The organism is Iodidimonas gelatinilytica (genome assembly GCF_008579125.1).
GTDB lineage: Bacteria > Pseudomonadota > Alphaproteobacteria > Sphingomonadales > Rhodothalassiaceae > Iodidimonas > Iodidimonas muriae.
This window is the reverse complement of record NZ_BKCL01000005.1, coordinates 56,748-114,418: the sequence shown is the minus strand read 5'-3', so window position 1 is coordinate 114,418 and position 57,671 is coordinate 56,748. Positions and strand designations below refer to the sequence as shown.

The following is a 57,671-nucleotide window of genomic DNA, read 5'->3' as shown; positions in this document are numbered from 1 at the left end:
GCTGTCTTTGGCGATGCTGGATATCGACCATTTCAAGCCCGTGAACGACACCTATGGCCATGCGGCGGGGGATGAAATCCTGCATGAATTTGCAAAAAGGATCGCCCGGAATGTGCGCGGCGTCGATTTGGCGGCGCGTTATGGCGGGGAAGAATTTGTGGTGGTGATGCCCGATACGGTGGAAGCGGATGCGAAGATGATTGCAGAGCGGTTGCGTCAAACAATCAGCAACACGCCCTTCACCCTTGCTGACGGGACGAATATCAACATCACCGTGAGTCTGGGGCTTGCCTGTATTACGGATGACGTTACCACCACGGCCGATTTGCTGGAACGGGCCGATTCCGCCCTGTATCAAGCCAAGCATGATGGGCGCAACCGCGTGGTGATTGCCAAGGCGGCCTGAGCGCTTTTGAAGCCTTTTTTCCAGATATAAAAAAAGCCGGAACCTATTCAGGCTCCGGCTTTTTTTCAGGATAAAGAAGGCCTTATTTGATTTTGGCTTCTTTGAAATCCACATGCTTGCGGACAACGGGGTCGTATTTCCGCAGAGTCAATTTTTCCGTCATCGTGCGTGGGTTTTTCTTGGTCACATAAAAATAACCTGTTCCCGCACTGCTCAGAAGTTTGATTTTAATGCCATTTGGCTTGGCCATCGGGCGAACTCCAACGTCTTGTCAAAGGTGACGCCGGAGGGCCAAATCCCACCGGCAGAATCGAAGGCGCAAACATAGAGCCAGACAGCGAATTGTCAAGCACTGTGACGCATATCCCTGATGATCCTTTGTTAGAGTTTTTTTGACCCTTTGGTTCTATTCTCGGCTTTGGCTAGAAAACCGGCTTTGTACAGGAGTTAGATGACCTTATGACTTTGGATCTTCCCAGCCTTGAAGAGGCAGCGCAAGAAGCGCTGGATGCCATCGAGGATCGCTGCACACAAATGACATCCCTTCTAAAGGATGTGCAGCACAAACGGCTTGAAGAGGCAACGGGACGTGCGGTTCTGCGCCAGCATGCCCATTCCGTCAAGGGGTTGGCGGCCAGCATTGGTGTGAACATGATCAAGGTTCTTGCCCACCGTTTTGAAGATTATCTGGAAAGTGCCGATCATCTGGAAGGCCGGGTATTGGATGAATGCCAAGTGTTCATCGATCGGATCAGTGAGGCTTTGGAAGGCAATCTCAATGCCACGCCGCAGCAGATTGCGGCGTTCTGTCGCCGTTTGCCCGCAAAAGGGTCGTTCGAGGTCGAGGATGTGGAAATCCGCGATGTTGAGTTGATGCTGGTGATGACCGAAGGGGCGGCGACACATTTTGTGACCAGGGAACTGGCGGAATGCGGTTACCGGATCGTCAATGTGCGCTCCACGGTGGATGCGTTGGCATTGGCTGCGCAAATGCGGCCTGATCTGGTAATCGTTTCCAATTATATGCCAGAGCTTACGGGAATTGATTTTGCCTGTGCACTGTCCGTTATGCCATCGACACAAGGGATCCCCGTGGCGCTTTTGACCAGTGAAAAGCGCGGCCATCCCAAGCTGGATGGCTTGCCCGATACGGTCCCTATTGTGTCGAAATCCGCTCGTTTTGCCGATGATGTGGCGGATGTGTTTTCAAGCCTTGGCATTCTTTGACCTAGGTCATAGCCCATTAAATGCGTAGCATGGGGGCCTTGGCTTTGAGATGGACCAGAGTCAAGGCCACACAGAAACGTGCCCCATGGATGAAAGGCTGTCAGATGGCGCAAGAGGCTGAAAGGGAAGACGCTGAAGACCGGCGGCCGCAGAACCTGGAGGCCTGGTTGCGCAGCTGGTATTATGGGGAAACAGAGGCCGCCCAGCGCTTTCGCTTCACGCTGTTGGGGTTTGATATCCTGACCATTGCGTTTTTCCTGATCACATCCATGCTGCAGCCACAGCCTTGGATGCGTTGGATTGGCTATGTTATCGCCGTTGCTTTGAGCCTCGATTATATTGCCCGGCTGATCATTGCCAATCGTGCATGGCGGGCGGCATTGCGCATTGTATCCATGGCCGATCTGATTGTGATCGTGTCTTTGGTTGCACCGATCATTATCGAGAATTTGGCCTTTTTGCGGGTTCTTAGAATGCTGCGCTTGCTGCGTTCTTATCATTTGTTGAAAGAACTGCGAAAGGAAGCCTTGTGGTTTCGCCGCAATGAAGAGCTTATTGAATCGGCCATCAATCTATTTGTCTTTTTGTTTGTGACCGCAGCCGTGGTCTATGTGATGGAGGAAGGCCGCAATGAGGGGATCGGTACCTACATTGATGCGCTTTATTTTACTGTAGCAGCTTTGACTACCACCGGATTTGGCGACATTACCCTGGAGGGGACATGGGGGCGGTTTTTATCCGTATTGATCATGGTGTTTGGCGTGGCGCTGTTCTTGCGCCTGGTGCAAACCATTTTCCGACCCGGCAAGGTCAGTTTCCCTTGCCCGAATTGTGGGCTTAGTAAACACGACCCCGATGCGGTGCACTGCAAGCATTGCGGGGAGGGGTTGAAGATCCCGACCTTGGGTTATATGGATTGAAGGGGGCAGGGCCGCTGCCCCTCTTCACATTATTCCGGTTATTTTAAAGAAGCGGTGCATGATCGGGCAAGAGGCCGATAGGCGCACGCCATAAAGATCAGGGCCGCTTTCTGTGCGTAAACGCCGCCAGCTATGTGCGGAAACAATCACACATTGCCGATCGCGCAATGATTGCATCATGCGATCCATTTCCGCCGCTGCTGCTCCGCGTGTGGGGGCGGGCTGTTCGATGGTGATGCGGGTTTCCCCCATTTCGATTCCGTTGCTGCTCTCTTTATAGGCCATATGGCGCTCATAGCCGTTTTCATCCACCGAAATGGAACAGGCCGATAGGGCAAACGCAGAAAGGATAAGGGCAAGAACAGGGGCAGGTTTTGTCACGGTCGTCTCCATTTGGCATATCCTGAATATATGAAATAGCAGTATATGCTTACTCGATATGTATCAAGATGATATTTTTGCCGACGATCATTTGATGCCGGCCTTTGCTCCAAAGGCGTTGTGGGCACAAAAAAACAGCCCGCTGGATCAACTGTCCGGCGGGCTGATGGGGATAGTCGTGCTTGATAGAACAGGATTTTAAGGGGGGCTGAGGCTGTTTCCCTTTGATCAAAGGGTCAGGCTTTGGCGGTGATGCCTTTTTCTTCCAGCAAGTCGCCCAGTTCGCCATTTTCAAACATCTCGCGGATGATGTCGCAGCCGCCGATAAATTCACCCTTTACATAAAGTTGGGGAATGGTCGGCCAATCGGAAAATTCCTTGATCCCCTGACGCAAGTCCTGATCGGAGAGGACGTCATAGGATTTGAACGGAACCCCTATATGCGACAGAATCTGGACCACGACAGAGGAAAATCCGCATTGCGGGAAAACCGGTGTGCCTTTCATGAACAGCACAACATCGTCGGCTTTTACATCATGGGCAATGCGGTCATGGGTGGTTTCGGTCATTATCGGACTCCATTCATAGGGTGGCATTGCACCGGATATGTGAAGCTGGACCGTTTTTGTCCAGTCTTGATTTCTCGATTGTCTTGCTCGTTATTCTTTCGGGGCCGAAGTTTGTAGCGCCAAAGCATGAAGAACACCGCCCATACGGCCTTGCAAGGCGTTATAGACCATCTGATGCTGTTTGACGCGCGGCAATCCCCGAAAGCCTTCATAAACCACATGGGCGGCATAATGGTCGCCATCGCCGCGCAAATCCTGAATGTCAACGCTGGCGCCGGGCAGGGCGTCTTTGATCATCGTTTCGATCTCGTTTGCGCTCATGGCCATGGGGAGATTTCCTCTCATTATAAAAACAGTCCACCCCCTCTATCTAATGAGAGTGGCAATATGTCTCAAGCGCTTTAGGGATATGGTCTTATGCGTGCGGTCTTTTAAAGATCGGCACGGGCCATGAATTGGGGCATCCAGCTCATGGGCCTTACGCAAATCATCAAGAGGCACATCCAGAACATCCGCAATGTGAATGGACGACCCGCCCGTTTCCCCCAGATCCACCGCATCGATCCCGGCTTTTTCGGCCAAGGCCAGAATCCTTGCGAGATTGTCCTTTGAGACGGCCAGCAAATACCGCGCCTGATCCTCGCCAAACAGGGCGGCATGGGCGGGCAAGGAAAGCGGGGCGAGATCGATGCGTGCTCCTATATTTCCGGCCAGCGCCATCTCGCAAAGGGAGGCGGCCAAACCGCCGCTGGACAGATCATGCACCGCATCCAGAAGGCCGGATTCGATCTGGGATCGTACGAAATCGCCATTTTTGCGCTCGGCAACCAGATCCACTGGCGGCGGCGTGCCATCTTCGCGGCCCAGACAGTCCATCATATAAAGCGAACTGCCCAGATGGCCTTTTGTCTTGCCAATCAGGATCAGGCGGTCGCCTGTACGGCGAAGGGCCAATCCCGCCATGCGTTGGGCATTTTTCAACAGCCCCACACCACCGATGGCGGGCGTTGGCAAGATACCGGTGCCGTTGGTTTCATTATATAAAGACACATTGCCCGATACCACGGGATAGTCCAAAGCGTGGCAGGCTTCGGCCATGCCCTCGATGGCGCCAACGAACTGCCCCATGATCTGCGGCCGTTCGGGATTGCCGAAATTCAGACAATCGGTGATGGCAAGGGGGGTGGCGCCCACAGCGGTTAGATTGCGCCAGGTTTCTGCCACCGCTTGCTTGCCCCCTTCTTTCGGGTCGGCGGCTACATAGCGGGGGGTGCAGTCGGTGGAAATAGCCAGCGCCTTTTGGGTGCCATGCACCCGCACCACAGCGGCATCGCCACCGGGCCGCTGGATGGTATCGGCCATGACCATATGGTCATATTGCTCCCAGATCCACCGGCGCGACGAGAGATTGGGCCCGCCCATCAATTGCAGTAAAGCCGCGCCATAATCATCGGGTCGGGCTACTTGATCGGGGCCAAGGGGTGCACGCGGGCTGGGCTGGACATATGGACGGTCATAAATGGGCGCATCATCGGTCAGGCTGGGCACGGGGATATCGGCAACGAGGTCCCCTTCGAATGTCAGGCTGAGATTGCCGCTGTCGGTGATCTGGCCGATCACCGCAAAATCCAGTTCCCATTTGCGGAAGATAGCCTGCGCCTCGGCTTCATGGCCCGGCTTTAGAACCATCAACATGCGTTCCTGGCTTTCCGACAGCATCATTTCATAGGGCTGCATGCCGTCTTCACGGCAGGGGACCTTCGACAGGTCCAGCGCAAAGCCCACGCCGCCTTTCGAGGCCATTTCCACAGAAGACGAGGTAAGCCCTGCGGCCCCCATATCCTGAATGGCGATGATGGCATCGGTGCTCATCAATTCAAGGCAGGCTTCGATCAGTCGTTTTTCCGTGAACGGATCGCCCACCTGCACCGTGGGGCGTTTTTCTTCCGTATCTTCGCTGAATTCCGTTGAGGCCATGGTGGCGCCGTGAATACCGTCGCGCCCGGTTTTGGACCCCACATAGACCACCGAATTGCCGATGCCCGCCGCCGCAGAATAGAAGATCTTGTCAATTTCGGCGACACCCACCGTCATGGCATTCACTAAAATATTGCCATTATAGCTGGGGTGGAAATCGGTTTCACCGCCCACAGTGGGCACACCCACGCAATTACCATAGCCGCCGATACCTGCCACCACGCCCGATAATAAATGCCGGGTTTTGGGATGTTCGGGTGCACCAAAGCGCAGAGCATTCATATTGGCCACCGGACGCGCGCCCATGGTGAACACATCGCGCAATATGCCGCCAACACCGGTGGCAGCCCCCTGATAAGGTTCGATGAAGCTGGGGTGATTATGGCTTTCCATTTTGAAAATGGCGGCCTGCCCATCGCCGATATCCACGACGCCGGCATTTTCTCCCGGTCCGCAGATCACCCAAGGGGCTTTGGTCGGCAGTTTTTTGAGATGCAGGCGTGACGACTTATAGGAACAATGTTCGGACCACATCACCGAATAGATGCCCAGTTCCAAAAGATTGGGGGCGCGTCCCAATACCCGCTCGATACGGGCATATTCTTCTTCGTTCAGGCCGTGCTCCTGGATGATGGCAGGGGAGATAACATCAGACATAAGCGCGAGGGTCCATAAGTCAAAAGGCAGATCAAAGGGTGGCGAGCATCGACAAGGCGCTTTCAAACAGCAGACGGCCATCGGTGCCGCCATGCGCGGGGTCAATCATCCGTTCGGGATGGGGCATCATCCCCAGAATGGTGCGGCTTTCGTTCAACACACCGGCGATATTGCCCACCGATCCGTTGATATTGGCCTGGGGGGTCACCTCACCGGATTTGGTGCAATAGCGCCATGCAATGCGGTCTTCATCGTCCAGCCGTTTTTGTTGGTCGGGATCGACGAAATAATTGCCATCATGATGGGCGACCGGCATATGCACCACCGAACCGGTGCGATATCCGCCGGTAAAAACGCTTTGGCTGGTTTCCACGCGCAAAGGCACGTCGCGGCAGATAAAATGAAGCCCGGCATTGCGCATCAGCGCCCCGGGCAAAAGACCAATTTCCGTAAGGATCTGGAAGCCATTGCATATCCCCAGAATCGGCACGCCGCGTTTGCCGGCGCGGATGATTTCCGGGATAATGCCCGACCGTGCGGCAATGGCCCCGCACCGCAAATAATCGCCATAAGAAAACCCGCCGGGCAATGCGATGAAATCCACGTCTCCCAACGCCGTTTCACTATGCCATACAGCAATGGGATCGCGTCCCGTGACCGATTTGATGGCCACAGCCATATCACGATCACAATTGGAGCCGGGAAAGGTGATCAGGGCGGCTTTCATGGCAAGGCTCCTTCGGAATTAGTCCAGATCGATGGAAAAGCGTTCGATCACTGTATTGGCGAGCAATTTCCGGCACATATCTTCAACATCGGCGCGGGCTTTTTCCCGGTCCGTTTCTTGAAGGTCCAGCTCGATATATTTGCCTTGGCGCACATCATCGACACCGGAAAACCCCAAACTGTCCAGCGCATGATGAATGGCTTTGCCCTGCGGGTCCAAAACCCCTGGTTTGAGCGTGATATGAACGCGCGCCTTCATCTGGTTCATCCTTTTCGTTTTTTGCGGTTTTCGCCTTCTGCAATGTCGCGGATATCGGCGCTGGGCAAGACGCCCATGCGTCGGGCCACTTCCTGATAAGCCTCGATCTCGCCGCCCAAATCCCTGCGAAAGCGGTCTTTATCCAGCTTTTCGTTGGTTTTCATATCCCAAAGGCGGCAGCCATCGGGGCTGATTTCATCGGCAAGAATGATCTGGACATGCTCTTCGGTGTAAAAGCGTCCGAATTCCAGCTTGAAATCCACCAGCTTGATGCCGATTCCGGTGAACAATCCGCTCAGGAAATCATTGATGCGCAAGGCCATATGGATGATTTCATCCATTTCGAAATCCTGCGCCCAGCCAAAGGCGGTGATATGTTCTTCGCCCACCATCGGATCGCCCAGCGCATCATCTTTATAATAATATTCGACAATGGCGCGGGGGAGGGGCGTGCCTTCTTCCAGCCCAAGCCGTTTGCAGATGGACCCGGCGGCGATATTGCGGATCACCACTTCAACGGGAATGATTTCCACGGCGCGCACAAGCTGTTCACGCATGGAGAGGCTGCGCACAAAATGTGTGGGAATACCGATGGTGGCCAGCTGGGTGAACACATATTCCGAAATACGGTTGTTCAGAACCCCTTTGCCCTGCAAGGTGGCCCGCTTTTGGGCATTGAATGCGGTTGCGTCGTCTTTGAAATACTGGATCAGGGTTCCCGGATCGGGGCCTTCATACAGAATTTTGGCCTTGCCTTCATAGATTTTGTTGCGACGCGACATAACGGCTCCTGTCCGGCCCGCCCATGACGGCATGGACGAGTGCGCATCCCATCCAGATTAAAGAGGGGACGCGGCCCTTATTGAGAATCGCGCGGACAATAGCCCATGCCCTGCCCGCGTACAATTGCGCATTTGCATTTGTTTATTGGGCAGGGGTGGGGCTGACCAGCAAGCGCACAATTTCATCAATGCCATTGGCGGCATCTGTTTGCGGATGGCGTACCAAAAGCGGCACTTGATGGCGAATGGCATCGCGCACCTTGGTATCAAAGCGCACAATGGCCGCCAGCGGCGGATTGGTTTTCAAAAAGGTTTGGCACACCTTGCGGATGGCTTCATAGGTGCGTTCTCCTTCGCGCTTGTTGGTGGCTTGATTGACCACCACGCGGATATCCGCTTCCGGTGCGCGCTGCACCGTCAGTTTGATAAAGGCATAGGCATCGGTGAGGGAGGTGGGGTCGGGGCTCATGACGGTCAGGATCAGGCCCTTATGACGCGACAGGATGGTGACAGACGGATCGATACCGGCTGCCAGATCAAGAATGACATGATCATAATCGGCGGCAATGGCGATCAAGCCGGCCCGCAAGGACAACAGCGTTTCACGGGTAAGATTGCCCAAGGCGCCGGAGCCGGATTTGCCCGCCAAAACATGATAACAGCCGCGACCAAAATCTTCTTCGCCATAAACGGTGATCGACTCGGCAATGCTGCGGGTGCCATTGATTACATCGCCAATATCGCGCTCGGGCGTCAGCCCAAGCTGGATATCCACATTGGCCAATCCCAGATCGCCATCGAACAACAGCACACGGCGACCAGAGCGGGCAAGAACATGCGCAAGGGTGGTGGACAGCCAGGTCTTTCCAACCCCGCCCTTACCCGATGCAACTGTGATCAGTTTTCGTTCCAGATGGTCTTTGGATATGGGCGTCATCTCAACTCATCCGCTCTTTTGCGCGTTTACGGGAAAGGGCCGTGGGCAGGGTGGCAAATAATCGCGCCAGCATCAAAGGTACCGGCGTTTCCAGGGGTTCGGCCACAAAGGGGCTGCGGCTTAATCCTGCTAGCGCCAAACGACCGCCGCGGGCAATGGTCAACAGGCTGGCATAGCGCCGCGCCCCGTCAAGGCGGGTGGCAATGAAGCGCCGTGCCCCCATTTGGGCAAAAATTTCACCGATATCGGCGCTTTCCGCAGGATCAAGACCCGCAGGCAACACCAGAACCGGCTCCGCATCGGCGGCTTTCAACAAGCGCACCAGACGTTCCAGTTCGTCCATGGAATAAGGATTGACGCCGCAGCTGTCGATCAGGGTCAATTCGGCGGGGCGGTCCCGCTCGATCGCGGTTGCAAGATCTTCGGCGGTTTGCGCCGTGCCGATATCCAGATCCATCAATTTGGCATAATGATCCAGTTGGTGCACGCCGCCGGATTTCACCATATCGGTGGTGATCAGTTTCACGGAATGACCATTGACCCGCGCTTCCGCCGCCAATTTCGCCGCCGATACGGTTTTTCCGGCCCCCGGTGGCCCCACCAGCATGATGGGGCGCGGTAGAGAAAGCCCCAAGGGCGAAAAGCCGATCAGGCTGTCAAAGGCATGGGCCAGCGCATCGGCCAAAGACGCGGCCTCGAAGCTTTTTGCGGCATCCATCACCCGTTCCGCCAAATCATAAGGCAGGCCATGATGGCCGATGATGGCCTTCAGGTCCGCTATATCGAATTCCGGGGTGATAAAAGACGGGCCGCGCTGTTTGTCTTCCGTGGCGGGTGCGGGCCGGGTTTGCGGCGTAGTGACTTCGCGTGGCGGCGATTGATCGCCATCCACCGCGGCTGTCACGCGCACGCCGCCGCCTGTGGAGCTTTGCTCGACAGAGATGATGATGGCGTCCGGTCCCATGGCCTCGCGGACCTCGGCCATCACCTCTTTCATCGATTTAGCGCTGAATGATTTAAGACGCATGAACGTCCCTGTTCCTTATTTCTTCAATGCGTTATGCGGCTTTATACCTGCCCCAAAGTGCGGATCTTCGCCTTTGGATGAATTTCACTTTGCGATAAAACGGTGGTGGCCGGGCGAACCCGTTCAATGATGGATCGTACATAAGGGCGAATGCCCGGACTTGTCAGCAAAACGGGCGTTTCCCCCCGCTGCGCCATTTTATCATAAGCCTCTCTCAGATCGTTCATAAACTCTTGCAGCGCCGAAGGGGCCATGGCCAGTTGACGTTCTTCCCCTTGGCCTACCAAGGATTCAGCATAGGCCTGCTCCCATTTCGGCGAGAGGGTCAAGAGCGGAATGAAGCCATTGTCTCCTGTATGGGAAGAAGACAATTGCCGGGCAAGGCGAGAGCGCACATGTTCGGTGATGAGGACGATATTTTGCGTGCCACCCGCCGTTTCGGCAATGCCTTCCAGAATGGTTGGCAGATCGCGGATGGACACCCGCTCGCTGAGCAAGGCTTGAAGAACCCGTTGGATAGTGGACACACTGACCAGATTGGGCACCAGATCATTGACCAGCTTCTGCTGGGCGCTGGGCAAATCATCCAGAAGCTTTTGCGTTTCTGCATAGGAAAGAAGATCGGGCATATTGTCTTTGATGACTTCGGTCAGATGGGTGGTCACCACGGTGGCCGCATCCACCACCGTATGGCCACGGAAGGATGCCTCTTCGCGCATGCTTTCTTCAACAGGTGGCGGGCAGTCCAAAGGCCGGTTCGGTTGTGCGTTCGCCGGGCATGTTTACAGGTTCGCCGCGCGGGTCCATCACCAGCAAAAAGCCGGGACGCACTTCACCGCGCGCCGCTTCGGTTTCCTTGATGCGCAAGGAATAGCCATTGGTGGGAAGCTGCATATTGTCCAGAATACGCACCGATGGCATCACGAAGCCCATTTCGCTGGCCATTTGGCGGCGCAGGGCCTTGATTTGGTCTGTCAGCCGGTATCCGCTGTTTTCATTGATCAATTGCAGCAATCCATAGCCCAGTTCCAGCCGCACCATATCAATGGCCAATGCCGATGAAATGGGCTCTTCTTTTGGCTTTTCGGCTTTGCTTTCTTGCGCCTGCGTCAAATCCGTCTGTTCTTTTGCCACACGGGTCTTGCGGTCGATGGCAAAGGTGGCATAGCCCAGACCGCCGCCCAAAAGGGCAAAGGGCAAAAAGGGAAGACCGGGCATCAAGCCCAGCAAAACCAGCAAGGCCGCGGAAATGCCCAATGCCTTGGGATAGGCGGTAAGTTGTTCTGTCAGGGCCTTGTCGGTAGAGCCTTCGGCCTTGGCCTTGGTCACCAGCATACCCGCGGCCACAGAAACGATCAGGGCGGGGATCTGGCTTACAAGACCATCGCCCACCGTCAGCACTGTATAGCGGTTGACGGCATCGGTGAACGACATGTCATTGATGGCAATGCCCACCACCATACCGCCAATCACATTGATGAAGGTGATCAGCAAGCCGGCGATGGCATCGCCGCGCACGAATTTCGCCGCCCCGTCCATGGAGCCGAAAAAACCGCTTTCGTCTTCCAGTTCCTTGCGCCGGGCCTTGGCATCCGTTTCATTGATCAGGCCCGCCGATAGATCGGCATCGATGGCCATTTGCTTGCCGGGCATGGCATCAAGGGAAAAACGCGCCGCCACTTCGGCGATGCGGCCTGAGCCTTTGGTAATCACCACGAAATTGACGATCACCAGAATGGCGAAAACGATCACGCCAATGACCACCGTGCCGCCCATCAAAAACTCGCCAAATGCCTGGATCACATGGCCCGCGGCATCGGTGCCTTCATGGCCTTTGGCCAATATCAACCGGGTCGAGGCCAGATTGAGCGACAGCCGTAACATGGTCGCGATCAGCAAAATGGTCGGGAAGGAGGACAGCTGAAGCGGTTTTTCAATGAACAGGCTGGTCATCAAAACCATCACGGAAAAGGTGATGGAGGTGGCCAATGCAAAATCCAGCAGCCAAGACGGCATGGGCAGGATCAGCATCAAAATGATGCCCATAACCCCGACCGCCATGGCCACATCGGTGCCCCGCGCCGCCCCAAACAAAGAGCGCAAGCTGGCGGAGGCGCTGGCGGCTCCCTTGTCCGGTGATTTTGTGACGGCGTCACTCATGGATGGCGATCCCGATTTTCAAACAGATTGGGGCGGTCAAAACGCGGCCCGCGCGCCTTCACCGGGCGCCGGTACCGGCACACCATCGGATTGATATTGATTGAGCTTGTTGCGCAAGGTGCGGATGGAAATGCCCAGAATGTTGGCGGCATGGGTGCGGTTGCCCAGGCAATGCTTCAAGGTATCAATGATCAGATCCCGTTCCACATCGGCCACTGTGCGGCCCACCAAAGGCGCACCGCCCGTTGCGATCATCTCGCCGTCATTTTGCTGTGGCTGCTCTGCCGCCGCGGTCATCTGCGGACGGGTGCCATCGGGCAGGGAGATTGCTTCGGGGCCGATTTCATCGCCGCTGGCCAATAACACCGCGCGGTGCAGGGTATTTTCCAATTCGCGCACATTGCCTTTCCAGCTATAGGCGCGCAGCAAGGTCCGTGCGCCATCGGATAGCGGGCGGAACGGAATGGCATTCACATCGGAATATTTGCGGGCAAAATAATCTGCCAGAGCTTCAATATCTGCGGGCCGTTCGCGCAAGGGCGGCACCCGAAGATTGACCACATTGAGCCGGAACAGCAAATCTTCGCGGAAGGTTCCTTTTTTTACTTCTTCGGCCAAATCGCGGTTCGATGTGGCGATGATGCGGATATTCACTTTGACCGGACGAGCGCCACCGACCCGGTCGATTTCCCGTTCCTGAATGGCGCGCAAGAGCTTGGCTTGCAGTCGGATGTCCATTTCCGACACTTCGTCCAGCAAAAGCGTTCCGCCATCGGCTTCTTCAAATTTACCGATGCGCCGGGCAACCGCTCCGGTGAAGGCCCCTTTTTCATGGCCGAACAGCTCCGATTCCAGAAGATTTTCCGGAATGGCGGCGCAGTTGACCGAAACGAAGGTTTGTTTGGCACGATTGGATTTGCGGTGCACAAGGCGGGCAAACACTTCTTTACCGGTGCCGGATTCTCCGGTGATCAGGATGCTGGCTTCTGACGGGGCGACCTGTTCGGCCAGTTGCACCACTTGCCGTGTCACTGCATCGCGCACGATGAAGGTATCGTTTTCATCGGCCACGGCTTCCAAAACGGCCGCGATCAATTCCGCATCGGGGGGCAAGGGGATATATTCCTTGGCTCCATCGCGGATGGCCTGGGCTGCAGCGCGGGCCTCGGTGCCGATACCGCAAGCGACGATGGGGATGGAGAAATGCTCGCTTTTAAGCTGCGCGGCAATGGCTTTGATATCCAAAGCAACATCCACCATCAACAGATCCGCCCCACGGCTTCGCAGGGTTTCAAGGGCGGTTTGTGCATCGGTTGCATGGGTGACGCGGGCTCCATTTTTCACGGCAATGGCCGAGGCATTCCCCAATTGGCCATCCAGTTTTCCCACGATCAGCAAGCGCATAGTCTGTCTCCTGTCCCTTGCCGCCAAAACCGGGCGGCCGGACGATTGGTCGTTATTTGAAGTACATGATTTTGTTCGAGGGCGGCAAAACGGTGTTGATCAGCATTTCCAGCCGACGCGGATTTTCCTTCCGGCTGATAGAGGTGGCCCCCATGGCATAAACGGTGTTGAGCAACGTCTCGTCCGATGCGATGCGCTCTGCTTTTGCGGCCAAGGGGATGAACACCAGATGGGCCATGATCGCCCCGTAAAGGGTGGTGAGCAACGCCACGGCCATGGCCGGTCCAATGGAGCCGGGATCATCCAGCGAGCCAAGCATCTGCACAAGGCCAATCAAGGTGCCGATCAAGCCCATGGCCGGAGCCACTTCGCCCGCGCGGCGCAACACTTCGATGGAGCGCAGATAGCGATTGGCCACCGAATGGCTTTCCCGTTGCAAAATCGCTTCGGCTTCTTCCGCCGTGGCCCCATCAAGGATCAACTGACAGGCATTGGCGAGAAACGGTGTGTCGTCCATGGAGGGCAGAATTTTTTTCAGTACGATCATGCCATCTTTGCGTGTCCGTTCCGCCAGCTTCAAAACAGTCAGGGCTGCCAGTGTCGGATCACGTTGCGGTTCGGTGATCAACTGCCACAGCGTGCGCGGCATATCGGCCAGTTCGCGGCTGGAAAAGCTGATGGCCGTAACCGCCATGGTGCCCAATAAAACGATCAGGATTCCCGCCCCGTTGATAAAGGCCGCAGGGGCCCCGCCCAGTGCTATGGCAGCACCAAGAAGACCAAAAGCGGACAGCAGCGCAATCAGGGCGGACATGGGCGTTACGTCCTTTCTGTCTTGATGATTTCGGTCATGGTCACACCCAGATGATCTTCCACCAAAACCACTTCGCCGCGGGCCACCAAGCGGTTGTTTACATAAATGTCGATGGCCTCGCCGATTTTCCGGTCCAGTTCCAAAACGGCACCGGGAGCCAGTTTCAAAAGCTGGCTCACTTCCAGATTGGCGCGACCCAAAACGGCTTGAACGCGCACCGGTACATCGAACACCGGTTCCAGATCATGGGCGCTCCGCTGTTCCTGATCGTCATCGACACTGCCGCGCGGATTGTCCGATTGCAGGTCATCAAGGGGAACCCCTTGAGCCGTTGTGCCATTTTCGTCTTCTAAACCAGCCATGTGCTGTCCTCTGTGCGGCTTGTCATTGTTTAAAATTCCGTGGCCGATGGATCGGGGGCGTCAGAATTTTCATGTCGTGAGAGAAATTTCTGTACCGCTTCGCCAATCTGTTTCTCAAGGGACTTGATATCCCGTTCCGCGCCGCCATCGGGCCATTCCACGCGGCAGTCTTGCACTCCCAAATCCGGATCGGCCAACAAGATCACCTGACCGGCAAAGCCCCCTGTAAGCTTCAAGGCCTCAAGACGGCTCTGGATGGGGTCCAGCAGGCTTTCATGCACCCGCACCACAATGCGCGGTTCACGGCGGCATCCATCCATACAGTCCGCCACCAATGCTTCAATTTCCGAAAGCGGATGGCTGCGCATCAAAGACGGGGCCAATGTCATGGCAATGGCATGGGCCAGTTTGGCTGCCTGGGCTTCCAGCGATTGTTCAATCTGGCGGGTTTGCTTGGCCATTTCGGCACAAGACGCCAAAATGCGGTCAAGAGTTTGCGCGATCCGTGCTTCCAGTTCGCCAAGCGCTTCTGTGCGTCCTGTGGCCATGCCTTCCCGGCGGCCTTCTTCACGCGCCTCACCGATCTGGCGGCGCAAGGCATCCAGCTCTTCTTGAACGGCATCGGCCCGGCTGTCGCCAAAGCTGGTGTCAAAATTGTATTTTACCGGCGCCACATTAGCCTCATTCCCGATTTCACACGGTCTCTTTCATCCTTATGGAAGGATGATGATGTGTTGTTTTAATAGATGAGTTCGTCTTCGCCCTTGCTGTCGGTCAGCATGATTTCGCCTTCTTCCGCCAGATCCTTGGCCTTGTTGACCATGGTCATTTGCGCTTCATCCACATCGCGCAGACGCACGGGCCCCATGGCTTCCATATCTTCGCGCAAGATCTTTGCAGCGCGTTCCGACATGTTGGAAAAGAACAGATCGCGCAGGGTGTCGGACGCCCCTTTCAGCGCCAAAGCCAGCTTGCCCTTGTCCACATTGCGCAGCAGGGTTTGCACCCCGCCGGGATCGAGCTTTGCCAGATCTTCAAAGGTGAACATCAAGGCGCGGATGCGTTCGGCGCTTTCCCGGTTGCGGTCTTCCAAAGCCGTCAGAAAGCGGGTTTCGGAATTGCGGTCGAGAAAATTGAAAATCTCCGCAATGGTTTCATGGCTGTCACGGCGGCTTGTGCGCGCCAGATTGTTCATGAATTCGATGCGGAGGGTCTGTTCCACTTTATCGATGATGTCTTTTTGCACCGCTTCCATGCGCAGCATCCGCATCACCACTTCCATGGAGAAATCTTCGGGCAGAACCGACAGAACCCGCGCCGCATGTTCAGGCTTGATCTTGTTCAGAACCACCGCAACCGTTTGGGGATATTCGTTCTTCAGATAGGACGCGAGAACCATCTCGTTCACATTGCCCAGCTTGTCCCACATGGTGCGACCGGCAGGACCGCGAATTTCCTCCATGATGGTGCTGACACGGTCACCGGGAAGGATCTTGGCCAGCAGCCGTTCGGTGGTATCGAAAGAGCCATTGAGCGAGCCGACGCCTGTCACTTCACCGGAAAAGCCACTGAATAAAGTTTCCACGGTTTGGGCGCTCACCTGTCCAAGATTGGACATGGCAACGGACAATTCACGCACTTCTTCTTCGCTCAACATTTCCCAGATCGGCTTGCCATAATCATCCCCGATGGCAAGCATGAACGCCGCAGCTTTTTCCGGGCCGGACATTTTGGAAAGTTCTTTATCGTCAGACATGATGCTGCGCGGTCCTTGAAAATTTATTGTTTCGCATAAAGCCAGCTACGGATGATCGCAGCGGCTTCTTCAGGGTGGGAGCGCACGATTTCCCCAACTTTTTTGATACTGGAATCCTTCAAACGGTTATCTACACCGGCCACATCGATCTTTGTGCTGGCAGGCGGGGGCAATGCCCCTTGAGAACGGGCCAGATTAAGCTGCTCAATAGCTTGGGGGTCGCCCTGAGCGGCGGCATTTTCCAGTTCAGGGGTGATCTGGTAGCCTTGCGGGCCTGCCAAGGCCATATGTGCTTGCGCGCCTTCAAGTTGTGCTTGATTGGCCGTTGATGCATCGGGAATGGCCTGAATCAGCCGGTTCACCAAGGGGCGCACCACCAGCAGAAGAACCAGCAAAGACACAATGCCCAAGAGCAGCATTTCCAACAGATTATAAAGATCGTCTTTGTCGAGGCCCAATAGCGAGAAGGGCTCGGCTGCATCGGTGCCTTGCACCTCTTCCTGAACAAAAGGCAGATTGACCACTTCCACCACATCGCCGCGATTGGCATCATATCCGATGGCCGAGCGCACAAGAGTAGCCAATTGCTCGATCTGGGCCGCAGAACGTTCCTGATAGACGCGGGTGCCATCGTCGTTTTCGGCATAGGTCCCGTCCACCACCACAGCCACGGTCAGGCGCTTGATATCGCCACTTTCCTTGACCCGTGTGCGCACGGTGCGGGAAATCTCGAAATTGACCGTTTCATCCACTTTATCGGACCGGTTGAGGGATGTTGCCTCTGCATTGTCCGCATCTCCGGCATCGGGAAGATTGTTGCCCACGCTGACATTGGCCGGATCGCGGTCCTGGTCCAGATTGCTTTCTTCGATGGTGCGGGTGGATCGGGCCACCTGGCTATCGGGATCATAGGATTCTTCGTTGGTGGTTTCAGAGCTTAACTCCAACTCAACGGCCACTTGTGTTCGGACCCTACCCACGCCAACGGTTTCTTCCAAAAGCGATTCAACGCGGGTACGCAGTTGCTCTTCCATGCGGCGACGCTTGTCATCAAGGCTGGAGGCCATTCCCGGCATGGCCATGCCTTCACCACTGCGGGCGAGCAGGGTGCCGTTTTGATCGACGATGGAGATATTGGACGGGCTCAAGCCGGGCACCGCCGCCGCCACAAGCGATTGAACCGCCGCAACCTGATTTTGCCCCAAAGTGTTGCGGGTGCGTAAAACGATGGAGGCCGTGGGTTCGCGCGTCTCCCGGGAGAAAAGAGCGCGCTCCGGCATAACGATATGCACCCGCGCAGAATCGACGGAACGGATTTCGCGGATGGTGCGGGAAAGCTCTCCTTCGATGGCGCGTACCAGATTGATATTTTGTACAAAGCTGGTGGTGCCCAATCCATCGGAGCGGTCGAAAATTTCATAGCCCATGATGTCGCCGCCCAGGCCTTGCCCTGCCAGCGATACGCGCAGTTCATTCACCTGGTCTGCGGGGGCCAATATGGTGCGGCCACTATCGGCTACGCGATATGGAATATTCTGGGCTTTCAACTGTTCGACAATCTGGCCGCTTTCCGCCATGTCCAGATTGCTGAACAGCAATGTCATTTCCGGCTCGGACAGCCGTAAGGATATGAACAGGAAAAATCCGATGAGGGCTGCCCCGACAGCGCCCATTCCAATCAGGCGTGTGGCACCAAAACTGGCCAGCAATTGTATCAAGCGATTCACGGGCACCCCACCAAATTGATATATCGGTGCCGTTGCGACACCGTTTAACGTGGTGACGATAGGGGGATGACGGTAAAGAGCAGGTTAATAATAGGCATTTTTTGCCCAGTTAGGGCCGAAATTTTAAAGCCCCTAAACAAGAAAATATGTGAATTGTGGTGGCTTTGCAAAAGGGCAGGCGGCGGTGCCTGCCCTGAAAAATGGCGGAAAGACGGGTGATAGAGGTTGTGGAGGCGAAATGGTTATGCCGCTCCCGATCTAATTTGTCAGAGGCTCTTCACGATATTGTTGGGCGCGGGTCACGCGTAGTCCGGGCAGACCATTGCGGTCAATGGCCCGTTGCCATGAAAGAAACTCTTCCACGGATAAGGAATAGCGCCGGCAGGCATCTTCAAGGGTAATAAGCCCCCCTCTGACAGCCGCTACAACTTCCGCTTTCCGACGAATTACCCATCGTTTGGTATTTTTGGGGGGAAGGTCGTCGAGCGTTAAAGGTTCGCCAGTCGGTCCGATTACTTGCCTCACATCTTCATTCCTTGGTCTGCGCCCTAGATGGCGCACATTGCCGTTTGCGAAAACGAGATTAGCGCAAGGCCGTTTAAAAAAGCGCTAAAGGGGAAAGTTAATGACGTGACAATATGAGTTAACGGCTGGTCGAGAATTGTTCCAATTTTTATGAAAAAGGGCGGGGGAACGATCCCCCCGCCCTTCAAAATAGAAGACTTGCCGTAAAATCCGTTAGATTCGGACCAGTTCTTCCAGAACTTCATCGGCTGCGGAAATAATCCGGGTCGAGGCCGAAAAAGATCGTTGTGTAACGATCAAATCAGCAAATTCTTCGGCCAGATCCACCGTAGAGGCTTCTAAAGTGGAGGGTGCAATGGTGCCCGCGCCGCCGGTTCCGGGCAACACCACCGAGAAATTCCCCGAATTGTCGGACACGCCGAAAGCATTGCCTTGAAGCCGGGTCAGCCCATCGGGATTGGGGAATGTGGCCACCGGAAGCTGGAACACATCGCGGGACAGGCCATTATCAAACAGGGCCGTGACCACGCCATCTTCCGAAATATTGGTGCCGATCACATTGCCAAACACCGCACCATTCACATTGGATGAAATAAGGGTCGATGTGCTGTCGAACTGGGTGATGCCATCATTGTCGCCTGCACGGCCAAAGTTGAAGGTGACCGTTTCGGTCGAGGCCCCACCCGCGAAATTAAGATTGGCTGTTGGAGAAATTTGCTGTCCATTGGCCGGGTTGATCAGCACAGCGTTTGGAAATTCCTGATTGAAGCTGGCCAAAGACCCATCGGAATTGAAATTGATTTCGCCCGACATGACCAGGCCTGGCGGTGTTTCTGCCACATTGATTGCCGTCGGGTCTTGCGCAAAAATTTCAAAGCGGAAGGTGTTGGTACCGGTTTTGACCGCCGCCAAAGTGAGGCCCTGACTGCTCCCTTGAGAATCGAACACGGTAATGGTTTGCGCAAAATCCGGGGCAATGGTGCCGTCCGCCAGATCGCCTTGGGCGACCACGCCGCCCACACCGGAGCCGCCGGTCGTGGTCGCTGTCAGTGACGATTGAAGATTGGCACGCAAGCTGACTTCCGAGGTGGCTTCCGCCGTCCCTGTAAGGCCACTGACATTAATCGGTTCAAGGGTGTTGAGATCACCGATATTGGTGGGAATATTGCCCTGTGAATCGATGGGAAAGCCGAGAAGAAAATTTCCCGCCGTATTTTTGAGAAAGCCAGCGGAATCCGGGGTAAAGTTCCCGGCGCGGGTGAATTGAATTTCTCCATCCGGTGAGTTGGCAGAAGGCGCTGCGCGGACGACGAAAAAACCTGCGCCATCAACCCCCAGATCGGTTTGCGATGCGGTGGAACGCAACAAACCTTGCTCGCTGATCAATGTTTGTGCCCGTGCAGCCACGCCGCCCGGTGAAAAGCGCGTTGTGGATTGGGTTTCGGTCACAAGGGTGGTGAAGCGGCTGCGGGTTTCTTTATAACCCACGGTGTTCACATTGACGATATTATCGGAAATGATGCCGATGCCTTCAGTGAAAGCGGTCAAGCCTGATACGCCGGAAGACAATGCTGCAAAAGCCATGGTGCTCTCCTCTTTTATAAGGGGTAACGGGCTTGCCGTCCCTTATCTGTAATCGGCCCTAATGACCGGTTGAACCTTTTGAAAACGAAGGCTTCTGCCATGTTGGGCAACGATTTATGTGGCCCATTGGAAGCGCGATTTTGCGTTCCTTGAAACTGAAACAGACTGTCTATGCTGCGACAGCGGCAATCTGATGTAACGGGATCCGTTGCCCGCCAATGGTTAAAAGCGGTGTCAGACCAGAGGTTTCCACCTCGTCTACGCGCGCCCTGACAAAGCTGTTGGTCTGGATGGCTTTGTTGTCCGCGTCTCTTGCATCCACCCGGACAGAATATTGACCTGCCGGGATGGGCGTTTCCCCATCAAAGGAGCTGAGATCAATGCGGTGGATACCGAAATTGGTTTCACCATCCTGCTCGAAGACCACATCGCCATCGGCATTGAGAATCTGGACCGTAACCGTATCGGCGGTGACTGGAAGGTCATATTCAAACCCTAAAGGCGTGTTGCATCATTGGTGATGGTGTCGCCAGCGATGGTGACGGTTTTGCCCAGATAATTCACCGCCGCTGCGTTTTGGCTGAAAGCGGTAAGGGTAGAGAGATCCTGCAGATTTTCATTGGCCTGAATTTGCTGTTCCACACCGGCAAATGACACAAGCTGGCGGGTAAATTCATTGCTGTCCGTGGGTTCCAGCGGGTCCTGATTTTGCAATTGGGTGGTGAGCAGGGTGAGAAAGGTGTCGAAATCCTGTGCAATACCATTGCTAACGGTTTCTGTCTGACCCGATAATCCGGCTGTAATGCTTCCTATATCCATGATCTGAATGTCCTAAAGCGTTTCAGACAACAATGTTCAAGCCATCATTGATGGCCAGATTCATTTGTGTGTGTGGCTCGAAATCCGGGTCATTATGGGCGAGGCCGAGATCGGCCTTTTCAGGGGTTTGGCCCTGTTCTTGCCCGTGCCCGTGTTCGCCTGTGTCAAAGCCCGCAAAAGCGGCACCGGGATCTTTGCCACCCTGTTGATTGAACGAGAAATTCAGGCTGTTATTGTCGGTCTTCAGCCCTGCATCATTCAGCAGGCGTTCCAGGGCGCGGCTATCCCGTTGCAGCATGTCATAAGCATCGCGGTTGTCGGCGGAAATGATCGCTTTCACGCCGCCATCCTTCATCAGATCCAGCTTCACTTCGATCTTGCCCAATTCTGGCGGATCCATCCGGATGGTGAAACGGGTTTTGCCGTCCGATGCGGCTTTTGCGATGCCCATTGCCACTTGCGTTGCCGGGCTTTCGCTGTGGGTGCGGGCCAGATGGCTGGCATTGTCTGTGCTGGCGCTACTGCCTTGTAAAGCCACGGTCCCGTCCGTTGGAACCCGCCCACTTGCTTGGGCAGCCAAGGCTTCCAGACTGGACAAGGGGTTGATGGGCGCGTCGGCTGTGGTCACGGGATTGGCGGTGAGTGAGGGAGGCGTGTTTGCTGCGCGCGCGTCTGCTTGGGTAAGGAGCGCACCGCCGCCTGCGTTTTTGATGGCTTGCGAGAAGGCCGCAGGGTCATTGGCGGTTTGCCCCTGTGCTTGAGCCTGCGCTTGCCCCTGTGGAGGCGCCATGGTTGCGGTCTGTGCGCTGCCTAAAGTTTGGCTGGCCTGGTTTGCTTTTGAAGCACTGCGGGAAAAGACACCGACGCTGTTGATGCTGGCATCCCCATCCAGAGCTTGTTTGACAGCCTTGTCGTCAACCCGCGCACCGCCTTCATTCAAGGCTGATGCGATAGCCGAAGGGGCGGAGGACGACATCAGATCCTGTGTCAAAGACTGTGGATTTTGGGTGGTTTTGGCAAGACTGTCCTTTACCACTTCCGCTGCGGGCGCTGTGGCAGAAAGGGCGGGGGCTTCAGCCAGTATAGCGGGATCGGCAGTGGGGGCCGTGTTGACGGGAGCTTTTGTGGAAGGGGTCGCCATTTTCTGGTCTATGGCTGTGGAGGCCAATTGATCGGTCCCCGTGCCAGAGGCTTGATCGGCACCAACATTCAGGTTGGCCGCTTTTGTGGCTATGGTTTGCGCCTGTGCGTCACCGGACTGGCTCGTGGCTCCATCGGCCGAACCATTGTTTGAGCCCGTGTTCGGGCCAGTATCCGTGCCTGCCGCCGCAGCGGTTCGTATTGGCTGCTGCCCTGCCTGCCCAAGAGGGGCCGTGGTACCCGACGGTGCAGCGGTGTTCCCGCCTTGGGTGCGTAAACCGGCAGCGGCCACTCTATCGGCTTTTCCAGCCAGATTGAGAGAGATATTCGGCGCGGCTGTGTTTTCGGTGGGAAGGCTGGTCTGAATGTTTCCGGTACTTGGGATCGTGCTGTCATTTTGGGCCAGAAGCGTGGGATCATTCGCCACCACTGTATCCATATCGGGCGTATCGCCCTCTAAAGAAAGAGGGGAGCCAGATGATATGGTGGTCGTGGTTTGCCCAGAGGACAATAAGTCTGTGAGGCTCGCTGCTTGCGGATCAGGCGCATCATTGGTTTGGGCCGATGCGTCAGCATCAAGACCGGGTTGAGGCGCAGCCTCGGCTTCAGGTGCTGAAGCAAGGAAAAACGCGTTTTCCAAGGGCGTTACATTCGATGAAAGAACGGCGTCTTCGACCATATTGGTTATTTGGGTGGCCCCATTGGCCGGGGCTTGTCCAGCCAAAATGGTCTGCTGGCGCGCCAATAAAGAAGACTCTGTGGCCGGCGAAACCTCCATATTGGCGTTGCTAAAGGCCAAATTCAGCGCGGAAGCAAATCCCCCCGTCCCGCTTATGGAAAAAGGACCATTTGCAGAATCTCCTGCAAAGGGGGTGGGGCGGGTTTGTGCCAAACTGGGGTCAATAAAAGCCATTCTTCTGCGCTCTTCATTATGTCGCCACTACATATGTAAAGTGTTTCCACCCCATATGCGTTCTGTCGCCATCTCATATGCAAAGAGCGGGCCAGTTTTGAAAATTCTCTTAATTTATTGATTTTAAATATAAGTTTTTTTTCACCCTGCGCTGTATGTTTCCGGTTTTGCTGGTGCACGGGTAAAGTCTGCCCATATGTTGGTCCCACCTTTGCCCACTGCCATCATCCATGCGGGGCACCTTGTTTTTCCGTGTGTTGAGTTTCTCGGGATATTCCTTATATTGCCGCGGGTGAGCGCAATATTGGACAAATTGATCGCCGAGGCGGCCTCATGGACGCCTGGTAGCTGTAACAGCCTCGGTTTCGACCGGGCGCCGGGCGATACCCGTGTGGTGGTTGCCATGTCCGGTGGTGTGGACAGTTCTGTGACCGCGGCTCTTTTGGCCCGGCAGGGCTATGAGGTGATCGGTATTACCTTGCAGCTTTATGATCACGGGCTGGCCGTTCAGAAAAAAGGGGCATGTTGCGCCGGGCAGGATATTCACGATGCCCGGACGGTTTCTGACTCTTTGGGCATCCCGCATTATGTTCTGGATTATGAAAGCCGTTTTTCCGAAGCGGTGATGGATGATTTTGCCGACAGCTATTTGCGCGGTGAAACGCCTATTCCCTGCATCCGCTGTAATGAACGGGTGAAATTTCGCGATTTGCTGCAAACAGCGCGGGATTTGGGCGCCGATTGTCTGGCCACCGGCCATTATGTGCGTTCCATGCGGGATGGCGATCATTGGCAGATGTATAAAGCCGTCGATCAGCGCCGCGATCAAAGCTATTTCCTGTTTTCCACCACCCGCGAGCAACTGGATTTCTTGCGCTTCCCGCTGGGGGGGCTTTTGAAGCCGGATGTGCGGGCTTTGGCGGAAGATTTCGGCCTGATCGTGGCCGATAAGCCCGACAGTCAGGACATTTGCTTTGTGCCGCAGGGAAATTATGCCAGCGTTATCGAGCGCTTGCGCCCCGGCGCGTGTGATCCCGGTGATATTGTTGATCTGAGCGGCCGTGTTTTGGGCCAGCATGACGGCATTGTGCATTATACCATTGGCCAGCGTCGGGGCATTGGTGTAGGCGGAACAGCGGACCCGCTTTATGTGATAAAGCTGGAACCGGACGCCCGCCGGGTTGTTGTGGGGCCACGGTCTGCCTTGGAAACCGCCAGCTTTACCGTGCGTGAATTCAACTGGCTTGATGGCATGCTTGCCGCTGGTGAAGAGCGGCCCGTTCTGGTGCGTATCCGCAATACCCAAGATCCCGTTGCCGCTTTGCTGCATTTTTCAGCGGACCAAATGGTACGGATCAGCCTTTTGAAGCCGGAAACCGGCGTTTCACCGGGGCAGGCCGCTGTTTTTTATGAGGGTGATAAAGTTTTGGGCGGTGGCTGGATTGATGGCACGATAAGCGCCTATAAACGTCCCGCCGCCTAAAAACGCCCCAAGGCCCATTATTGGAAATTCTTTAAACAAAATTTACTCAAGAATGAGACGGTCCTTATATGTGGTGTTTCAGAGGGCGTCTTGATGCGTGTAAAGCAAGATCAGTCGGATAGCGTGGCCTCATGGCCGGATGCGCACCCAGATATTTTTATTCCCAGGCGGTTGCTCCGTCGCAATCAATTTCTTCATCTGCTTGCCTTTGTGCCGATGATGGCGATCATGAGCATCATTGTGGCCTTTATGGTCACTTTTGTTCTGCATAGCCACGTTTTTATGCCGCTTCTTATCCTCTGGATTTTGATGGTTGTGCTGCCTTCGCTCTATAGTTTGCAAAAGGCGCTTTCCATCCAGAAAAAACTCGACCTGAAAATGATGAAGGGCCGGTCTTTGCGGTCCTCTTTGGTTTTTACCTTATATATGGGTGCGATGTGGGGCTGCGTAGATTTCTTGTTCGTGGCACCAGAAAACAGTTTTGGCCATACCTTCATGGCATTGGTGACAATGGGCCTGACCACCGGTGTGGTGGCCTCTCTCACCCCTTTGCCTGTCCATTGCATCGGCTTTTCCATGCTGGCGCTGCCGCCGTCAATCATCCGTCTTTTGGCGCAACCTTCCATGGAAAGCAAAGCGATAGGCCTTTTGTTGATCGCATTCGTACTGGCGCTGGGATATGTCGCCTTTCGCAATCATAGAACATTTCTGGACTCCTTGCGGACCAAGCAAGCGTTGAAAATGGCTCATACCCAGTTGAGTGATGCCATTGAAAACACAGGAGAAGCCTTCGCAATCTATAGCGCTGATGGTGAATTACAGCTTGCTAATGGGCAGTTTCGTAATTTTTTCCCTCATGGGCGCATGCCTGAAAGCGAAAGCGTCAATGCCTTTATCGAGCAATTGTCGGATGGGCGGTGGGTGCAAACCATGGTCCGGAAGACCTCTCGCGGTGGGCTTGTGAGTACCCATGCGGATATCACGGCTTTAAAACAGCAGGAAATGGAACTGATCAGCGCCCGCCGACAAGCGGAAGGGGCCAATCATGCCAAATCCCAATTTCTGGCGGTGATGAGCCATGAACTGCGCACGCCGCTTAATTCCATCATTGGTTTTGCAGAGCTGATCAGCCGCACGGATATGCATATACAGACGGAAACCATGCGGGAATATGGTGCGTTGATTCTGGAAAGTGGCCGGCATTTGCTGGGATTGATTTCCGGGATTCTGGATTTGTCGCGCATTGAAGCCGGTCGCTATGAATTGCATGAGGAAAGCATCGATCTGGAGTTTCTGGCGCAATCGGCGGTGTCTCAATGCAGGCCCATGGCGGAAGAGGCAAAGGTTACCATAGAAATTGATGCTCCCTCTGATCTGCCGCATTTATGGGCGGAAATGCGGGCCATGCGGCAAATTCTGTTCAATCTGTTGTCCAATGCCATCAAATTCACCCCTGAAGACGGCAAAGTGACAGTGACATTCCAGTATCTGGACGGGCATATCGTTACCTGTGTGCGCGATACGGGGATTGGCATTGATGAAAAAGATCAGGAATTGGTGTTCCAGGCCTTTCAGCAGGTAGACAATACGCTGTCACGCGAGCATCCCGGCAGTGGCCTTGGTTTGCCATTGGTGAAACATTTGGCTGAATTGCACGGGGCGGTGGTGACGCTTGACTCCCAATTGGGAAAGGGCAGCTGTTTTACCGTGACCTTCCCCAAGGATCGGGTGATGGCTCTGACGGAAGACAATCTGTCTTAGGCCGCACATTCATCAGCGGCGATAGCCATAATGCGATAAAAAAGCCGCCGCACAGCAAAACGCTGTGTAGCGGTAAATTTTTCTGGACCCCTTATGGGGCAGGTTACGAGATCATCAGTCCATCAAGATAATCCATCACCGCTTCGGCACAATCTTCGGCGGACATGGTGGCTGTTTTTAAGGTCAGCTCACAGGATTCCGGCAGTTCATAAGGGCTGTCGATGCCTGTGAAATTCTTGATGTCGCCACTGCGGGCCTTTTTATAAAGCCCTTTGGGATCGCGTTGTTCGCAAATTTCCAAAGGTGTATCCACGAACACTTCATGGAATTCGCCATCGTCCAAAAGATCGCGGGCCATTCGCCGCTCGGAACGGAAAGGCGAGATGAAGGATACCAGAACGATCAGCCCCGCATCGGCCATCAAGCGGGCCACTTCGGCCACCCGGCGAATATTTTCCACCCGGTCTTCTTCGGTGAAGCCCAGATCCTTGTTCAGCCCGTGGCGCACATTGTCGCCATCCAGCATATAGGTGTGTTTCCCCGCCGTATGCAGGCGCTTTTCCACAAGATTGGCGATGGTGGATTTGCCTGATCCCGAAAGCCCGGTGAACCACAGAACGGCGGGCTTTTGCGTTTTCATCTCGCACGAGCGGCTTTGTTCACATCCACCGCTTGCCAATGGATATTGCTGGCTCTGCGCAATCCGAAATCGATCATGCCGGCGCCGACAGTGTTGTTGGTCAGCTTGTCGATGATGATGAAGCTGCCGGTTTCCCGATTGTCCTTATAAGGATCAAAGGCAATCTGCCGGTCAAGGCTGATATTGGCGACGCCAATTTCATTGAGCATCAGACGTTTGGTGGCCATCTGCTCCAGCGTGTTGACATTGATCGAATGTTTGAGCCGTGTCACCACCATAGAGGCGGTGTTGGCGGCCCCCTTGAACAGATAGGGACGTCCGGGCATCAGGGCCTCATCGGACATCCAGACGATTTTGACTTCAAACTGATCGGACAGGCTGGCGCGGTCTTCCCGGTGGCAGATCATATCGCCACGAGAAATATCGATTTCGTCTTCCAAGGTCAGGGTAACGGCTTCGCCTGTTCCTGCGCGGGGCAATGTGCCACCGAAGGTGACAATGGATTTGATCTTGCTGGTCTTGGCGCTGGGCAGGGTCACCACTTCATCGCCAACGGCCACGGCGCCACCGGCAATGGTGCCGGAAAAGCCGCGGAAATCCAGATTGGGGCGGTTCACCCATTGAACGGGAAAGCGGAAAGGCTTGAGATCCTCGTCTTCGCCAAGGCGGATGGTTTCCAGTTCGGCCAAGAGGGTGGGGCCGTTGTACCAGGCCAATTGCGGCGACGAACGCAGCACATTATCGCCCTTCAATGCCGATAGCGGAATGCAGGTGACATTGTCGTAACCGACCGTTTTTGCAAAGGCTTCATAATCCTCGCGGATTTTCTCAAACACCTCGCGGGAATAGTCCACCAGATCCATCTTGTTGACAGCCAGCACGATGTTGCGCACGCCAAGCAAGGAACAGATGAAGCTGTGGCGGCGGGTTTGGGTCAAGATCCCTTTGCGCGCATCCAGCAAGATCACAGCCGCATCGGCGGTGGAGGCACCGGTGGCCATATTGCGGGTATATTGTTCATGGCCGGGGGTGTCGGCAACGATGAACCGGCGCTTGTCCGTGGCAAAAAAGCGATAAGCGACATCGATGGTGATGCCTTGTTCGCGTTCGGCTTCAAGGCCATCGAGCAACAGGGCAAGGTCCATGTCATCGCCGGTGGTGCCGACTTTTTTGCTGTCGCTTTCCAGAGCGGCAAGCTGATCTTCAAAGATCATTTTGGAATCGAACAGCAGGCGGCCGATCAATGTGGACTTTCCATCATCCACACTGCCGCATGTGATAAAGCGCAGCAGATCCTTGGCTTCTTGCTCTTTCAAATAGGCGGTCAGCGCATCGGAGTTTTTGGTCAGGGGCTCGTGCATTAGAAATAGCCTTCCTGCTTTTTCTTTTCCATCGAGCGCCATGATCGCGGTCGATCACGCGGCCTTGCCGTTCAGATGTACGCGACACCAGCATTTCCATGATGATACCCGGAAGATCGGTGGCATCGGAATCGATCCCGCCAGTCAGTGGATAACAGCCCAAAGTGCGGAAGCGCACCATGCGTTCTTGCGGTGTTTCGCCCGGATGCAGCAAAAAGCGCTCATCATCCACCATGATCAAGGCGCCATCGCGCTCCACAACGGGGCGCTTGGCGGCCATATACAGATCCACGATGGGGATATCTTCCTGATAAATATATTGCCACACATCCAGTTCTGTCCAATTGGATATGGGGAAGACGCGCACGCTTTCGCCTTTGTGGATGCGGGTGTTGTAGGTGCTCCACAGTTCGGGCCGTTGATTTTTCGGGTCCCAGCGATGCTGCGCCGATCGAAAAGAGAAAATCCGTTCCTTGGCACGGGATTTTTCCTCATCCCGCCGCGCTCCGCCAAAAGCGGCATCAAAGCCGTATTTATCCAAAGCCTGCTTTAACCCTTGGGTTTTCATGATGTCCGTATGAATGGCAGAGCCATGCGAAATAGGACCGATGCCCTGTTTCACACCATCTTCATTTATATGAACGATCAGATTCAGGTTCCATTCCTTGGCGATGCGATCTCGGAATTCGATCATCTCGCGGAATTTCCATGTGGTATCCACATGCAGGATCGGGAAGGGCGGTGGAGACGGATAAAACGCCTTCCGCGCCAGATGCAGCATCACCATGGAATCCTTGCCGATGGAAAACAGCATCACCGGATTGCGGCACTCGGCGGCCACTTCCCGGATGATACGGATGCTTTCCGCTTCCAGACGACGGAGATGCGTTAGATGTGCCATTTTTCCTTGCGCCCCTTTGGTGCATGCGCGAAACCGACTTGTGACCTAATTCAGTCAGCGCAAGGATTCAACGAAAACCGATGCTATTTTTCCTTTTGCATCGGTTAAGTTGACCCATTTAGCGCGTTATCTATGTGATATTCTTACTGTGTCTTTCATGGATTGCTAGGTTGTAAATCCATAGATAACGATGGATGCGCCGTTTTGTCCAAGAAAAGAATTGCTTTCCCGCCTTTTGTCGGGTGAAAGAGCGGCCTATTCTCTCACCCGATAACGACCCGGAGAAAGGGGCGCATTCATGGCACCGACGAGACTGAACAAATTGCAATTACGGACTCTTGCTTTATTGCAAGAACTGGCCGAGCAATCGGATATGGCCTCGGCCAATGAAGAAACGGGTGAGGTAACGCTTTTTCAAATGCCTCATGCCCATGGAGATCATGTGCATGTGGGGCGTTTTTCCGTGTCCAACAGATTTGCCAGCGGGTTGAGCAATGCCAATGTGTGGGCGGCATTGGAACGCAAGGGGCTGGCACGGGCCAATTGGCCGCAGTCCATTACGATCACAGCCGAAGGTTTGGCCGTAAAAACCGGAGTGCGTGAAGACATGCTGGTGGAAAGCGATCATTAAAGCCGAAGCTTTGGGCGCCGGATCAGCGCAGCTTTATGTTCAGCTTATGCTCATACCGCCGGTGGGATACTGTGCTCTCGTGAATTGATGGGATAGATGAAGGTGCGTCAGGGAACGGAACGAGTGATCGAAAAGGCCCTGCTACATTGGGTCGGGGGGATCGGCAGACATCCTGCTTTGGCGCTGATGGCTTTGGCGCTGTTGACCGGTTTGGCGATATTTGCCGCTCTTAACGATCTTAAAATCAACACCGACAGTTCCGAGATGATCGATGGCCGCGAGCCTTTCCGGGTGAACGCACGGGCCATGGATGATGCCTTTCCTAATCTGAAGAACCAGATTCTGGTGATCGTGCGTGCCGATACGCCGGATGAAGCCGATTATGTGACCGGCGCATTGGCGGATAGTTTGAAAACCCGCCGCGATTTGTTTCAAGATGTCTTTTCCCCTGCCAGCGATCCGTTTTTTCAACGGCAAGGCCTGTTGTTTCTGGATCTGGGCGATTTAATCGATATGTCCAGCAAGATGTCCAGTTCCGGGCCTTTGCTGCGGGAATTGATGGACAATCCCGGTATCGAGGGGTTCTTCACCCAGTTGAGCCGCGCCGCGCAAGCCAGCGAAGAAGGCATCGGCCTGCCGATGGTAGCGGGGGCTTATCGGGAAGTGGCCGATGTTATCGATGCGCTTTTGCAAGGCGAAAAGCGGCCCCTTTCTTGGCAGCATATGTTCGGGCGTGACGATGCCATCAACCAGCGGGTTTTGGTGATCCATCCCATCCTTGATTATCAATCCTTGCAGCCGGCGCGGGCGGCTGTGGATGCGGTACGCGCCGCCATCGACAGCTTGCCGGACGAGATTGTGGAGGCGGCGGATATTGCGCTGACCGGTGATCCGGTTTTGCGCACCGAAGAACTGAAAAGCGTGTCTCAAGGGATCGAGATTTCGGCGCTTGTGTCACTGATTCTGGTGGCAGCCTTGTTGATGATCGGCCTTCGGCGCTGGCAGTTTGTTTTGTCGGCGCTTTTGGGGCTTGTGGTGTCGATTATCCTTACCGCCGGTTTTGCGGCCCTTGCCATTGGTGAACTGAACCTTGTGTCGATCGCTTTTACGGTGCTGCTGATCGGCCTTGGGATCGATTTTGCCATTCATCTTTTGCTGCAATACCGCGAACAACGGGGCCGGCATGCGGATCATTTCGCAGCCATGGCCGCCGCCATTTCCGAAGTTGGGCCGGCGCTGTTTCTGGCAACGGTGACCACATCTTTTGCCTTTTTCGCCTTTGTGCCCACGCGCTTTGTCGGCATGGCGCAATTGGGCATCATTTCCGGCATCGGGGTTTTGATCGCTTTTGCCGTGGCCATCACCCTTATCCCTGCCTGTCTGGCTTTATGGCCAAAGACCGCGCCGCCGCCCAATGCCTTGCCGCCGGTGAAAGAGCCGTCTTTATGGCGGCGCCGGATCACCTATGGCCTTGCCGGAGGGACGGTTCTTTTGAGCCTTGTGGCGGCAACGGCCCTTCCGAATGTGCGCTTTGACGCGGACCCGATGAATTTGCGCGATCCCCAATCTTTGGCCGTGCTGGCTTTTGAATTGTTGTTCGACCGCGACCAGGATGTGCCTTATCGCTTGAATTATCTTGCCCCGGATCATGAAGCTGCTCAGGCCTTTACCGCAGCGGTAAAAGAAAAGCCTGCGGTTCGCACAACGATCAGCCTTGATAGCTTTGTGCCGGAAGATCAGGATCTCAAGCTGGACGAGATTGATTTTCTGGCGGGCGATATGGCCTTTGTTTTAATAGAAGGTGATGATCTGGAAGACCGCATGATGGCCCGCACCAACCCCGATCAAGAAGCGGCCGAAAGGGCAGTTGGCCGTTTGATGGACGGGGCGAAAGCCATTGCCGAAACCGATGCGGGGACAGAACGGGGCATAGCCGCACAGCAGCTTTTTAAAGCTCTGGACGATTTTTCCAATGCCGCGCGCGAGGCTCCGGTTTTATATACTGAATTGGACCGCCAGCTGATGCGGTTTTTCCCCATGCAGATTGAACGCTTGCGCCTGCAATTGACGGCGCGTCCCGTAACATTGGAGACATTGCCCCCCGATATTCGCGCCCGTTATGTGTCTGAGAACGGTCTGGTGCGGGTCGAGGTTTTGCCCAAAGAAGATGTGCGCGATCCCAAAGCGCGGCGGGCCTTTGTGGATGAGGTGTCGCAGGTCAATCCGGCATTGTCTGGTGGGGCGGTGTCGGTCCTGGCGGCAGGGGATGTGGTGTCGCACGCGATGATACAAGCCACGATCACGGCTTTGGCTTTGGCCGCTTTGCTGATCTTTGCCTTGGTGCGGCGGGTTGGCTTTGTCTTGATGGTGCTGTTGCCGCTTGTGCTGGCGGGCTTGCTGACAGCGGCTATGGGTGTGTGGCTTGATCGGCCCTTCAATTTCGCCAATGTGATCGTTTTGCCTTTGCTGATCGGTCTTGGGGTGGACAGCGCCATTCATCTGGTGATGCGCGCCCGCCATCTGGCACAAGATGGCGGGAAGGCCACCGCTGTCTTTTCAACCAGCACGCCGCGTGCGGTGCTGCTCAGTGCCTTGACCACCATTGGGTCTTTCGGGTCTTTGGCGCTGTCATCGCATCGGGGCACGGCCAGTATGGGGGAATTGTTGATGCTGGCCATTGGCTTTACCTTGCTGACCACTTTGATCGTTCTTCCCGTGCTGTTGCAGCTGGGAAACCGTTTTGGCAATGGAGCCAAAAAAGCCTAGACCATCATCTGACGCCAAATAACGAGTGTGTGCCGATGCCCAGCCCGCAAGATGCAATGAAACGGATCAGCCCTGCCGATATTGAAAGCGCTGCCGCCCGGCTTCAAGGGGTCAGCATCCGCACGCCCTTGATAGAAAATGCGCGGTTGAATGATCGGGTGGGCGGGCGCGTCTTGATAAAGGCAGAATGTTTGCAACGGACCGGATCTTTTAAAATTCGCGGGGCCTATAACCGCTTGTCGCGGCTGACAGAGGCGGAAAAAGCATTGGGCGTGGTGGCTTTCTCTTCGGGTAATCACGCGCAAGGGGTGGCTGAAGCGGCACGGCGTTTGGGAATAAAAGCGCGTATTGTGATGCCCAAAGATGCGCCGCCTATGAAGCGGGAAAATACCCTGTCTTTGGGGGGCGAGGTCATTCTTTATGATCGGTATCAGGAAAACCGGGAAAGCATTGCACGGGATTTATGTGCGGAGTCCGGGGCGATTTTGGTGCCGTCTTATGATGATCCGTTTATCATTGCGGGCCAAGGCACGGTGGGGCTGGAAATTGTGCAGCAAATGACAGCGCGTGATATTCGGCCCGATGCGGCCCTGTTGCCTGTTGGCGGTGGCGGGCTGATGGCGGGAAGTGCCACGGCCTTGAAGCATGATTTTGGCTCTTTGGCTATATTCGGGGTGGAGCCTGAAGGGTTTGACGATACGGCACGGTCCTTGAGATTGGGGGAGCGGGTCACCAATGCCGCAGACGCTCGGTCCATCTGTGATGCGCTTTTATCGCCGTCCCCCGGCCTTTTGACATTCGATCATAATATGCGCTTGCTGGATGGCGGCCTTGCCGTTTCCGATGCCGAGGTGATCGATGCTATGAGATTCGCCTTCGAGCAGCTGAAACTGGTGGTAGAGCCGGGCGGGGCTGTGGCTTTGGCTGCCTTGTTATCGGGGCGTTTCGATGCCCGTGGACGCACAGTGGCGATTGTGCTGTCCGGCGGCAATATAGGGATACAAAGTTTTTACGGGCACATTAAGCAAAACATAGAACTTTAAGCGTAAGGATGATGAATCGTTGATGCTGAGCCGGCTATGGGCACTCTGTCGGAGGTGCATATCGGTGGTGATGGGGGCTGATTTTATGAAAATAATAAAACCTTTGTTCAATTCTTGTCGCATATTATGCAAATAGCATGCAGGGCTTATAAAGTTGCGACATAGGATGGGGGTGGAATTGAAAGATTCTCTTGCGAATAAAGCCATTTTCCCAACGATATTGACCGTCGCTTTGGTAATTTTTGCCATGTCGATTGCGGTTTTTGTCCGGGTGAAATTGGCTTTTTACGCGCAAGCCATTGATCATCTGGAAAGTTATTCTTCAGAACGCACAGACAGGGAAGGCGCCCTTTATTCTTCTCTTGAGCGCCTGCATCTTTCTGCCTCCGAAGCCTTTCGTGCCCGCTTGGCGCTGCTGCCCCAAGATCCGGCTCTCATTGATCCATTGTTCGATTTTTATTTTCCGCTGCAAGCCGATGGAACAAGGCGCAGCAATGAAGCTTTATATACGGGCTTCATGCCCGCGCCTGCCCAGAAGATTTATGGTGTTGGGGCCTTTCTCTCTCAAGGCGAGGCGTTTGAAGAAGAAGAAAAGCGCCGTTTTTTGGTGGCATTGGATGTGGTGCGGTCTTTCGGCGAGGCCAATCTGACACTGATCGATAATTTCTATTTCTTCACGCCACGTAATGATCTGATCATCTTTGGTCCGGCCCGCGATGATAAATTGTTATATTATCGTAAGGATGCCCCGCCGGATTTTGATTTTCACAATGAAGAATTCGTAACCAACTCCTTGCAAAGCACTAATCCCGAACGGGAAACCCGCTGCACCAAATTGCGCCGTGTTCTTTATGACCTGACAGGGGACACCCTGACCACAGGCTGCCAGACGCCCATCGATGTGGATGGAGACTTTTTCGGGGCGTGGGGCAATTCGATTTTTCTCAATTCCTTGTTGTCGAATGCCTTGGAAGATCGATTGGCGAAGGCACATAATTTCATCCTCACAAAAGAGGGCGACATCGTTGCCCATCCGGCACAGGGAGATCCGCAATCAGCGCAGTCCTTGGGGGCTGAAAAAACATATGACCGTGCGGATCTTTATCGGCAGTTGGTGGCGGTAACGCCGGAAAAAGGCGGGGAGGTGCTTGATAATGACGATGAAGATTTTCTGTTTTCCGTGAGCCGGATCAATGGGCCGGATTGGACCTTTGTGATTGCCTTGCCCCGCGCCCAAATCGAACGCCCGGCCCAAATGGCTGCCTGGAGTGTGATTATCACTGGTCTTGGGGCTATTCTTGTGATCGGCGTGATTGTTTTCTTGCTGATCCGCACGCGTATATCGCAGCCCTTGAACGCTTTTGCCTTGGCGGTGGATCGCCTTGGAAGCGGAGATTTCTCGGCATCGGCGGTAGAAGCCCATGATGCCCTTCCGGTGGATCGGCAGGATGAAATCGGGACATTGGCACGGCGCTTCAAACATATGTCCGAGCAATTGGCGGAGTTGTTCCATTCATTGGACAGCAAGGTGCGTCAACGTACTCTGGACCTTGAAAAAGCGGTGGATGCCGCGGAAAAAGCCAATCAGGCCAAATCCATTTTTCTTGCCAATATGAGCCATGAAATCAGAACCCCCATGAGCGGTGTTATGGGGATGCTGCGCCTGATGCTGACCGAAGACATGCCATCGGAACAAGTGCAGCGTGCCAAGACGGCCCTGCGTTCAGCGGACAGCCTGCTGACGATTTTGAATGATGTTCTTGATTATTCAAAGCTGGAGGCAGGGGCGCTTTATCTGGAAGAAAAGCCATATCAGATTTCCGAAACGATCAGGGATATTACAGAGCTGATGCGCCCTCGCGCTTTGGAAAAGGGGCTGATGCTGACCACGTCCATTGCTTCGGATGTGCCCCAATGGTGTGTGGGTGATCCGTTCCGGATGCGCCAGATTCTGGCAAATCTGGTTGGAAATGCCATTAAATTCACTGAAAGCGGGGCTGTTTGTGTGATTGCCCGGCATGTAAAGGCAGAAATTGGAGAGTATAAACTCTCTGTGGAGGTGACGGATACCGGCATCGGCATGGGGCCGGAAACCTGCGCCCGGTTGTTCGAGCGTTTTTCGCAAGCGGATTCATCCACCAGCCGCAAATATGGTGGCAGCGGATTGGGACTGTCTATTTGCCGTCAGATCGTTGATTTGATGGGAGGGGAGATGGGCTGTAAAAGCGCCATAGGATTGGGCAGCACCATCTGGTTTACGGTGCCATGTAAGGCGGTTGAAACACCGCAACGCCAATTTCCCCGCCCCGATAAGCCGGTTCAAAATGATAAAGAAGATGGCACAGCGCCAAGTCTTGCCATTTTGGTGGCCGATGATAGCGCGGTCAATCGCCAGATCCTTGGCGGGATCGGCCAGAAATGGGGCCATCAAGTGGACCTCGTGTCCAATGGTGGCGAGGCTTTGGATGCCCTGAATAATAAGGTCTATGATCTTGTTTTGATGGATATAAACATGCCGGATATGGATGGCATGACGGCCACCCGGTCGATCCGGACATCCAGTGACCCACATGTGAGGGGCGTGCAGATTGTCGCCCTGACAGCCAATGCCATGCCCGGAGATCGAGAGGCCTGTCTGAACGCAGGCATGGATGGTTATCTTTCCAAACCCATCGACTGGGGGGCGTTGCGTGCTGTGATCAGGCAGGCACAACAGAAGAAGGTGGAAGAAACCGTGGCGGACTAGGGGGTGCTGTTCGTCTATCAGGAAGAGGGAGGCAGAGGTTGGGATTCTGCTTCTCTTTGTTCTCGGGTAAAGCGCAGCAAGGCGATGCTGAGAGCCAAAATCACCGGCCCAAGCAACAAACCCACCATACCGAAGGCCGTGATGCCGCCCAAAACGCCGATAAAAACCAGTAAGGTTCCCACATGGCCGCGGCTGGATACCAAAAGTGGGCGCAAAAAATTATCGATGGTTCCCACCAAAAGCATTCCCCAAAGCCCAAGCCCGATGGCCGCGCCCCATTGATTGCTGGCCAAAAGATAGAGGCAAGCCGGTAGCCAAACGATGGCAGTGCCGCCAATGGGAAGCAAAGAAAAAATAGCCGCCAGCACGCCAAAAACCACCGGGGCGGGAATACCCACCACCGCCAAAGCCAAGCCTGTTAGGGCGCCTTGTATAAGGGCGGTAACAATCGTCCCGAAGACAACGGCATAGATCACATCCGCGATCCGGTTGAACAGTTGGTCGGTGCGTTCATCGGATAAGGGCACCAGCGCTTTGCTGTATCCGAGCATCACGCTGCCATCGCGCAAAATGAAAAACAGCATGAACAGCATGATGGAAAAAGATGTGATGGTTCCAAGGGCGCCGATAAACACTTTTCCGCTAAAGGAAATAAGCCTTCCAGCCCTTTCTGGATACCTTCGGCGGCCCAGCGATCCATATCTTGGAAACTGATATCGAAAGACGTCTGAAACCGATCAATCAACGGCGCGATGGGGGATGTGGAGTGCAGCCAGAAGACGAGGGATTCGGGATTTTCGGTGTTGCTTTTCTGAAGGGCGGCCATCAATTCTGCGGCTTGCGAGGCAAAACTTGCGAGCAGAATGGATAAAGGCCCGATCAGGAAGATTGTGGTCAATAAAGTGATAGCAAGGGCGGCAAAATTGCGTCTGGCCCCTATTTTTGCGGCTAAGCGCACATAAAGGGGATGCAGCAAAAATGCCAATATAGCCGCCCAGGCCAGAGGGGACAAAAAGGGCGCGGTGATGAGATAAGATAAATAGCTCAGAACCAGAATTGTCAGCAGGGCCACGGTGCGAGAATAGAATAAACGCCCCGGTCGTGATATGGGATTGGCTTGTTTCATCGACGTGGCTCCTGCCCCGGCCAAATTTGGTCAGTTTATCTGGACACCGCTCCCTTGCTGGCGTCAAGGGCTTGTAAAAGATCGCGCGCCAGATCCTGTGCATCTTCCAGACCGGCCGACAGGCGGATCATGCCGTCTGTAATGCCCATTTGAAGGCGGGTCGCTTCGTCCAAAGCCTTATGGGTGGTGGTCCATGGATGGGCTGCAATAGAGCGGGAATCCCCCAGATTGTTGGAAATATCAATGACTTCCAAGGCATTCAGAAAGCGGAAGGCTTGATCCGCGCCGCCGGGCAGGGTGAAGGTGACAACCGTGCCGCCCCGGCGCATTTGCTTTTTCGCAAGATCAGCATAGGCAAAATCGGGCAGGCTTGGATGCACCGTTTTGATGCCTGCTTGCGCAAGGGTTTGGGCCAGAAAATCCGCCCGGTCGCACATGGCATCGACCCGCAGCTCAATGGTCTCCAAAGATTTCAGCAAAAGCCATGCGTTGAACGGTGATAAAGTGGGGCCGGTATGGCGCAAAAATGGCCCGAGTTCGTCCAGTATGATGGCCTTTGATCCCAAAACCACGCCGCCCAAAGTGCGGCCTTGTCCATCAATGTGCTTGGTGGCGGAATAGCACACCACATCGGCCCCCAATTCCAACGGCTTTTGCAATACCGGAGAGGCAAATACATTATCGACCACCAAGCGTGCCCCGGCTTCATGGGCGATCCCGGCAACGGATTCGATGTCGATCAGTTCCAATGTGGGATTGGACGGCGATTCCAGAAAAAACAGCTTGGTATTGGGTTTGACGGCGCGTTTCCATGCCTCCATATCCGGCCCTTCCACAATGGTGGTTTCCACACCATAGCGGGGCAGCAATTCGTCGATCATCCAGCGGCATGATCCAAACAGCGCTTTGGCTGCAACCACATGATCGCCGGCGTGAACCTGCCCCAAAAGTGCGGCATTCATGGCGGCCATGCCGCTGGCTGTGGCGGCCGCGGCTTCTGCGCCTTCCAAAAGCGCCATGCGTTCTTCAAACATGGCAACGGTGGGATTGCCCTGCCGGGAATAGGTGAAGCCCTCTTCCTCGCCATCGAAACGCGCCTTGGCGCTTTGCGCCGTTTCATAGGCAAAGCCCGATGTCATGAAGATCGCTTCAGAGGTTTCGCCAAAATTACTGCGCAAGGTGCCGCCCCTTATAAGGCGAGTGGATGGTTGCCAGTTTTCTGTGATGGCCCGATCAAGGCCGGTTTTATTTTTCATGATGGTTGCGCCTTTTTCATTGGTAAACCCATGTCCCCGACCGGCGCACGAATTGTCGAGGCGAACCCCAACCATTTTAGCATGCTTATTTAACGTGGCCGCAAGCCGGTCGGACCAAATCACCACGTCCCCCAAAAAAGCGGCATTGAAGCCGTTCGTCAAGTCTTGTGATGGTTGCGATTGTTTCCAAGACTGCTTAAATGCAAATGACTGCTAATTATTGGCCGAGGGCAAGCGATGACCGATTTCAACGACCGCGAACAGAATTTCGAACGAAAATACGCACATGATGAAGAATTGCGGTTTAAAGCCGCCATGCGTCGGAACAAGCTCCTTGGTTTATGGGCGGCCGAAAAGCTGGGATTAAGCGGTGATGATGCCACAAATTATGCAAAATCAGTGATCGAAGCTGATTTTGAAGAAGTGGGCGATGCGGATGTAATCCGGAAGGTTTCCGCCGATTTTCAGGCCAAGGGCATAGAAATCAGCACCCATCAGGTGGAGCACCGCTTGCAGGAATGTATGGAAGAAGCCCGCAATCAAATCATGAAAGAACTTGGATAAGCCGCACAAGGCATAAGCGATGACGGAAAGCCCTTTGAGCCTTGGCTCAAGGGGCTTTCTTTCTCCCAGGGATTTTTCCCAAGACTGTGATTATGCGCCTGTTTGGTGGGGGATTGCGGTCTTTTCTGACGGCTTGAGCAGGCGTTTTACAAGCGCGTAAAGCATTTGTGTGTCGATGGGCTTGGTCAGATAGGCATCGGCCCCGGCCTTGAGACAGGCCGCTTCATCGGACTGATTGGCATTGGCGGTCAATGCGATGATGGGAATGGTAAGGCCGCCCTCCGTGGCGCGGATTCGCCGCATGGCTTCCAATCCATCCATCACCGGCATGCGCATATCCATGAAAACCAGATCATAATGACCTTCTTTCGATAAGGCCTCCACCGCTTGGACGCCATTTTCCACACAATGGATCGAGCCTTTATAGCAGGCAAGGATAGCTTCCATCACCCTTAGATTGGTGGGGTTATCATCGGCAACCAAGAAGGAATAAGACGTTTCATCGGCTGTTTGTTCGGGGGGCGGTGATGCCTTTTCAGGGGCCGGTTCAGAGCGGTCCGGGGGCGGGGCCGGGCGCTTTGAGCCTTTTACAGGCAGCAAATGCAGGGGTTCTTCGCCAATTTGCTCAAGCGCTATGGTGAAATAAAAGACAGACCCCGATCCGATGCTGCTTTCAACCCCGATTTCTCCCCCAAGCAGGGACACCAGCTCTTTGGTGATGGCAAGACCGAGCCCCGTGCCATCATGCCGGCGGGCGGCATGGGTTTCCACTTGGGTAAAGCGTCCAAAAATACGGTTTTGGTCTTTCGGGGCAATTCCGATTCCGGTGTCGCAAATGCGAAACAATAAGCCATCCCCTGTTGGCAGACTTGTCCGTGAAACTTCCAGACGGATTTCTCCATCCGGGGTGAATTTCAAAGCATTGGCGAGCAAATTGAACAGAATTTGCAACAAACGGGTTTCATCGCAGCGGATATATCGGGGCACATCCGGTGCGCTTTTGATCGAGAAACCAAGCCCCAGTTCTTGGGCTCTGTCCCACCATAAATCGAGTCCGGGGCTAAAAAGCGATTGTAAATCCACCGGTTCTGACCGGATGCTCATCTTCCCCGCATCAGAGCGGGATAGATCAAGGATATCGCGCACAACATTTAGCAAAATACTGCCTGAATTGTGGATAGTTCGGACCTGGCGCTTTTGCGCTTCGGTAAGCGGGCTGTGCATCAGGCTGTCGGCCATTGCCAGAACGCCGTTCAATGGTGTGCGCACTTCATGGCTCATGACGGCAATGAAATCTGCTTTGGTGCGGGCCAATTCCTCTGCCTCCACACGGCGGCTTTCTGCTTCATCCCGCGCGGTTTTCAGGTCTGCGATCAGTTCCGCTTGTCGGATCTGCCCCCGGAAAAGAGCTGCGCCGGACTGCCGGGTCATCACGGTAAGAAGGAAGATATTTCCCGTGACCATCATCGCAACAGCAAACTGGATATTTCCATAAAGAATTTCAATGCTGTTCCAACTCAGCCAGATGATGGCCAAACTGGGGATCCCTGCGCAGAGGTAGGATGCAATGAGAAGACGTGAAGGCTGGAGCGCCACGGTCATACCAATGGCCGACAGCGAGAGAAGGCTTGTCAGACGGGCCGCTTCCGACTCTTCAAAATAAAACAGGACAGCGCCGGAACACCACAGGATTACGAGAGCGACCCCGCTTATATCCACAAGGAGGCGAGCAGGGGTTAAATTTTTGAGAAGGTGAAGATTTCGACGTGTCGGTAGAGTCAGGAGAAAGGCAGCAAGCTCTGCGCATAAGGTGATCAGACCCCACAAAATTGGCCAGGATGTTTCCGATCCCATTGTGAAAAGGAGGGATAGGGCGGCAAGAATGAGGAGACGAAAGGGCATGTTTCCGGTTTCTGCCCGGAAATGGGCCGCCAGCGCCAGCTTTGCCGCTTGATTTTCGGGTGGCAATGTTTGTTCCGCGTGCAAAATAAAGCCCATGATGTCGTTTCATCAATCACCATGAGCTTATCTTTAGGCTGTTAAGCAAAGCTGAACATTTTTCCCGGTTCTCTACTGGCCGAAAATTCTTTTGAAAATAACGTCCACGGACTTGGTGTGATAGCCCAGATCGAACAGAGCCTCCAATTCACCGGGGGCGAATTTCTCTGCGATCTCCGTATCATGTTTCAAAAGGTCCAGCAGATGTGCATGGCCATTGCTGTCCCACACTTTCATGGCATTGCGCTGCACCAGCCGATACGCATCTTCACGCTGACGCCTTTTTGGGTGAGGGCCAGCAAAACGCGTTGGGAATTTACCAGACCGCCCAAACGGTCCATATTGGCGCGCATACGGTCGGGATAAATCAGCAACTTGTCCATTACCCCCGCCAACCGGGCCAAAGCGAAATCCAGTGTCACGGTGGCATCGGGGCCGATCATGCGTTCAACGGAGGAATGGGAAATATCCCGTTCATGCCACAACGCCACATTTTCCATGGCAGGCATGGCGTAAGACCGCACCATACGGGCAAGACCGGTAAGATTTTCCGTAAGCACCGGATTGCGTTTATGGGGCATGGCCGAGCTGCCCTTTTGGCCGGGTGAGAAATATTCTTCCACTTCCAGAACCTCGGTGCGCTGCAAATGGCGGATCTCGGTTGCCAACCGTTCAACGGAACTGGCAATGACCCCAAGAGTTGCGAAATACATGGCATGGCGGTCGCGGGGGATAACCTGCGTGGAGATGGGCTCAATGGCCAAACCCAATTTATCCGCCACATAGCTTTCTACCCGTGGATCGATATTGGCGAAGGTGCCCACAGCGCCGGAAATGGCGCAGGTGGCCACTTCTTCGCGGGCATTTTGAAGGCGTGTTTTGGCGCGGCTGAATTCCGCATAGGCTTGGGCCAGTTTCAGCCCGAAGGTGGTGGGCTCGGCGTGGATGCCGTGGCTGCGCCCGATGGTGACCGTGTCGCGGTGTTCATGGGCGCGGCGTTCCAAAATCCCCAGCAGCTTATCCAGATCCGCAAGCATCAGGTCGGCGGCGCGTACAAGCTGGATGTTAAAACAGGTATCCAGAATATCCGACGAGGTCATGCCCTGATGCACAAAGCGCGCTTCGGGCCCCACATGCTCGGCCAGATTGGTAAGAAAGGCGATCACATCGTGCTTTACTTCCGCTTCGATGGCGTCGATGCGGTCAACCTCGAAGGCCCCACGGTCCCAAACGGCTTTGGCGGCCTCTTTGGGGATGATGCCCAATTCCGCCTGTGCATCACAGGCATGGGCTTCGATCTCGAACCAAATCTGGAATTTGCTTTCCGGGGACCATAGGGCGGTCATTTCTGGGCGGGAATAACGGGGGATCATGGGGGTATCTCCAACAGGGCTGCCGATGGGGAAAGAGCGCGCTTTCCCTAACACCGGGCAGGCAATAGGGCAAGAACCACCGCGATCTTGCCTGTGATCAAAGGCTTATAACAATCCCAGACTTTTGAAGCTGGAATGGCCTTTCTTGCCGATCACCAGATGATCATGGACGGAAATTCCCAGCTTCTTGGCGGCTTCTACGATATCTTTGGTCATATCGATATCGCCCCGGCTTGGCGTGGGATCCCCGGATGGGTGATTGTGCACCAGAATAACGGCGGAGGCATGCAGCTCCAGCGCGCGCTTGATGACTTCGCGGGGATAGACGGGGGTGTGGTCGATGGTGCCTTGCTGCTGCACCTCATCGGCGATCAGCGTGTTTTTACGGTCCAAAAACAGGATGCGGAATTGTTCTGTTTTTGCATGGGCCATGGCGGCATGGCAGTAATCGAGAAGAGCGCGCCAATTGCTAAGAACGGGCTGGCCCAGTATTTTGGCCTGAGACAAACGCAGGGCACTGGCTTCAACCATCTTGATCATGGCAGCGGCGCTTTCGCCGATGCCATCAATTTCATATAGCCGTTCCTTGGGGGCCGTAAGCACCGCTTCATAAGAGCCAAAGACCTTTAAAAGATGCTTGGCCAAAGGCTTCACATCACGCCTTTGAATTGCTCCCATCAACAGCATTTCGATCATTTCATAATCGGGCATGCCCTTGCCGCCCGAGGCCAGAAACCGTGACCGCAGCCGCTTCCGGTGCCCTTGGAGATCCAGTGCATCGCCCCCCATTTTATCCTCTCTCAAAGATCATAGGGCGGCTGATGCAGACCCTTGGGCGAACGGGTGAAAATTTCATAGCCATCTTTTGTGACGGCCAGGCTGTGCTCGAACTGCATGGACAAAGAGCGGTCGCGGGTAACGGCGGTCCAGCCATCGTCCAAGACTTTTGTATCGGGCTTGCCAGCATTCACCATGGGTTCGATGGTGAAGAACATGCCTTCTTCCAGCACAGCGCCGGTTCCGGGATGCCCATAGTGCAAGATATTGGGGGCATCATGGAACACCTGCCCAATGCCATGACCACAAAATTCCCGCACCACAGAGCAGCGTTCTTTTTCTACATAGCTTTGGATGGCATGGCCGATATCGCCCAAAGTCACGCCGGGTTTGACCATATGGATGCCGCGCATCATGGCTTCATGGGTGATGTCGGCCAGTCGGCGCGCTTTGACCGACGGTTTTCCAACGAAAAACATGCGGCTGGTATCGCCATGCCAGCCATCCAGAATGACCGTGATGTCGATATTGATGCTATCGCCATCTTTCAGCGATTTCGGGCCGGGAATACCATGGCACACCACATGATTGACCGATGTGCAGATGGATTTGGGAAAACCGCGATAATTGAGCGGCGCCGGAATGGCTCCATGGTCGATAATGAAGTCATGGCACAACTGGTCCAGTGCCTCGGTGGTCACACCAGGCTTGACATAAGGGGCGATGAAATCGAGCACCTCTGCCGCCAGCTTACCGGCTTTGCGCATGCCTTCGAAATCGGCGGGGTCATGCAGCTTGATACCTTGTGAGCGGCGTTCTGCTGTTGCGGCGCTCTTTAATTTGTTCATCTTTTCGATGTCCTCATACTCGTGGATCGGGTTTGCTTGTTATACCTTACATTCAAGGATAGGAAGCCGGAGGCCGAATTGGAAGGGGCTGCGCTATCCGAATATGGTCCAGTGTAATGCTGCAGGCATAGGCATAGGCTTCTACACCTTGTTCAACAGCATGGGAAAAGGCGCGTGCATAGGCGGGATCGATTTCATGGGCCAGCGCCATTTGGTCGCAATCATCGCGCTGTACCAGATAAAGCATCACCGCCCGGTGGCCTTGGCGCACCATATCGGCCAATTCCATCAGATGCTTGGTGCCGCGTGCGGTGACAGCATCGGGAAACCGTGCTTCGCCATCTTGGCGCAAGGTGACGTTTTTCACCTCGATATAACAGTTCTGGCCGGGCCGGTCGGGGTGATCCTGCGCCAAAAGATCAATGCGTGAGGATGCCCCATAAGCCACCTCACGCCGTAAAGTTTGATAGCCGGTCAGTTCGGAAATGCGGTCTTCCATGATGGCCGTTTCCACAATGCGATTGGGATGCGCGGTGTTGATGCCCACAAGCGTGTCGTCCACCTCGACCAATTCCCAGCGCCAATCCAGCTTGGCTTTTGGGTTGGTGTTGGGCGACAGCCAGATGCGTGCACCAGCCGGCGCACAGCCCAGCATGGCCCCGGAATTGGCGCAATGGGCGGTGATTTTTGTGCCGTCTTTTAAAATGGCATCGGCCAAAAACCGCTTATAGCGCCGTTCCAAGCGGGCAGGAACCAATGGCTGTGCAAACTTCATGGATATGTCCGCATAGCAAGGGTATTCATTCGCCAAAGCTGCCCGCAGGGCCGGGGAATACCACCGGACTTTCAAAGCCGTCCCTGGACACGCTGGCCACGCCAAAATAATAATTGTCGATCACGATATTTTCCAAAGTGACCTTGTCCACATCGCCAACCCAACGGCTATAGGTCCATTGCGGATCGGTGGTCAGGCGCCAATATACCCGATATCCGGCAAGATTTTCCGCAGCAGCCCCTTCAGGGCGTGCCCAGCTCAATGTGGTGGACGGGCGCACCGCACCCTTGATCGCCACATTGGCGGGGAAGGGCGGGCTTGATGCCAAAGCTCCCAACGTCACCACATTCAGGGCGGTCAGCTTGGCATTATAAGCGAAATCCACACCAGACAGCACATCGCCATAGGCTATGCCGTTTTCTGTGCGTAGATCCTGATGCTGGCGGGTATAATCCTCATTGGTTTCCATGATCCGCACACCGGGCATGCCCGCTTCATTGAAGGGGCGATGATGGCCGCCACGGCCAAAGCGGTCCAGCCGATAGACCATCATCACATCCAGATTGGGGATATAATGATCTGCCAAACGGTCGATATAACGGGCCAGATTGCGTGAGGGACTGTCCACTTCGCCGCCGGTAAACCGGCGCAAGCGTGCTTCTTCAGGCGTTTCTACAGCACGGGTGCCTTCGGAGAAGACCCGGGCCGTGGCATTGTCGATCACGCCATTGATCCCGGAAATATTGCCAATCATATCATTGTTGAGAACGGCTTTGATGCGCCAGCCTTGATCCAGCGCGTATTTGGCCAGAATCTTGCCGCCAAATAGTCCCTGTTCCTCGCCGGACAAGGCCGCATAAACAATGGTGCCGGGGAATTTATAGCGCGAGAGAACCCGTGCCGCTTCCAGAACGCCTGCAACGCCTGATGCATTGTCATTGGCCCCGGGGCTGTCGGATGTGTCATCCATGGGATCGGACACGCGGCTATCGATATCGCCAGACATTAAAACCATGCGGGTGGGGTCAAGGCTGCCGCGCTGAATGGCGATCACATTCACCACCTCTACAGGATCGGGGATGCGCGTTTCGCCCGAAACGGTGTCGGACACGGTGATGACCTCAAGACAGCCGCCGCAGCTTTCGGAAATGCGGTTGAATTCTGCTTCGATCCAGCGCCTTGCTGCGCCAATGCCGCGCGTATCGGATATGGTGTCCGATAAGGTATGGCGCGTGCCAAAGCCCACCAGTTTTTCCACATCATGGCGTAGGCGTTCAGCGCTTGTGGCGGCGGCCATTTCATGGAGCACCGGTGTTTCACCGGGTGGTGCCAGTATATGTGCCGAAGGGGCCTCTGTCTGTGCCGAAGCGGAAAGGGCCGTTGCCCCTGCCAACAGAAGCGTGCAAAAGATAGCCGAGCCTGTTTTTTTCATGTGTCGCGGTCCTTTCCCCGAATTTGGCTCCACGCTAAACGAGGCAGCACGCGCGATCAATGCGCCATCTATTGAATCAAAGACCGGAAGGCGACTATTCTGGTCCCATGGTTGTTTCTTTCCATATCTGTTCAAAGCGAAAACCGCTGGAGCGCCTTTGATGCCGGATAAGCTGAAATCCCCTGTAAAAGCCGCCTTGGTGGTGATTGGTGACGAGATCCTGTCGGGGCGCACGAAAGACGCCAATACTGCAACGCTGGCTTTATGGCTGAACGAGCAAGGGGTGCGTTTGGACGAAGTGCGGGTGGTGCCGGATGTAACAGAGCGAATCGTCGCGGCTGTCAATGAGTGTCGGTCACGGTTTCGCTATGTCTTTACCACTGGCGGTATCGGGCCAACCCATGACGACATCACCGCCGATGCCATCGCCAAGGCATTTGATGTGCCGCTTGTAGACCATCCGGAGGCAGTACGGCTTTTGGAAGCCCATTATCCAAAGGGGACTTTACCGAAGCCCGCAGGCGCATGGCCCGTATCCCCAAAGGTGGCACATTGATCGACAATCCCATCAGTGTCGCGCCGGGCTTTCAGGTGGATAATGTCTATGTGTTGGCCGGTGTGCCGCTGATTATGAAGCCATGCTGGAAAGCCTGCGCCATAGCCTGGATGGGGGGGCGCCCATGCGCTCTGCAAGCCTTACGGTTCCAATGCCGGAAAGTGCTTTGGCGGGCGATCTGGGGCGCATCGCAGATGCCGCCAAAGATGTGCAGATCGGCAGTTACCCTTATTACCGCGAGGGCCGTGTGGGGCTGCATGTGGTGGTGCGCTCGACCGATGAAAAGCGGATCAAGCAGGTGGTGGAGGACATCAAATCGGTGGTTTCGGGTTTCGGGGTCACGCCCGTGGATGATCCCCGCGAAGGATAATTTTTCTCAAAGAATTGGTGCTTCAAGTCTTTTCTCAAGGGGCAGGCTGTGGCATAGGAGTGCCGCGTGCCCGCTTGGCGGAATTGGTAGACGCAAGGGACTTAAAATCCTCGGCCTTTAGGCTGTGCCGGTTCGAGTCCGGCAGCGGGCACCATCTTGCTTTCTAGGGCCGAAAAATCCCCTAAGAGCTTGAACGGTAAGGAAAAATTAGCGGTTCGAAAGCCTTCATTTCGCTTGTATGCAAGCTGGTCTGCGAAGGTCAATTTCAGGACCGCGCGCTTATCCTCAAAGCGCGAAGAATTCCATAGTTTCAATGGGTTACCAAGGAAGTCCATGGCGGTTCGAAAGGTCCGCTTAAAGGTATCCTGTGGTCCGACTGGCAGGGTCGATTGTTCGACCAAAGCAGCCTTCTCCAGCTCCAGATCGCGCAGACGCGCCTCATAGCGCTCGATGAGCGTTTGACTGGAGGTTTCCAGGGTACGGTCAACAAGCGTTTCGATCTTCGCATCGACTTCGCGAATCTTGTGGGTCAGCGACTTGCGTTGCTCGACAAGGCGCTCGCCATGCTTTTCCCAGAGGTCTTTGAGCATGGTGTGGACAAATTCAAAGAGCTTGCGCGTCGGCGTTGCCGTCGCGAGCAGCATCTCAAAATCCTTCTCGATGTCCGCCTTGCGGATCGACTTACGGTGACTGACGCACTCTTTGTTGTGGCACTCATAGTAGACGTAGTATTTCTTGCGCCCCTTTGAGCGCCCACCCGTGAGCGGGCGATCGCAATCGCCGCAAAGAACGAAGCCACGCAGCGGCATTTCTTCGCGAAGGTCCTGGCGCACAGCCGCCGTAGCCGTGTTTGTCTTGCGACCAGCCAGGCGATCCTGAATTTTGCGGTAGGTGTGCAGGCTGATGATTCCATCGTGCTGCGCTTCACGCAGCTCGATGTCCCAATCAGGACGCTCGATATAGCCAGCGTATAGAACCTGGGTCAGCCATTCGCGAATGCGCTGAATGCGCACTTCGCCCTGCTTTGTATCCTTGGGGAAGTCAGGTTCAGATTCCAGATAGCGCTTCACTTCGCTGAGGGTCTGCAAACGCCCGTCAGCATAGCGTTCAAGCGCCTCTTGAAGGATTGAGGCGACAGGCTCATCGCGCACGAGAAGCTTTCCGTGCGGTCCGACCTTTTCGTATTTGAAGCCAATCGGTGGCTTGAAGACCCAATAGCCGTTCATCATCCGGCCCCACATGCGGTTCCGGGTTTGCTCGGCATTCTTCAGGCGATGATATTCGGCGAAGTTCACCGACATCATTTCCATCAGCCAGGCTTCAGATGTTTCACCAAACTGGAATGACGGGCATTCCAGGGTCGAGTTGGTTTTGGCCAGCTCGTCGCGGAACCACATCCAGATGCGGGTGTCACGCGCCAGGCGGCTGATATCTTCAATGATGATGACGTGAGGAACACGGCGATTGGCACGGAGATATTTTAGCATCTCCTCGCTTTGCGGGCGCTTGAGATCGCCGCCAGACGCATCGTCCTTATAAGTCGCAACGACCTCATAGCCTTTACTCTTGGCATATTCGAGGCACCGTACCTCCTGGCTTTCAAGGCCATGGCCTTCGGTTTTCTGCTTGGTATCAGAAACACGGCAGTAGATGACGGCAGGTTGCTTTTTCTCACTCATTGTTCAGCTCGGATATCATTGTTATTTCATCAGATTTTACATCATCCGAATCGGTTTCACTAGTTTTATCCCGTTGTTTATCAACGACTTTCTGAACGGCATCGGTGCCGTGTGCACGCGCGACAAAACTGTCGAGCAAGGCCCACATAACATCGATGAACTCGTCTTTTTTATCATCCGCGAGGTTAAACTCATCCAGTAGGGGCCGATATTTATCATAATCCGGTCCCATCTATTCCAACAAGCTGGCTTTCAAACGAAGCCAGTCCTCTACTTTCAGTATACCAAACTTGCTGGATTCAGTGCAAATAAAGCCCGGATTTCTGCGGCTTTCCGTATATTGAGTATTTTGAATATTCAGCATTTATCTGCTCCGTTTGTTTTGGTTTCAGGTCAGTATTTCGGGAAAGCCTGGAAGAAAGCGCCGGCTTGATCGGCCCATTGCGTCCAGGCATTGATGAGGTTCTGGGTGCGAGCGCGATCAGCGCCGCCGGTGGTTTCACCAATGCCGTAGAGGCTGATCCCACAGCCCTGAAGCACATCGCCGTTTGGCGCAGGCAAGGCGGCTTGACCGCTGGCCAGTTGCTCCGGGCTTGTTGCAGGCGAAGCTTCAATCCCGTCTGTGAACAGAGCGAGCGCCGTGAGGCGTGTGCCGCAGGACAAAAGCGCCGCTTCCTCTTCGAGAAAGGCGGTGATGTGCGTCGTGCCGCCCGCAGGCAGGCGTCCGCTCTCCACCAGGTCCGGCAGACTCGCGATCAATCGCTCCACACTTGCCGCAACACGGTGCGCAGGCATCCGACGGGAGATCGTGATATCCAGACGCAGCGGGTTTTCGCTTTGGCTGTAAGAACCAAAGGTGCGGATACGCAGTCGATCGCCATTACCCAGCGTGAGGATCATCTCCGCCGCTTCGCGACCGGCCTTGGCCGCCATGACATCGCTTTCGACGATGACGTTCGAGGTCGAGACATCGAGGGCGATCATAAGATCGCGCGAGGTGCGCTGATCATCTGCGAAGGCAGGCTGGCCCAAAAGACCCAGCAGCGCGCAGCCAGCGAGGAAAACAGATTTAGACATCAAACATCTCCACATCATCATTGATGAGACCGAACTCAGTGATTGCCACCGCGACCGCGATATCGAAGAGAGCGTCTTCGCTGATCGCCTGGTCGAGATCGGCCAGAAGGGTTTTGAGGGCAGGCACATCGAGCGTGCCGACTTCATCCGGCAGGCCGAGTAGCTTGGAACCAAGCCCAGCCAGCGGGTCACCATCTGCATCGGGCTTCAGAAGCGCAGCCGCTTGAACGACGCGGCGCGGGTAGCTCAGTGCGCGGTCAGCTTTTGCTGAAAGCATGGCGACCGCTTCGCGCACTGCCGATGCTGGCGATACGGATTCCTGATCCGCAAGCTGCTGAGCCGCCGCGCCAAGCGCTGCATCAGCAGCCAGCATTGTGGCTTTGAGCGCCGCCGACTCTTTGAAGCGCGTAAGGGCAGCGACAAATTCGCCAGCGAGCTTGAGAGCAAGGCCAATCAGGAAGTGACTGACCAGCACTGTCAAGAAGAACACACCGCCGAGGCCAAGTGTGGCAAAGACAAGGGCCACCAGGCCGCCATACTCGGCGAACAGGTCGCGCAGGAATGAAGCAAGGCTGTCATCCACAGCATCGCTGTCCGAGTCAGCGAGCCATGTATCGAGACCTTCAATCCCCGTAGAGGGATCGAACAGCACCGCTGCGGCGACCTCAAAGCTCGTCATGGCGACGATCAGGCCAAAGCCAGAAGGAACAGCACCAGGGCCAAGAGCCCAAGGCGCATCATCCAGCGATGGATCGCTTCGCTTTCTGGCTGCCGGGTAAGCACATGCAGGGCGACAATGGCGATCAACGAGCTGAGCGCCAGAAGCGTGATCGGCTGATTGCCGGTCCCGTCATCCAGCAGCGTCACCATGGTGTGGAGCATCAGTTGAAACTCCACAGCGAGCGCCGCTGCGAGAACCAATAGGATAAGAGGCAGGGCCGCCAGCCCGGCAGCAGCCAGGAGGAAGGCTTTACGGGCAGCACCGTGCAACGCGCCGATCATTTCAATCTGGTGCGGACGCAGGCGGGCGATGGCAGGAGACTTATTCATTTCCGGTCTCCGTTTCGCTTGCGAGGCGCAACAGCCGACCCTTGTCCGCCTTCAGCTTGGCGAAGGCGGGTGTGTCGTCATGCAGGGTAAGAAAGGCATGGAAGGCTTCGCTCAGCTCAGCCTGGTGTTGCTCGGCAACAGCTTTCGCTTCAGCCGCATTTTTCTTGGCGACTTTGAAAAGCTCGCGCACGGCTTCGGCAATCACTGCGTTGGACGGCTTTTGCATCTCGCGCAGTGCAGCGTCGAAAGCATCGAGTGCCGATGCTTTGTCGTGCTCAAATGTTTCTGCGCTTTGCATGTCTTCACCTCAAAGTCGGAGTGATCCGCGTTTTGAGGTTTATTATTGGCGCTCTGTCCGGTTAGTGTCGTGGCAGGAGGCTGGCAGGTATGCGGGATGCCAAGAAAGATATTGTTGTTCGCCGGAGTTATCGATCCGGCTTTCAACGAAACGCGATCCGAAAGGCATTAAGAGCGCGTTTTGACATCCTGAAAGCGCGTCAGTCCCGTTTTGGTCGCGGCAGATTCCGTTCTGCCATCTTTGATGCGCTGTCGCGTAACGCGGATACCATTAGGTATCCAGACGGAAAGCCTATTCTGTTCGGCGAAGATGCCATAACAGACAGTGACTTGCGCGACGCGCTCAGTCCCAATGCCGATCTCACTAAGACCTGGCAGACCAATGACCAGAAGGTCCGTCTTTATGATGCTTACCTCCAGCTCGTGGACGATACCTTTCCGTCAGCGGCGGCTATTTCGCAGCGTTATGAGAATGCCAAAGAAACACTTCAGGCGAAACGGAGCTATCCGGCAGATAGCTGGCAGGCGCGTGGGCGGAGTGTATCTCTCACGACATCCCGGCAGTATGGGCAGGTCCGGCCAATCTCAGCGATTTTGGCCTTGAAGATCACCCGGAATTCGCAAGCGCTTTCAAAGTACCGGTCGGTCCGCGCTTTGACGGAAAGCGCGCACGCCTGTCGGTGATCACTCCCCATACGGAGTTCAAAACCGGATACGTCCCCAATGCCGTCTACGTGTTCGGCGAGGTCTTGCCGGGGGGCTTCCGCCCGGTCAGCATTTTCATCTATCCAACAAAAGGCTTCTTTCGAGACCAGGGCTGCGTCGAGTCTTTTGGTCTCTACGATCACCAATCAAAAAAGCCAGAGCGCCGATCCGACTACCCTGTCTGGTTTGACAAGCACGTCACCGCATTCTTTCGAAAGCAAGAGCCGATCATTCTTGCCGGGATGGCCGCGCCCGGCTTTCACGGACTTGGAGAGGCATTCATAAATCAGGACTGGCGCGTCCGTATCGGGAAGCCAGGCCAAAAACAGATCGAGCGTCTTGAAAAGAACATCTTCGAAGATGGGAGGCTGAGTGCGGACAGCCCGGACCTGGACCTTGTCGGCTTCAGCCAGGCTCTTGGCAGCATTGATCAGTCGGTGCGCGTCTCACTCGACATGGCGTTTTTCGGCGTGAACGTACCTGCCAATGGAGCGCTAAAGTTTGAGCTTGCGCCCAGCCGTCTTCCTCTCGTGAACAATATCTTCTTCGATTTTGCAGGCGAACCCCTGACAATGCGCATCGCGCCTAACGGAGAGCCGATTGAACAGGTTGGCAGGGCATTCGATCCGCCCTGCCTTTTGCCGGAAACTCTTATGCTGGCGACCGAGTTGAACCTTGCACCGATCGTTTTGGAAAACCGACTGTGGGTTCCGAACAAATGGCCGTTCGCTGATTAGGCTTGCCTGTCAGCGGTCCATCGCTTGTTGGGCCGGTCCGTGATCAAGCATCAGTCCGCAAACATGGCCGGGCGCGCCAAACACGCAAGGGCCGCCCGCTCCATTCGCTCACTTAAGTTCGCTCCCGTGTTAGCCCGCGCGAGGCAAATGCCTCGCTTTGCACGTCCGGATTTTTCGCCCGGCCTTTCTCGTTCGCGTCCCGATCACGGGAGCAGACAACAGCGAGAAAGGACCAAGACCCATGAAACCCAATGCGAGCAACCGTTACCACGCCACACCCTATGACATCTCCGCCACCGGCTTTTACTTCGATACGTTGGAGGAATATCAGACCCGCGCCGCAGAGCACCGTAATGAATATGGCGATCCGGTCGAGGAATACGAAATCCAGTTTATCGATGGTGACAACTACCGCCTCTTCGACGCCATTGGCGTCAACCAGGCCAATCTCAAAGACTGGTTTGAGCGCTTCGAGGACATGGACGACGATGATGCTGTGAAGCTCATCATCCTGATTGAGCACTTCGGCTACAGCGTTGAGGATGCGGTCGATCGCATCAAGGACCTGCATCTCTTCGAGGGCACAGCAATCCAATACGCCGAGGAGCTGATCGACAGCACGGGCATGCTCGACCAGATGCCTGAGAACCTGCGCTACTACTTCGACACCGAAGCCTTCGCCCGCGACATGGTGCTTGGCGGTGATATCACCGAGGTCGAGATCGACGGTCACACCTATATCGCCGATGGGGTCTAAGGGCCCCGCGCTGAAGCCCGCCAGCAAATTTCGATTCTAGGCTAAATCCATGCTATTTTGATTACACTGAAGAGCTACTCAAAATACAATCAAAGACGAACTATATATGGGCACAGAAATCACACTCGACATTGCTGGCATTTCCATTGATTGGGCAAAGAACCATCCTGGGAATGATCACGGTAGTCTCTTTCACAAGGATGACTTGGGCTACTTTGTTTCGGATCAAACCGATGATGACGTCGACGAGAATGTGGAGGGCGCATCATTCGCGGAACAAGCTGCCTTTGTAAGGACACTCAAGGATGCACTTCCAAGGCTTGATCTTTTGGGGTTCACTATTGAGACCGTTCGTCGCGAATATATCTTATCTGCTCGGAATTGGTACTTAGAAAGAAAAGAGCTTGCGAAGGAATTTTCTGACGACGGTCTTTTCCCTAAACCAGTAAGGCCATTTCGTTTCGTCGAATTTCTTGATTTCATCCGAGAAATAAAAATTTCAGAGCTAAGTGACACGTTTATTTCAAGTATTGACCACGAAGATTCAGAAATTATGGGGCGCTTTTCTGATGAATCATTGAAGTTAAGAATACCAAATTATGATCCGACGGATACAAACGCCTGGAGCGAACTGAGTTATTTTGGGAGCTTGATTGGCTTCCTGCACCCGTATGCTATTCTCCGTCTTCTGGCTGAGAATACTGATAATCATTCAGCGCCAATCGTCTGGCAATTCGGCCCGCTGGTTGAAAATGGCTGGGCTGACGCCGCCGACTTCGTTGGGGGCCCTAAGCGAGAACAGACATTCCTTATCGCTACTGAAGGCTCTTCCGATACGAAAATTCTCAAGCGTGCGATTGAGATTCTGAAGCCCGAAGTCGCGGATTTTTTCAATTTCATTGATGTAACAGAAAGCCATCCATTTCCTGGAACTGGAAATCTCGTGAGGTTTGCTAGCGGTCTCGCAAAAATCGACATTCAGAACAAAACTATTTTTCTTCTCGACAACGACGCTGAGGGTTTGTCGGCGTTGAGTAAAATCAATGAGATGAAACTGCCGCAAAACATGAGAGTCATAAAATTGCCAGACCGAGATTGTTTCCAGCATTTCTCGACAATTGGACCAGAAGGTGAAGCCACGGCAGACATCAACGGACGTGCTGCTGCAATCGAGTGTTATCTTGATTTAACTGCGAAAGGTCTCCCGGTGCCCAGAGTGCGTTGGTCGATTTATAAGGAGGATATCGGAGGGTACCAGGGCGCGCTCGAGCAGAAGGATGCTTTCGCCAAAAAATTTTTCAAAGCTGCAGTGAAAGATGACAACTACGATCTGTCTGGCCTATCAGCGTTGCTTGAGCACCTTCTCGATGCCTGCACGGAAATGGCTTTTTCTCTCCGTTGTGATGGGTAGGTAATTGGCTTGGCTATTCTCCTTGTTGTGACAGCGGCAATACCAATAAGCTCTAATCATCAGTGTACTACCGGAAAACCCGGTCTTATTTAGACCGCAAGATGTGTGTGGTACTACCACACATCTTGGCAAGGGGCCCGCTGCGCGCCCCTGTGCAACCCCCGGCCTGTGGCTCCTCTTGGGCATTGAACCCATCCAGAGCCAGCAAAACGTATCGCCGTTTCACCACTCGCAAAGGAGCCTTCGGCGCTCCCCTGCACCCCATCCGCCAATGGGCATTTCATATCCCCTGGACCCTTGACCATTTCATGGAGACGCTTTCAGCGCGACCATAGTCATGGAGACCAACCGTACGCCGATTGGATGCCGATCAGGTCTTTCGCGACCCGATACCCACGACCAAACTCACGCCGTTTTGGATAGGCGTCAGCATTTCGCCGCTGAACCCCGACCGAGGACCGTCCTTGGATGTGTTGCTAATTTTCTTCGTCTTTTTTCAGACGTTGGTAAACGTCCCGGAGAAGATGCTCGGCAGCCGTCTCTCGGAACCTCTTATCATTCATCAATTTCGCAAAGATGGCTTCGTTGCCCTCCATGCGCTCAATGAATAACCCTTCGAGCATCTTATCAAACACAATAGCGAAATTCTCCATTGTATTTACTTCAGCGGCCGCTTTGAGAGTCTCATCGCCGGAAGCAGCTTCGGCCACTTGTTCAAAAAATAGCCTGTCTGCTTCTGTGAACTCTGTGCCAAATCTCTCATTGAGCCGGTCAATCAGCGAGGAAAGCGGTACGTTGTCTTCCTTCGCGGCTTTAGTGCCAACTTCGGTTGGGCCTTTGAGAGGTTCTGCTTCGCCATCAACCAGATCAATCGCCCCCTCGCTGATCTTCTGGAGCCTGTAGTATTCGAGCGCAACCTCATCTTCGAGGTCATACTTGCCGCTGTCTTCACGTTTAGGGAGCTTCTTAAGTAAGAAGCGGACAAACACGTAAAGCTTTTCAAGGCTCGTATCTTGATACGGAATTATCTGCGCAAGAAACGCGTAGAGTCTTCTATAGCTCTCCAGCTGAGCTTTACACTCTTCGCGGACTTTCTCGTCTAGGGCTTTGAAACGCTCCACTGATGCATCAATAATGGAATTAAGCTCTTGATGCTCAGAAGCGATGGTTTCTGTACGGGGGCGGAACCATACATTACCAAATGCATCTAGGTCGCTGGCGTCGAAAAGACGCCATTCCTCGATCTTGTGCTGAAGGTCATAAAGCTGGTGCGGATCAGTTGCTTCGCCAGGAGGCGTTACTTCGTAATAAGGCTTGAAAGCCTCATAGATTTCATCCGGCTCGTTCACAAAGTCGAGGACAAATGTATCCTCTTTCCCAGGAGTCATTCGGTTCAGACGCGAAAGTGTTTGGACCGCTTGCACACCAGCTAGTCGCTTATCGACGTACATTGTGTGTAGAAGTGGCTCATCAAATCCGGTCTGGTATTTATCTGCTACCAAGAGCACCTTGAAATCATCCGAAGCAAACTTCTCGGGAAGCTCGCGCTCTTTGATCCCGTTGTTCATCCCAACTTCTGTGAAGCTCACCCCAGGAACATCATCATCTTTTACTTCACCGGAGAAGGCGACGAGCGAGCGTATATCATCATATCCGTGAGTTCTGGTGTAGTCGTCAAAGGCACGCTTATACCGGACGGCATGAAGCCTTGATCCGGTCACAACCATTGCCTTTGCTCTTCCACCTATTTTGTGGCGGCTAGAAGAACGGAAATGCTCGACAATGATCTCGACCTTTTGACCGATATCGTAAGGATGGAGAGAAACAAAACGTCCGAGCGCTTTAGCGGCCTTACGTTTAGGGACTTCGGGGTCGTCTTCTATTTGGCGGACCAGTCCGAAGAAGCGTTTGTAGGTTGTATAGTTTTGAAGCACATCGAGGATGAAGCCTTCCTCGATTGCTTGGCGCATTGAGTAGTGATGGAAAGGCGGTCGATTCGTTGCCGGGTTCGGCTCGTTGAACAGTGCTTGCGTCTTAAATTTCGGCGTCGCGGTGAAGGCGAAGAAGCTTAGGTTGGGTTGGCGTGGTCGCTTCATCATTTCGGCAACGAGCGCCTTCTTTGCGGCCTCTGTTAAGTCCTCTTCCTCCTCAAGGAATTCGGAAGCGATCGCGTCTTCAATCCCCGACTTATTTAGAATTTTGCGCAGCTCCATCGCCGTCTCTCCCGACTGGGATGAGTGAGCTTCATCTACAATAACGGCAAAGCGCTTGCCTGTTGTATCAAGATCAACAGTTTCACCCTGCTTGCCCATGGTATCGATGGCCTGGGCGACAAAAGGAAATTTCTGGATCGTTGTGATGATGATTGGAACGCCGCCCGATAGCGCTCTGGTTAGCTGCTTTGTGTCCTTATCGATCTTCTGGACAACGCCTTGCTTGTGTTCAAACTGATAGATTGTGTCCTGTAGCTGTTGATCAA

Annotated in this window: 50 protein-coding genes, 1 tRNA gene, 7 pseudogenes and 1 riboswitch (2 of these 59 cut by a window edge); of the genes and pseudogenes, 18 read left to right on the top strand and 40 right to left on the bottom strand. The window is 54.6% G+C overall.

What is annotated here, in order from left to right; translation table 11 throughout:
* Nucleotides 1–406: pseudogene (locus tag JCM17844_RS17265) on the top strand (PleD family two-component system response regulator) (it extends 973 nt beyond the left edge of the window).
* An 82-nt stretch (nucleotides 407–488) separates the two neighbouring features.
* On the opposite strand, the gene rpmG reads toward JCM17844_RS17265, so the two are convergent.
* Nucleotides 489–656 carry a 50S ribosomal protein L33 gene (rpmG, locus tag JCM17844_RS08430; protein ID WP_150000552.1) on the bottom strand — a complete coding sequence of 56 codons (168 nt, stop codon included), beginning with the start codon at nucleotides 654–656 and terminating at the stop codon, nucleotides 489–491.
* Nucleotides 657–865: 209 nt separating this feature from the next.
* Between rpmG and JCM17844_RS08425 the strand changes: the two genes are divergently transcribed.
* Together JCM17844_RS08425 and JCM17844_RS08420 are read left to right on the top strand one after the other, a co-directional pair.
* A complete protein-coding gene (locus JCM17844_RS08425) occupies nucleotides 866–1,633 on the top strand; it encodes an Hpt domain-containing protein (protein ID WP_150000551.1) in 768 nt (255 codons plus the stop codon).
* A 104-nt stretch (nucleotides 1,634–1,737) separates the two neighbouring features.
* Complete coding sequence (locus JCM17844_RS08420; protein ID WP_150000550.1) at nucleotides 1,738–2,553, top strand: ion channel; 816 nt, start codon at nucleotides 1,738–1,740, stop codon at nucleotides 2,551–2,553.
* A gap of 24 nt (nucleotides 2,554–2,577) precedes the next feature.
* Here JCM17844_RS08420 and JCM17844_RS08415 read toward each other — a convergent pair whose 3' ends face one another.
* The gene (locus tag JCM17844_RS08415; RefSeq protein ID WP_150000549.1) at nucleotides 2,578–2,934 is read right to left on the bottom strand and encodes a hypothetical protein; all 357 of its coding nucleotides are present in this window, start codon (nucleotides 2,932–2,934) and stop codon (nucleotides 2,578–2,580) included.
* Between the two features lie 58 nt (nucleotides 2,935–2,992).
* Between JCM17844_RS08415 and JCM17844_RS14885 the strand changes: the two genes are divergently transcribed.
* A complete protein-coding gene (locus JCM17844_RS14885) occupies nucleotides 2,993–3,136 on the top strand; it encodes a hypothetical protein (protein ID WP_210431653.1) in 144 nt (47 codons plus the stop codon).
* A 34-nt stretch (nucleotides 3,137–3,170) separates the two neighbouring features.
* Here JCM17844_RS14885 and grxD read toward each other — a convergent pair whose 3' ends face one another.
* From grxD to JCM17844_RS08315, 20 genes and pseudogenes are all read right to left on the bottom strand, one after another.
* A complete protein-coding gene (grxD, locus tag JCM17844_RS08410; RefSeq protein ID WP_150000548.1) occupies nucleotides 3,171–3,503 on the bottom strand; it encodes a Grx4 family monothiol glutaredoxin in 333 nt (110 codons plus the stop codon).
* A 90-nt stretch (nucleotides 3,504–3,593) separates the two neighbouring features.
* Nucleotides 3,594–3,830 (bottom strand): BolA family protein, encoded by a 237-nt coding sequence (locus JCM17844_RS08405; protein ID WP_150000547.1) that lies wholly within the window; start codon nucleotides 3,828–3,830, stop codon nucleotides 3,594–3,596.
* 39 nt (nucleotides 3,831–3,869) lie between these two features.
* Nucleotides 3,870–6,137 (bottom strand): phosphoribosylformylglycinamidine synthase subunit PurL, encoded by a 2,268-nt coding sequence (gene purL, locus JCM17844_RS08400; protein ID WP_150000546.1) that lies wholly within the window; start codon nucleotides 6,135–6,137, stop codon nucleotides 3,870–3,872.
* A gap of 31 nt (nucleotides 6,138–6,168) precedes the next feature.
* The gene (gene purQ / locus JCM17844_RS08395) at nucleotides 6,169–6,864 is read right to left on the bottom strand and encodes a phosphoribosylformylglycinamidine synthase subunit PurQ (RefSeq protein WP_150000545.1); all 696 of its coding nucleotides are present in this window, start codon (nucleotides 6,862–6,864) and stop codon (nucleotides 6,169–6,171) included.
* Between the two features lie 18 nt (nucleotides 6,865–6,882).
* Nucleotides 6,883–7,122, bottom strand: a complete 240-nt coding sequence (purS, locus tag JCM17844_RS08390; RefSeq protein ID WP_150000544.1) for a phosphoribosylformylglycinamidine synthase subunit PurS — start codon at nucleotides 7,120–7,122, stop codon at nucleotides 6,883–6,885.
* Nucleotides 7,123–7,127: 5 nt separating this feature from the next.
* Nucleotides 7,128–7,904: a phosphoribosylaminoimidazolesuccinocarboxamide synthase gene (gene purC, locus JCM17844_RS08385; protein WP_150000543.1), complete on the bottom strand. Its 777-nt coding sequence runs from the start codon at nucleotides 7,902–7,904 to the stop codon at nucleotides 7,128–7,130.
* A gap of 142 nt (nucleotides 7,905–8,046) precedes the next feature.
* Nucleotides 8,047–8,841, bottom strand: coding sequence for a nucleotide-binding protein (locus tag JCM17844_RS08380; protein WP_150000542.1), 795 nt, complete (start codon nucleotides 8,839–8,841; stop codon nucleotides 8,047–8,049).
* A gap of 1 nt (nucleotide 8,842) precedes the next feature.
* A complete protein-coding gene (locus JCM17844_RS08375) occupies nucleotides 8,843–9,868 on the bottom strand; it encodes a flagellar biosynthesis protein FlhF (protein ID WP_150000541.1) in 1,026 nt (341 codons plus the stop codon).
* A gap of 41 nt (nucleotides 9,869–9,909) precedes the next feature.
* Nucleotides 9,910–12,028: pseudogene (flhA, locus tag JCM17844_RS16600) on the bottom strand (flagellar biosynthesis protein FlhA).
* A 36-nt stretch (nucleotides 12,029–12,064) separates the two neighbouring features.
* Nucleotides 12,065–13,432: a sigma-54-dependent transcriptional regulator FlbD gene (gene flbD / locus JCM17844_RS08365; protein ID WP_150000540.1), complete on the bottom strand. Its 1,368-nt coding sequence runs from the start codon at nucleotides 13,430–13,432 to the stop codon at nucleotides 12,065–12,067.
* A gap of 52 nt (nucleotides 13,433–13,484) precedes the next feature.
* Nucleotides 13,485–14,246, bottom strand: coding sequence for a motility protein A (locus tag JCM17844_RS08360; protein ID WP_150000539.1), 762 nt, complete (start codon nucleotides 14,244–14,246; stop codon nucleotides 13,485–13,487).
* 5 nt (nucleotides 14,247–14,251) lie between these two features.
* Nucleotides 14,252–14,608 carry a flagellar motor switch protein FliN gene (fliN, locus tag JCM17844_RS08355; protein WP_150000538.1) on the bottom strand — a complete coding sequence of 119 codons (357 nt, stop codon included), beginning with the start codon at nucleotides 14,606–14,608 and terminating at the stop codon, nucleotides 14,252–14,254.
* A gap of 29 nt (nucleotides 14,609–14,637) precedes the next feature.
* Entirely contained in the window at nucleotides 14,638–15,282 is a 645-nt protein-coding gene (locus JCM17844_RS08350; protein WP_150000537.1) for a FliH/SctL family protein, read from the bottom strand.
* 65 nt (nucleotides 15,283–15,347) lie between these two features.
* The gene (fliG, locus tag JCM17844_RS08345) at nucleotides 15,348–16,364 is read right to left on the bottom strand and encodes a flagellar motor switch protein FliG (protein WP_150000536.1); all 1,017 of its coding nucleotides are present in this window, start codon (nucleotides 16,362–16,364) and stop codon (nucleotides 15,348–15,350) included.
* Nucleotides 16,365–16,387: 23 nt separating this feature from the next.
* The gene (gene fliF, locus JCM17844_RS08340) at nucleotides 16,388–18,091 is read right to left on the bottom strand and encodes a flagellar basal-body MS-ring/collar protein FliF (protein ID WP_210431650.1); all 1,704 of its coding nucleotides are present in this window, start codon (nucleotides 18,089–18,091) and stop codon (nucleotides 16,388–16,390) included.
* A 258-nt stretch (nucleotides 18,092–18,349) separates the two neighbouring features.
* On the bottom strand, nucleotides 18,350–18,616 hold the full coding sequence (gene sciP / locus JCM17844_RS08335; RefSeq protein ID WP_188873958.1) for a CtrA inhibitor SciP: 267 nt from the start codon (nucleotides 18,614–18,616) through the stop codon (nucleotides 18,350–18,352).
* Between the two features lie 213 nt (nucleotides 18,617–18,829).
* Nucleotides 18,830–20,200 carry a flagellar hook protein FlgE gene (locus JCM17844_RS08330; RefSeq protein WP_150000533.1) on the bottom strand — a complete coding sequence of 457 codons (1,371 nt, stop codon included), beginning with the start codon at nucleotides 20,198–20,200 and terminating at the stop codon, nucleotides 18,830–18,832.
* Between the two features lie 169 nt (nucleotides 20,201–20,369).
* Nucleotides 20,370–20,648 (bottom strand): flagellar hook assembly protein FlgD, encoded by a 279-nt coding sequence (locus JCM17844_RS08325; RefSeq protein WP_235898959.1) that lies wholly within the window; start codon nucleotides 20,646–20,648, stop codon nucleotides 20,370–20,372.
* A gap of 47 nt (nucleotides 20,649–20,695) precedes the next feature.
* A complete protein-coding gene (locus JCM17844_RS08320; protein ID WP_150000531.1) occupies nucleotides 20,696–21,019 on the bottom strand; it encodes a flagellar hook assembly protein FlgD in 324 nt (107 codons plus the stop codon).
* Nucleotides 21,020–21,041: 22 nt separating this feature from the next.
* A complete protein-coding gene (locus JCM17844_RS08315) occupies nucleotides 21,042–23,072 on the bottom strand; it encodes a flagellar hook-length control protein FliK (protein WP_150000530.1) in 2,031 nt (676 codons plus the stop codon).
* A gap of 313 nt (nucleotides 23,073–23,385) precedes the next feature.
* On the opposite strand from JCM17844_RS08315, the gene mnmA reads away from it, so the two are divergent.
* Nucleotides 23,386–24,555 carry a tRNA 2-thiouridine(34) synthase MnmA gene (mnmA, locus tag JCM17844_RS08310; RefSeq protein ID WP_371863783.1) on the top strand — a complete coding sequence of 390 codons (1,170 nt, stop codon included), beginning with the start codon at nucleotides 23,386–23,388 and terminating at the stop codon, nucleotides 24,553–24,555.
* A 282-nt stretch (nucleotides 24,556–24,837) separates the two neighbouring features.
* Nucleotides 24,838–26,316 (top strand): sensor histidine kinase, encoded by a 1,479-nt coding sequence (locus tag JCM17844_RS08305; RefSeq protein WP_210431648.1) that lies wholly within the window; start codon nucleotides 24,838–24,840, stop codon nucleotides 26,314–26,316.
* A gap of 103 nt (nucleotides 26,317–26,419) precedes the next feature.
* Here the strand turns inward: JCM17844_RS08305 and cysN are convergent.
* Both cysN and cysD read right to left on the bottom strand, forming a co-directional pair.
* Nucleotides 26,420–28,317, bottom strand: a pseudogene (gene cysN / locus JCM17844_RS08300) (sulfate adenylyltransferase subunit CysN).
* Nucleotides 28,317–29,218, bottom strand: a pseudogene (cysD, locus tag JCM17844_RS08295) (sulfate adenylyltransferase subunit CysD). The pseudogenes cysN and cysD overlap by 1 nt, the downstream one beginning before the upstream one ends.
* 298 nt (nucleotides 29,219–29,516) lie before the next feature.
* Between cysD and JCM17844_RS08290 the strand changes: the two are divergent.
* From JCM17844_RS08290 to JCM17844_RS08275, 4 genes are all read left to right on the top strand, one after another.
* Complete coding sequence (locus tag JCM17844_RS08290) at nucleotides 29,517–29,849, top strand: hypothetical protein (protein WP_150000527.1); 333 nt, start codon at nucleotides 29,517–29,519, stop codon at nucleotides 29,847–29,849.
* Nucleotides 29,850–29,945: 96 nt separating this feature from the next.
* Nucleotides 29,946–32,615: an MMPL family transporter gene (locus tag JCM17844_RS08285; RefSeq protein ID WP_150000526.1), complete on the top strand. Its 2,670-nt coding sequence runs from the start codon at nucleotides 29,946–29,948 to the stop codon at nucleotides 32,613–32,615.
* Nucleotides 32,616–32,650: 35 nt separating this feature from the next.
* Nucleotides 32,651–33,658, top strand: a complete 1,008-nt coding sequence (locus JCM17844_RS08280; RefSeq protein WP_150000525.1) for a threonine ammonia-lyase — start codon at nucleotides 32,651–32,653, stop codon at nucleotides 33,656–33,658.
* A 178-nt stretch (nucleotides 33,659–33,836) separates the two neighbouring features.
* Nucleotides 33,837–36,404 (top strand): ATP-binding protein, encoded by a 2,568-nt coding sequence (locus tag JCM17844_RS08275; RefSeq protein WP_210431647.1) that lies wholly within the window; start codon nucleotides 33,837–33,839, stop codon nucleotides 36,402–36,404.
* Nucleotides 36,405–36,421: 17 nt separating this feature from the next.
* Here JCM17844_RS08275 and JCM17844_RS16595 read toward each other — a convergent pair whose 3' ends face one another.
* The 3 genes from JCM17844_RS16595 to metZ are packed head-to-tail and all read right to left on the bottom strand — an operon-like array spanning nucleotide 36,422 to nucleotide 38,786.
* Nucleotides 36,422–37,057 (bottom strand): AI-2E family transporter, encoded by a 636-nt coding sequence (locus JCM17844_RS16595; protein WP_268885117.1) that lies wholly within the window; start codon nucleotides 37,055–37,057, stop codon nucleotides 36,422–36,424.
* A complete protein-coding gene (locus JCM17844_RS17260) occupies nucleotides 36,955–37,530 on the bottom strand; it encodes an AI-2E family transporter (RefSeq protein WP_150000522.1) in 576 nt (191 codons plus the stop codon). Before JCM17844_RS17260 ends, JCM17844_RS16595 begins: the two co-directional genes overlap by 103 nt.
* 35 nt (nucleotides 37,531–37,565) lie before the next feature.
* Nucleotides 37,566–38,786, bottom strand: a complete 1,221-nt coding sequence (gene metZ, locus JCM17844_RS08260) for an O-succinylhomoserine sulfhydrylase (RefSeq protein ID WP_150000521.1) — start codon at nucleotides 38,784–38,786, stop codon at nucleotides 37,566–37,568.
* A gap of 55 nt (nucleotides 38,787–38,841) precedes the next feature.
* A riboswitch (SAM riboswitch) is annotated at nucleotides 38,842–38,922 on the bottom strand.
* Nucleotides 38,923–39,023: 101 nt separating this feature from the next.
* Between metZ and JCM17844_RS08255 the strand changes: the two genes are divergently transcribed.
* Entirely contained in the window at nucleotides 39,024–39,350 is a 327-nt protein-coding gene (locus JCM17844_RS08255; RefSeq protein ID WP_150000520.1) for a DUF1476 domain-containing protein, read from the top strand.
* Between the two features lie 90 nt (nucleotides 39,351–39,440).
* On the opposite strand, the gene JCM17844_RS08250 is transcribed toward JCM17844_RS08255, so the two are convergent.
* From JCM17844_RS08250 to JCM17844_RS08225, 6 genes and pseudogenes are all read right to left on the bottom strand, one after another.
* A complete protein-coding gene (locus JCM17844_RS08250) occupies nucleotides 39,441–40,886 on the bottom strand; it encodes an ATP-binding protein (protein ID WP_210431644.1) in 1,446 nt (481 codons plus the stop codon).
* A 534-nt stretch (nucleotides 40,887–41,420) separates the two neighbouring features.
* Nucleotides 41,421–42,721: pseudogene (purB, locus tag JCM17844_RS08245) on the bottom strand (adenylosuccinate lyase).
* 105 nt (nucleotides 42,722–42,826) lie between these two features.
* Nucleotides 42,827–43,510: a RadC family protein gene (radC, locus tag JCM17844_RS08240; protein ID WP_150000518.1), complete on the bottom strand. Its 684-nt coding sequence runs from the start codon at nucleotides 43,508–43,510 to the stop codon at nucleotides 42,827–42,829.
* Nucleotides 43,511–43,521: 11 nt separating this feature from the next.
* On the bottom strand, nucleotides 43,522–44,346 hold the full coding sequence (gene map, locus JCM17844_RS08235) for a type I methionyl aminopeptidase (RefSeq protein WP_150000517.1): 825 nt from the start codon (nucleotides 44,344–44,346) through the stop codon (nucleotides 43,522–43,524).
* 52 nt (nucleotides 44,347–44,398) lie between these two features.
* Complete coding sequence (gene sfsA, locus JCM17844_RS08230; protein ID WP_150000516.1) at nucleotides 44,399–45,121, bottom strand: DNA/RNA nuclease SfsA; 723 nt, start codon at nucleotides 45,119–45,121, stop codon at nucleotides 44,399–44,401.
* A gap of 25 nt (nucleotides 45,122–45,146) precedes the next feature.
* On the bottom strand, nucleotides 45,147–46,553 hold the full coding sequence (locus JCM17844_RS08225) for a M28 family peptidase (RefSeq protein WP_150000515.1): 1,407 nt from the start codon (nucleotides 46,551–46,553) through the stop codon (nucleotides 45,147–45,149).
* Nucleotides 46,554–46,713: 160 nt separating this feature from the next.
* Between JCM17844_RS08225 and JCM17844_RS17255 the strand changes: the two are divergent.
* The 3 genes and pseudogenes from JCM17844_RS17255 (at nucleotide 46,714) to JCM17844_RS08210 (ending at nucleotide 48,228) form a co-directional block, all read left to right on the top strand.
* A pseudogene (locus JCM17844_RS17255) lies at nucleotides 46,714–47,479 on the top strand (competence/damage-inducible protein A).
* A 68-nt stretch (nucleotides 47,480–47,547) separates the two neighbouring features.
* Nucleotides 47,548–47,633: transfer RNA gene (locus JCM17844_RS08215), tRNA-Leu, on the top strand.
* Nucleotides 47,634–47,868: 235 nt separating this feature from the next.
* On the top strand, nucleotides 47,869–48,228 hold the full coding sequence (locus JCM17844_RS08210; RefSeq protein WP_150000514.1) for a hypothetical protein: 360 nt from the start codon (nucleotides 47,869–47,871) through the stop codon (nucleotides 48,226–48,228).
* On the opposite strand, the pseudogene JCM17844_RS17250 reads toward JCM17844_RS08210, so the two are convergent.
* From JCM17844_RS17250 to JCM17844_RS08180, 6 genes and pseudogenes are all read right to left on the bottom strand, one after another.
* Nucleotides 48,187–49,158: pseudogene (locus JCM17844_RS17250) on the bottom strand (recombinase family protein); the annotation flags it as partial. The gene JCM17844_RS08210 and the pseudogene JCM17844_RS17250 overlap by 42 nt on opposite strands.
* Nucleotides 49,151–49,390, bottom strand: a complete 240-nt coding sequence (locus JCM17844_RS08200; protein ID WP_150000513.1) for a hypothetical protein — start codon at nucleotides 49,388–49,390, stop codon at nucleotides 49,151–49,153. The gene JCM17844_RS08200 and the pseudogene JCM17844_RS17250, both read right to left, overlap by 8 nt.
* 161 nt (nucleotides 49,391–49,551) lie before the next feature.
* Entirely contained in the window at nucleotides 49,552–50,235 is a 684-nt protein-coding gene (locus JCM17844_RS08195; protein ID WP_150000512.1) for a vWA domain-containing protein, read from the bottom strand.
* Nucleotides 50,228–50,914, bottom strand: a complete 687-nt coding sequence (locus JCM17844_RS08190; RefSeq protein ID WP_150000511.1) for a hypothetical protein — start codon at nucleotides 50,912–50,914, stop codon at nucleotides 50,228–50,230. The genes JCM17844_RS08195 and JCM17844_RS08190 overlap by 8 nt, the downstream gene beginning before the upstream one ends.
* Nucleotides 50,915–50,922: 8 nt before the next feature.
* Nucleotides 50,923–51,285, bottom strand: coding sequence for a hypothetical protein (locus JCM17844_RS08185; protein ID WP_150000510.1), 363 nt, complete (start codon nucleotides 51,283–51,285; stop codon nucleotides 50,923–50,925).
* Nucleotides 51,278–51,583, bottom strand: coding sequence for a hypothetical protein (locus JCM17844_RS08180; RefSeq protein ID WP_150000509.1), 306 nt, complete (start codon nucleotides 51,581–51,583; stop codon nucleotides 51,278–51,280). Before JCM17844_RS08180 ends, JCM17844_RS08185 begins: the two co-directional genes overlap by 8 nt.
* An 89-nt stretch (nucleotides 51,584–51,672) precedes the next feature.
* Between JCM17844_RS08180 and JCM17844_RS08175 the strand changes: the two genes are divergently transcribed.
* The 4 genes from JCM17844_RS08175 (at nucleotide 51,673) to JCM17844_RS08160 (ending at nucleotide 55,192) form a co-directional block, all read left to right on the top strand.
* The gene (locus JCM17844_RS08175; RefSeq protein ID WP_150000508.1) at nucleotides 51,673–52,266 is read left to right on the top strand and encodes a hypothetical protein; all 594 of its coding nucleotides are present in this window, start codon (nucleotides 51,673–51,675) and stop codon (nucleotides 52,264–52,266) included.
* Nucleotides 52,263–53,024, top strand: coding sequence for a hypothetical protein (locus tag JCM17844_RS08170; protein WP_150000507.1), 762 nt, complete (start codon nucleotides 52,263–52,265; stop codon nucleotides 53,022–53,024). The genes JCM17844_RS08175 and JCM17844_RS08170 overlap by 4 nt, the downstream gene beginning before the upstream one ends.
* A 241-nt stretch (nucleotides 53,025–53,265) precedes the next feature.
* A complete protein-coding gene (locus JCM17844_RS08165; RefSeq protein ID WP_150000506.1) occupies nucleotides 53,266–53,781 on the top strand; it encodes an antirestriction protein ArdA in 516 nt (171 codons plus the stop codon).
* Between the two features lie 106 nt (nucleotides 53,782–53,887).
* The gene (locus tag JCM17844_RS08160) at nucleotides 53,888–55,192 is read left to right on the top strand and encodes a HEPN/Toprim-associated domain-containing protein (protein WP_150000505.1); all 1,305 of its coding nucleotides are present in this window, start codon (nucleotides 53,888–53,890) and stop codon (nucleotides 55,190–55,192) included.
* Nucleotides 55,193–55,668: 476 nt separating this feature from the next.
* On the opposite strand, the gene JCM17844_RS08155 is transcribed toward JCM17844_RS08160, so the two are convergent.
* On the bottom strand, nucleotides 55,669–57,671 hold the 3' portion of the coding sequence (locus JCM17844_RS08155) for a type I restriction endonuclease subunit R (protein WP_150000504.1). 1,048 nt of this gene lie beyond the right edge of the window; 2,003 of the gene's 3,051 nt are visible here — the last part of the coding sequence; the start codon falls outside the window, past its right edge; it ends in the stop codon at nucleotides 55,669–55,671.

Bases quoted from the DNA above. Each gene is read 5' to 3' on its own strand.
- JCM17844_RS08360 (WP_150000539.1), bottom strand. From the start codon at position 14,246: ATGTCCGCCCTGATTGCGCTGCTGTCCGCTTTTGGTCTTCTTGGTGCT.
- JCM17844_RS08330 (WP_150000533.1), bottom strand. From the start codon at position 20,200: ATGGCTTTTGCAGCATTGTCTTCCGGCGTATCAGGCTTGACCGCTTTC.
- JCM17844_RS08405 (WP_150000547.1), bottom strand. From the start codon at position 3,830: ATGGCCATGAGCGCAAACGAGATCGAAACGATGATCAAAGACGCCCTG.
- JCM17844_RS08195 (WP_150000512.1), bottom strand. From the start codon at position 50,235: ATGTCTAAATCTGTTTTCCTCGCTGGCTGCGCGCTGCTGGGTCTTTTG.
- JCM17844_RS14885 (WP_210431653.1), top strand. From the start codon at position 2,993: ATGTATCAAGATGATATTTTTGCCGACGATCATTTGATGCCGGCCTTT.
- JCM17844_RS08420 (WP_150000550.1), top strand. From the start codon at position 1,738: ATGGCGCAAGAGGCTGAAAGGGAAGACGCTGAAGACCGGCGGCCGCAG.
- JCM17844_RS08305 (WP_210431648.1), top strand. From the start codon at position 24,838: ATGCCGCTTCTTATCCTCTGGATTTTGATGGTTGTGCTGCCTTCGCTC.
- fliG (WP_150000536.1), bottom strand. From the start codon at position 16,364: ATGTCTGACGATAAAGAACTTTCCAAAATGTCCGGCCCGGAAAAAGCT.
- purC (WP_150000543.1), bottom strand. From the start codon at position 7,904: ATGTCGCGTCGCAACAAAATCTATGAAGGCAAGGCCAAAATTCTGTAT.
- purS (WP_150000544.1), bottom strand. From the start codon at position 7,122: ATGAAGGCGCGCGTTCATATCACGCTCAAACCAGGGGTTTTGGACCCG.
- JCM17844_RS08255 (WP_150000520.1), top strand. From the start codon at position 39,024: ATGACCGATTTCAACGACCGCGAACAGAATTTCGAACGAAAATACGCA.
- JCM17844_RS08185 (WP_150000510.1), bottom strand. From the start codon at position 51,285: ATGAATAAGTCTCCTGCCATCGCCCGCCTGCGTCCGCACCAGATTGAA.
- JCM17844_RS08225 (WP_150000515.1), bottom strand. From the start codon at position 46,553: ATGAAAAAAACAGGCTCGGCTATCTTTTGCACGCTTCTGTTGGCAGGG.
- JCM17844_RS08425 (WP_150000551.1), top strand. From the start codon at position 866: ATGACTTTGGATCTTCCCAGCCTTGAAGAGGCAGCGCAAGAAGCGCTG.
- JCM17844_RS17260 (WP_150000522.1), bottom strand. From the start codon at position 37,530: ATGAAACAAGCCAATCCCATATCACGACCGGGGCGTTTATTCTATTCT.
- grxD (WP_150000548.1), bottom strand. From the start codon at position 3,503: ATGACCGAAACCACCCATGACCGCATTGCCCATGATGTAAAAGCCGAC.
- purQ (WP_150000545.1), bottom strand. From the start codon at position 6,864: ATGAAAGCCGCCCTGATCACCTTTCCCGGCTCCAATTGTGATCGTGAT.
- metZ (WP_150000521.1), bottom strand. From the start codon at position 38,786: ATGAAAAATAAAACCGGCCTTGATCGGGCCATCACAGAAAACTGGCAA.
- JCM17844_RS08375 (WP_150000541.1), bottom strand. From the start codon at position 9,868: ATGCGTCTTAAATCATTCAGCGCTAAATCGATGAAAGAGGTGATGGCC.
- purL (WP_150000546.1), bottom strand. From the start codon at position 6,137: ATGTCTGATGTTATCTCCCCTGCCATCATCCAGGAGCACGGCCTGAAC.
- radC (WP_150000518.1), bottom strand. From the start codon at position 43,510: ATGGGGGGCGATGCACTGGATCTCCAAGGGCACCGGAAGCGGCTGCGG.
- JCM17844_RS08180 (WP_150000509.1), bottom strand. From the start codon at position 51,583: ATGCAAAGCGCAGAAACATTTGAGCACGACAAAGCATCGGCACTCGAT.
- JCM17844_RS08165 (WP_150000506.1), top strand. From the start codon at position 53,266: ATGAAACCCAATGCGAGCAACCGTTACCACGCCACACCCTATGACATC.
- JCM17844_RS08200 (WP_150000513.1), bottom strand. From the start codon at position 49,390: ATGGGACCGGATTATGATAAATATCGGCCCCTACTGGATGAGTTTAAC.
- sfsA (WP_150000516.1), bottom strand. From the start codon at position 45,121: ATGAAGTTTGCACAGCCATTGGTTCCTGCCCGCTTGGAACGGCGCTAT.
- flbD (WP_150000540.1), bottom strand. From the start codon at position 13,432: ATGCGCTTGCTGATCGTGGGAAAACTGGATGGCCAATTGGGGAATGCC.
- JCM17844_RS08320 (WP_150000531.1), bottom strand. From the start codon at position 21,019: ATGGATATAGGAAGCATTACAGCCGGATTATCGGGTCAGACAGAAACC.
- JCM17844_RS08315 (WP_150000530.1), bottom strand. From the start codon at position 23,072: ATGGCTTTTATTGACCCCAGTTTGGCACAAACCCGCCCCACCCCCTTT.
- JCM17844_RS08160 (WP_150000505.1), top strand. From the start codon at position 53,888: ATGGGCACAGAAATCACACTCGACATTGCTGGCATTTCCATTGATTGG.
- JCM17844_RS08290 (WP_150000527.1), top strand. From the start codon at position 29,517: ATGGCACCGACGAGACTGAACAAATTGCAATTACGGACTCTTGCTTTA.
- JCM17844_RS08285 (WP_150000526.1), top strand. From the start codon at position 29,946: ATGAAGGTGCGTCAGGGAACGGAACGAGTGATCGAAAAGGCCCTGCTA.
- rpmG (WP_150000552.1), bottom strand. From the start codon at position 656: ATGGCCAAGCCAAATGGCATTAAAATCAAACTTCTGAGCAGTGCGGGA.
- JCM17844_RS08280 (WP_150000525.1), top strand. From the start codon at position 32,651: ATGCCCAGCCCGCAAGATGCAATGAAACGGATCAGCCCTGCCGATATT.
- JCM17844_RS08190 (WP_150000511.1), bottom strand. From the start codon at position 50,914: ATGACGAGCTTTGAGGTCGCCGCAGCGGTGCTGTTCGATCCCTCTACG.
- map (WP_150000517.1), bottom strand. From the start codon at position 44,346: ATGAACAAATTAAAGAGCGCCGCAACAGCAGAACGCCGCTCACAAGGT.
- JCM17844_RS08380 (WP_150000542.1), bottom strand. From the start codon at position 8,841: ATGACGCCCATATCCAAAGACCATCTGGAACGAAAACTGATCACAGTT.
- JCM17844_RS08175 (WP_150000508.1), top strand. From the start codon at position 51,673: ATGCGGGATGCCAAGAAAGATATTGTTGTTCGCCGGAGTTATCGATCC.
- fliN (WP_150000538.1), bottom strand. From the start codon at position 14,608: ATGGCTGGTTTAGAAGACGAAAATGGCACAACGGCTCAAGGGGTTCCC.